This is a genomic window from Caulobacter sp. GW821-FHT11E10 (genome assembly GCF_058808375.1).
Window position 1 is genome coordinate 220,984 of record NZ_JBXARP010000003.1, and the last position, 53,286, is coordinate 274,269.

Consider the following 53,286-nt stretch of genomic DNA (forward strand, 5'->3'; position numbering starts at 1 on the left):
CCCGAGGCGTCCTGGAAGATATTGCCGCCGCCACCGCCCGGCGGGCCTTCGTGACGGCCGCCATAAGGCCCCAGCAGCTTGTCCGACGTCGCGAACCAGAACGAATAGCGGCCCTCGTCCTTGTTGCAGGCCCCGACGTAGTACTTGCCGTTGGCCTTGAAGAAGGTCGCGCCCTCGAAGCCGACCCGGCGTACCGGTTTGGCGCTCTTCGCAGCCCTCGGTTCGACTCCGGAGTCGTCGAACGTCAGGTCCTGCCAGTCGCCGGCGAAATCGCTGAAGTCCGGCTTGATCTCGCGGATCCGCAGCGCCGCGCCCCACGACAGATAGACCTTGCCGTCGTCGTCCCGGAACAGGGTCGAGTCGATGCCGCCCTTGATCGGCTTGTCGGAGATGACGTGGACATAGGGGCCTTCGGCCTTGCCGGTCTTGCTCCGCAGGACGCCCATGCCGACGCCGCTGATGCAGTGGCAGATGTAGTAGTTCCCGTTGACGAAATGAATCTCGGGCGCCCAGATGGAGCGGAACGGCACGCCGGCGCGAGCGGTCCAGTTTTTCTCCCAGGTCCCATCGCGTTCGATGCTCCAGACCAGGCCCATATACTTCCAGCTCTTGAGGTCCCGCGACCGCCACAGCTCGACGCCGTCGTTCGCGGCCCAGCAGTTATCGCCGGTGGTGCCGGTCATGTAGTAGAAGCCGTCGCCGCCGCGGCAGATGATCGTGTCGCGGATATGCGCGTCCCAGATCGGGCGAATGGCCGGCAGTTTTCCGGCCTTCACGGCCGAGGCCGAGTCGGCCGAATCCCAGGGGGCGATGGGGTAGGAGCGGGGGTTGGGGCCCTTGTAGCTGACTTCCGACAGGCCGGAGCGCCAGCCGCCGTCCTGGGTGGCCTTGGTGACCGCCCGGCCCGCGCCGCTGACGCCCGCATAGGGCCAGTAGTCCTTGGCGGGCGGCGGGATGACCCGGCGGCTATTGTCCGCGCCCTCCAGCTTTGGCGTGCCGGGCTTCGGGTAGGTTGGGTAGAAGACCTGGGCGAAAGCCGGCGCGCCGGCCAGGCCCAGGGCGGCGGCGCTCAGTCCGGCGAGCAGCGACCTGCGATCGGGCCGATCACGACCCATGCTCTTCCCATCGCGCGCCATGCGTCCTCACCTCGGATCCATTATTACTCCGACAAATAGCGAGATTGCCACCGGTGTCAAACCGTCGGCGGCCAAGATGGCTCGCGGGCGCGTGAGGGAGAAGGGCGCTAGTGCAGGCCGCGCAGCAGGTCGATGCGGCGCATGGCCTTGCCGGGGATCTCCGAGATCCGACCCAGCGGCAGAGCCTCGGCCACGCTGCGGACGCCGTACGCGGCATGGCGCACCAAGGTCGGCACCGAGGGCGAGCCCAGGAAGCCGAACACCACGGTCTGGCGGGCGTTGGAGAGCTCACGCTTGAAGCGGTAGTCGCCCGTGCCCAGGTCGAGCCGCGAATAGGGCGTGCCATCCATGCTTTTCAGTATGTCCTGGAACAGCATCAGGCCCGGCGAATAGCGGTCGAGCTCGGGATTGTGGGCGATCAGCCAGCCATGGATCGTGTGTTCGCCGCGAAGATGCAGGTGAACGGCCGCCAGCTGGTCGCCCAGGTGCAGGGTGTAGAGCCCGCCGCCGAAGGCCAGGTCGCGCAGGGCGAACAGCGACTCGACCAGCTCATTGACCCATGGCGTCTTGAAGAGGTCGGTCTGGCCGGTGGCCAGCAGCTGGGCCCGTTTCCAGGAGACCAGTTGGTCGAAGTCGACCCGGCTGTCCGACATCGCCGTGAACCGCGACGGTCCGACCTCGCGCTCGGCCTTGCGGCGCTTCTTGTCGATGTCCTTGAGGACGCCGACGCCCTCGGCCTTTCGCTCGGCGGCGTAGGCCTCATAGCCTTCCGAAGACTCGACGATCCAGGAGTCCGCTCGGCCTCGGCCGTGGCGGGCCAGCGTCTCGTCGTCGGCCAGCATATGGCAGAAGTCGATGCGCGAGACGCCCAGCGCCGACAGCAGGTCCATCGGATTGACCTCGACGCCCGGCGCCGAGATCAGGGCTTGATAGTCGCACATCGGCGCGCCGACCGGCATGGCCACGCCATGGCGCGTTCGGGCGGGCAGGAAGGCCAGGGCCTCGCCCTCGGCGCCGCGCACGATGGCGACCTTCACGTCCTGGCTTTTCCCGACCTGGGCCTTGGCGACCGTCTGGGCCCAGTGCGGCGACAGGAACGGGGAATCCAGACGCGCCTGGCCACGCTGAAGCTCCGTCCACCGCGCGATGTCGGCAGGTGAGAGATCCAGCGCTCTGACGACTTCGATAGACAAGAAAAACGCCCCGACGGCATGAGTCGGGGCGCATCCTGATCCTGATAACTTTCCTTAAGGTTGACGAGACGGCGTTATGCGAAACGCCGTCTCACCGAAACCTCAGTCCATCAGCTTGCGCGTCAGATAGGTGTATTCCAGCGCCTGACGACGGGCGGTCTCGGCCAGGTTGGCCGAAGCGGCGTGGCCGCCGTCGACGTTCTCGTAATACAGCACCGGATAGCCCAGCTCGGTCAGGCGCGCGGCCGCCTTGCGAGCATGGGCCGGGTGGACGCGGTCGTCCTTGGTCGAGGTCTCGATAAACACCTCGGGATACTTCTGGCCCGCCTTGAGGTTCGAATAGGGATCGTACTTGGCGATGACGGCCCGTTCCGACGGAATGGCCGGGTCGCCGTACTCGCCCACCCACGAGGCCCCGGCCCCGATCTGGCTGTAGCGGATCATGTCGAACAGCGGCACCTGGACGACGATCGCGTTGTAGAGCTCGGGCTTCTGGGTCAGCGCCACGCCCATCAGCAGGCCGCCGTTCGATCCGCCCATGATGCCCAGATGGCGCGGCGAGGTGATCTTGCGGGTGATCAGGTCCTGGGAGACGGCGAAGAAGTCGTCATAGACCTTCTGGCGGTTCTCCTTGAGCCCGGCGGTGTGCCAGGCCGGGCCGAACTCGCCGCCGCCGCGGATGTTGGCGACTACATAGGTGCCGCCGCGCTCCAGCCACAGCTTGCCCATCACGCCCGAATAGCCAGGCGTCATGGCCTGCTGGAAGCCGCCATAGGCATAGAGCAGGGTGGGGGCCGCGCCGTCGTACTTCACGCCCTTCGGACGCACGACGAAGTAGGGGATCTTCACGCCGTCGCTGGACGTGGCCTCGAACTGCTCGACCACGTGGGTCGAGGCGTCGAAGCGGGCCGGCGAGGCCTTGACCTGCTCCAGCTTCAGCGAGCCGGCGTCGGCCAGCCAGTAGGTGGTCGGGGTCAGATAGCCGGTGACGGTGAGGAACAGGCGCTCGTCCTTTTCGGCGGTCGAACCCAGGCCGATCGAACTGTTGGCCGGCAGGTCCAGGGCCTGGGCCGTCCAGCCCTTGGCGCCGTGGGTGTAGACCCGCGCCGCGCCCTTGACGTTGTCCAGCATGCCGACGACCAGCTTGGTGCGGGTGGTGGTCACCTGCTCCACCGACTGGCGCAAGGTCGGGCGCAGGACCAGTGTGGCGACGGTCTTGTCCGGCGCGGCCTTCAGCTTGGCCAGGTCGAAGCTGATCAGGTCACCGGTCTTGAAACCCTTTTCCGGCCAGTCCTGCTCCATCAGCACGACCATCTGGCCGGCCACGTAGCCCTGGATCGAGCTCTTCAACGGCAGATCCAGCTTCACGGGTTTGGCGCCCTCGATCAGGTAGGTCTCGCTCTCGAAGAAGGTGACGCCCCGGTGAGCCATGGTCGCCACGACCTTGCCGTCGGCGTCACGCAGCACGAACGGGCTGACCGAGACGTCGGTGTCGACGCCGCGGAAGAGCTCGACCGCCTGGTCCAGGCCCTGGCCGCGCTTCAGGCTCTTGAGCACATAGGCATAGCCCGACTTGGTCAGTTCGCCGGGCTTCCACTCGCGGCCGACCAGCAGGGTGTCCTTGTCCAGCCAGGTATAGTTCTGCTTGCCCTCGGGCAGGACGAAGCCACCCTCCACGAACGTCTTGGTCGTGGTGTCGAACTCGCGGACGGTCACGGCGTCCTTGCCGCCGTTGGACAGGGTGATCAGGCAGCGGGAGTCTTCCGGCGGCAGGCAGGACGCGCCCTTGAACACCCAGTTGGCGCCCTCGGCCTTCGAAAGGGCGTCGATATCGAGGATCGTCTCCCAGGCAGGCTCGGCCGTGCGGTAGCTTTCCAGCTTCGTCTTCCGCCAGACGCCGCGCACATGCTCCTTGTCCTGCCAGAAGTTGCGCAGGGAGCCGTCGCCGGCGAACGACACGCCCGGCACGCGGTCCTTGGCGTTCAGTATGGCCAGGGCCTTGGCTTCCAGGTCGGCGTAGCGGGTGTCGCCCTGCAAGACCGGCAGCGACTTGGCGTTCTGGGCCTTGGCCCAGTCCATGGCCCGGGTTCCCTCGATCTCCTCCATCCAGAGGTAGGGGTCGTTCTTGCCCAGCTCCGACAGAGGGGTGCGGGCTTCCGCTGCGGGCTTGTCGGGTTCGGCGGCGATGGCGGGGGTGATGGTCATCAGGCTCGTGGTGGCGAGGAGGGCGGTGAGGAACTTACGCATCTAGTGATCCATCAGCTGTCGCGACAGGTAGGTGTAGTGCAGGGCCCAGCGGCGGGCGTTGGCCTTGGGGTCGGCCCCATTGGCGTGGCCGCCGTCGGTGTTCTCGAAATAGAGGTGGTCCACCTTCAGGTCGTCCAGGCGCGCGGCGAACTTGCGGGCATGGCCAGGATGGACGCGGTCGTCCTTGGTCGAGGTGGTGATGTAGGCCAACGGGTATTTCACCCCGGCCTTCAGGTTCTGATAGGGCGAGTACTTCTCGATGAAGGCCCGCTCGGCCGGTATGGCCGGGTCGCCATATTCGCCGATCCACGAGGCCCCGGCCGGCAACTGGGGATAGCGGATCATGTCCAGCAGCGGGCTCTCGACCACCACCGCGTTCCAGAGGTCGGGCCGCTGGGTCAGGGCCACGCCCATCAAGAGGCCGCCGTTCGAGCGGCCGTAGGCGCCCAGATGACGGGGCGAGGTGATCTTCTTGGCGATCATGTCCTCGGCCACGGCGAAATAGTCGTCGAAGGTGCGCTGGCGATTGGCTTTCAGGGCCGCGTCGTGCCAGGCCGGGCCGAACTCGCCGCCGCCCCGGATGTTGGCCACGGCATAGCTGCCGCCGCGTTCCAGCCACAGCTTGCCGATCAACGGGTCGTAGACCGGCAGCTTCGACAGGTTGAAGCCGCCATAGGCGTGCAGCAGGGTCGGGTTCGAGCCGTCGTGCTTGTGGCCCTTTGGATGCACCAGGAAGTAGGGGACCTGGGTTCCGTCCTTGGAGGTGGCGACCTTCTGCTCGACCTCCAGCTTGGAGCCGTCGAACTGGGCGGGCAGGGATTTGACCGTCTCGGCGGTGGTTCCGGTCGCGTCGGCCAGCTTCAGCTGGGTCGGGGTGACGAAGCCCTCGTCCGTATAGAAGACGTGATCGCCTTCGTCCGAATGGCTGACCAGCGTCACGGCCGCATTGTCGATCACGGGCAGGTTCTGGTGCTCCACGCCCCATTCGCCCTTGTTGCGGATGCTGACCAGCGAGCCGCGCACATTGTCGTAGACGACGGCCACGACCCGATGATCGGTGACCGTCGCCTGTGCGATGGACTGGCGCGGGCCGGGCGAGAGGATCGCGCACGGATTGCAGCCGTTGGAGACGACGATCTCATTGCCCGGTCGAAGGCGTTCCGGCGAGACCAGCGCCAGGCTGCCGGCCGGGATGGCGCGGCCGGCGAGGGCCCAGGCCTCTTCGGTCTTCAACACCAGGGATCCGTCCAGCAGGCCCAGGACGTTGCCCTTCTTGGGCAGGGGCAGTTGGGCCAGGCCGGTCGGCGTCCATTCGAAATAGAGGCTGTTGAAGAAGTCGACCGCCTGTTCGATCAGGACCACGCGATTGCCGCGCGCGTCGCGCAGCACGTTGGGTCGCGCCGAGACGTCGGACTTCTGGCCCCGGAAGATCTCGACCGCCTCGCTCCGCGCCTGGCCGCGCTTCAGTGTCTTGATCACCATGCCGTAGCCGCTGTCGGTGGTCGTGCCGGGACCCCAGTCGCGGGTCATGATCAGGGTGTCGGGGTCCAGCCACTCGATCGACTGCTTGCCCTCGGGCAGGACGAAGCCGCCCTCCACGAAAGCCTTGGTGGTCAGGTCGAACTCGCGGACCGTGACGGCGTCCTTGCCGCCGTTCGACAGGTTCACCAGGCAGCGGTCGTGGGTCTTGGGCCGGCAGTCGGCGCCCTTCCAGATCCAGTTCTTGCCCTCGGCCTTGGCCAGGGCGTCCAGGTCGATGACCGTTTCCCACTGGGGAGTGGCGGTCCTGTAGGACTCCAGGCTCGTGCGCCGCCAGACGCCGCGCACGTGGGTCTCGTCCTGCCAGAAGTTGAAGACGGCCTTGCCGATGAAGCTCGGCATGGCGATCCGGTCCTTGGTCGCCAGGATCTTCAGGGCGTCGGCCTGCAGGCCGGCATAGCGCCGATCGCCCGACAGCACCGGCAGCGCCTTGTCGTTCTGGGTCTTCACCCAGGCCAGGGCGTCGGGGCTTTCGACAGCCTCCAGCGCCAGGTGAGGATCGGCCTCCTGAGCGAAGGCGGGACCGGCGAGAACGGCGGCCAGGGCGAGGGCGGAGCAGGTGCGGAACAAACTCATGGCCGGGGACGGTAGCGGAAAATCCTCCCCACGCCAGAGCTTCGAGGGAAAGATCAGACCCCGTCGTCGGGAATGTTCAGCAGCCTGCCGCACGCCTTGCAATGGACCGCGTCCGGATCGTGCCGGCGCAGGCCGCAGTCGTGGCACTGGTAGATGACCTTGTGCGGCCGCAGGATCGACTGGATCAGGCCGATGAACAGCGACACCCCGCCCAGCATCACCGCCATCGACAACAGCTTGCCCCACACCCCCGGCAGGGTGACGTCGCCATAGCCGGTGGTCGTCAGGCTGGTGACGGTGAAATAGAGGGCGTCGACATAGCCGGTCACCCCGTCGTGGCGGCCCACGAAGCTTGTATAGACGAACCCCGTCACCACGAAGATGAAGGTCAGCAGCGACGCGCCCGCCCGGGTGATGTCCTCGATGCGCGTGTCGTCATAGCGGCGGCCGATCGTGCGCCAGAAGAACTCGCTGTGGATCAGGGTCCACAGCCGCACCACCCGCAGGAAGCCGAAGTTGAACAGCCAGGCCGGGAACAGCAGGGTGGCCAGCACGAACAGGTCCAGCCAGACGATGGGTTTCTTCACCCAGGACTTTATGTCGCCGTGCGCGATGGCCCGCGCCGCCAGATCGAGGGCCAGGAACGCCGCCACGCCATAGTCGATCACATAGAAGGTCAGGCCGTGGCGCTGCATCAGCGGCGCGGCGATGAAGAAGGCGATGATCGCAAGGTCGATCAGGATGATCGCATAGCGGAACCTTACCGCCGCCGGCGAGGCGCCATGATAGAGGGCCCGCAGTCGGGCGCGCAGGCGGAGGTCTTCCCGGATGGGCTCAACCATTATCGGAGACCAGGCGCAGCGGCGCCGGCTTGGCCGTCGGTTCGGGCGCCGGGCCGCCGACCAGGGCCAGCGCTGTCTCGTAGGCGCCGCCGAAGTTGATGCGGGTGACGTCGTCCAGCCGCCGGGCGGTGAGTTCGCTTTCCCAAAGCGCGTCCGGTCCGATGTCGCGCATCCAGGCGACGCCACCCTCCAGGCTGGCCACCGCGCCGATGTAGCAGACCCGGGGCCTGTCGGTTTCGGCATAGACGGTGATCATCGGAAAGACGCGACCGGCGGTCTCCAGGATCTCGCCGACGCTGTCCAGGGTCACGGCCGGGGTTTCGGGCTGCGTCTCGCCCAGCTTCTCGAGCGCCGTCTCAACGAACTCGACGAACGGGGCCGGCTTCAGGTTCTTGATGTCAGCCAGGCGATAGCAGCCGAAACCATTGAACCGGATGTGATCGCCGACCTCGGCCAGCATCACGAAGGCCGGGCCCAGACCAACGACATAGCCGCTGACCCAGCCGTCCTCGAACCGCCGGTGAAAGCGCATCAGGGTGCGCTCCTGTTGGGCGCGGGTCAGTTGCTCTCGAATGTCCTTGGCCGCCATCTTTACTGCGTCGTCCCGCTGCGGTGCATTTCACACGGCTTTCCACTATATAGCCCCGTCATGAGCCGCACCTTCCTGAAGATGAACGGGCTGGGCAACGACTTCGTCGTCATTCAGACCCTGAACCAGTCCTTCGATCCGACCCCCGAGGAGATCCGCGCGATCGCCAAGCGGGACGGCGGGATCGGCTGCGACCAGGTCATCGCCATCGACCCGCCGCGGGCCGCGGGCGCGTCGGCCTATGTGCGGTTCTGGAATTCGGACGGCGAGGAGACCGGCGCCTGCGGCAACGGCACCCGCTGCATCGCCTGGCTGCTGATGCAGTCGGCCGGCAAGGACGCCGTGGCCTTCGACACCATCGCCGGACGCCTGTCGGGCGTGATGGCCGGCGACAAGCTGGTCACGGTCGACATGGGGACCCCGGGCCTGGACTGGACCCAAATCCCGCTAGCCGAGGAGATGAACACCGAACGGGTCGAGCTGCAGGTCGGTCCGATCGATGCGCCGCTGGTCCACACGCCGGGCTGCGTCTCGATGGGCAATCCGCACGTCGTGTTCTTTGTCGACGCCCCTGTCACCGACGCCTTCGCCACCGGAACGGGCAGTCTGGTCGAGCATCACCCGCTGTTCCCGGAAGGGGTCAATGTCGGCTTTGCCCACATCGCCGCCCGCGACCACATCCGGCTGAAGGTCTGGGAACGCGGCGCCGGCCTCACCCAGGCTTGCGGCACGGGCGCCTGCGCCGCCCAGGTCGCCGCCGTGCGTCGCGGCCTGACCGACCGCAAGGCGCGTGTCGAATTCGAGAGCGGCTCGCTGACCATCGAATGGCGCGAGAGCGACGGCCACGTGATCATGACCGGCCCGGTGAGCATGGACTTCGCCGGCAAGCTGCCCGAGGCGGTCGCCGCTTAGAGCCATGGGAAGCTACACCGTCATCAAGGCGACGCCCCAGCCCAAACCAGCCATTGGCGAGGAGGGCGGTCCCGCCGTCGTTTCCTCCGGCCCCGACGGTGTCGACGTCGTCACCTTCGGCTGCCGGCTGAACGCCTATGAGAGCGAGGCCATCCGCGCCCGCGCCGCCGCCGACGGCCTGTCGGACGCGGTGGTGTTCAACACCTGCGCCGTGACCAACGAGGCCGTGCGCCAGGCCCGCCAGGCGATCCGCAAGGCGCGCCGCGAGCGCCCGGACGCCCGGATCGTCGTCACCGGCTGCGCCGCCCAGGTCGACCCCGCCGCCTTCGCCGCCATGCCCGAGGTCGACCTCGTCCTGGGCAATGCCGAGAAGGCCGCGCCCGGCGCCCTGCTCGACACCTCCACCCGCGTGCGGGTCAACGACATCATGTCGATCAAGGAGACCGCCGGTCACCTGATCGACGGTCTGAAGGATCGCGCCCGGGCCTATGTCGAGGTCCAGAACGGTTGCGATCACCGCTGCACTTTCTGCATCATCCCCTATGGTCGGGGTAACTCACGCTCTGCTCCGGCCGGCGAGGTCGTCGAGCAGGTCCGCAAGCTGGCCGCCGAGGGTTATCGCGAGGTCGTTCTGACCGGCGTCGACGTTACCTCGTGGGGTACGGACCTGCCGGGCCAACCAACGCTGGGCCAGCTGGTCGGTCGGATCCTGCGCATGGTCCCCGACCTGCCGCGCTTGCGCCTGTCGTCGATCGACGCGGCCGAGATCGATCCGGACCTGTTCAAGCTGCTCGAGACCGAGCCGCGCCTGATGCCGTACCTGCACCTGTCGCTGCAGGCGGGCGACAACATGATCCTCAAGCGCATGAAGCGCCGCCATAGCCGCGAGGACGCGCTTAAACTCGTGGCGGACGTGCGCCGCGTGCGTCCCGACACCGCCTTCGGCGCCGACCTGATCGCCGGCTTCCCGACCGAGACCGAAGAGGCGTTCGAGAACACCTTGAAGCTGGTCGAGGAGGCGGGCCTGGCCTTCCTGCACGTCTTCCCCTACAGCGCCCGTCCCGGCACGCCCGCAGCACGGATGCCGCCGGTGAAGGGCCCGCTGATCAAGGATCGCGCCCGCCGCCTGCGCGAGGCGGGTCAGGCGGGGCTGGAGCGTCACCTGCAACGCCAGCTTGGCCGCACCCTCTCGGGCCTGGTCGAGCGCGAGGGCGTGGCCCGCGCCGACGACTTCACCGAGATCCGCTTCGAGGGCGCGGCCCCGCTGGGCCAGATCGTCGCTTTCACGGTGACGGGGCATGACGGATCGCACGTCATAGCGGAGCGGGCGGCCTGATCCGGCTGGCCTCGGCCGCCTTGGCGCTGGCCCTGTTGGCCGGCGTCCCCGCGCGCGCCGAAGAGGGCGCGGCGTTCCCGTCCAAGCCCGTGACCTTCAGCGTCATGACCTACAATGTCGAAGGCCTGCCCTGGCCGGTGCGTTCGGGGCGCGGCTCTTCGCTCAAGAAGATCGGCCTGGAGCTGGCCGCCATGCGCGCCAAGGGCAGGGCGCCCGACGTCGTCCTGATCCAGGAAGGCTTCCGGGACGAGATCTGGGAGCTGATCGACGAGAGCGGCTACCCGTACGTCGCCCGAGGTCCGCGCAAGGGCCAGCGTGATCCGAACTATTTCCCCAAGGACCAGCGGCCCGACTTTCGGCGCGTGAAGTACCGCCGCAAGGGCGAAGGCCTGGGCAAGTGGGGGTCCAGCGGCCTGTGGGTGCTGTCCAATCATCCGATCGAATGGGTGAAGTCGCACGCCTATCGCTACTGCGCGGGTCTCGACTGCCTGGCCAACAAGGGCGTGATGCTGGCGGCGATCCAGGTTCCCGGCCTGCCGGTCCCGGTCGAGATCGCCGACACCCATCTGAACTCCAAGGGCGCCTCGGGCGTGCCGCGCCGCCGGGCGACGGCGGCCCATCACCTGCAGGCCGACGAGTTGAAGCGCTTCATGCAGGCCGATCGCACGACGGGCGCGCCGCTGATCGTCGGCGGCGACTTCAATGTCATGCACTCGGCCGACCGCTTCGACTATGTGATGAGCGACTATCCGTTCGAGGTGGTCAGCCGCTGGTGCCATCAGCGACCCAAGGCCTGCGACACCCAGATCTCGTATGACGGCGACGCCCCGTGGCTGGACACCCAGGACCTGATCGGCTTCCTCGATGGCGACGCCGTGGCGGTGACGCCCATCGCGGTCGAAGCCACGTTCGACGGCGCCAGCGAGCCGGTGCTTTCGGATCACGACGGCTACAAGGTGACTTTCAAACTCACGCCGAAAGGGTAGGGGCCATGGCTCAAGGGACAGGGCTGAGCGGCGGCTGCCAGTGCGGCGCGGTGCGGTTCCGGGTCGAGGGCGAGCCCCATGAAGCAAGAGTGGGGCGGGCCTCCATCTGTCACTGCCGCATGTGCCAGAAGGCGTTCGCCGGGCCATTCGGGGCTTTGGTGACGGTCAAGGTCGCCGACCTGACCTGGACGCGAGGCGCGCGCGCCACGTTCCAGAGCTCGGACGCGATCCAGCGCGGCTTCTGCGCCGCCTGCGGCACGCCTCTGACCTACGAATATAGCGACGACAAGATCGACCTGGCGGTCTTCGCGTTCGACGATCCGTCGGCGGTGGAGCCGGTGGTTCAGTTGGCGGTCGAGGGTCGGCCGAGCTGGATGGATCACCTGGCCGACCTGCCGGTCCGCCCGCCGATGGGCGGGTCGAGCGTGCCGGTGGTCAGCCGGCAGCATCCGGATCGGGACACCTGATCCTTCTCCCCTTGCGGAGAAGGTAGCCCGAAGCGGCGGATGAGCCGTCGATAGGTCTATCGGCTAGCGCGACCCCTCACCCGACTCGCTGCGCGGGCCACCCTCTCCCGCAAGGGGAGAGGGAGAGTCATCCTCTCCGGCAAACCCTGGCAGCGACCACCCGAACTTCAGGGCGCACGCCCGCAGCCCGAACGCCGCGACAAAGCCCGCTATGCCCGCCGGCCAGAACGGCGCGCCCAGCAACTGCAGCACCGCGAACACCGCCGCGCCCAGCAAGGCCGCGGTGATGTAGATCTCTCGCCGCAGCAGCAGGTTGGGCTCCTCGGCCAGCACGTCGCGGATCACGCCGCCGAAGGCGGTGGTCAGGACGCCCATGACCACGGCGCTGAACGGATGGACCCCCAGGCTGAGCGCCTTGGCCGTGCCGACCACGGCGTAGGCGGCCATGCCCAGGGCGTCGAGCCACAGCAGGGCCCGGAACCGCCAGCCGCGCTTGCCCAGAAGCCAGACCACGGTGGCGGCGGCGAGGCAGGCCAGGATGTAGCCGGGCCGCTGGACCCAGAAGACCGGGGCCCCGATCAGCAGGTCACGGAGGGTGCCGCCCCCCACCCCGGTGATGGCGGCGAAGAATCCGAAGGTGATGATGTCGTGCTTGCGACGAGCAGCCGCGAGGGCGCCCGTTGCCCCGAAAACGGCCGCAGCGGCGTAGTCGAGCCAGAAAAGCGCCGTTCCGAGCGGGTCAAGCTGCACGTCCATGCCCCTTATTGGCATGGGTCGCCGACCGGCGCTAACCATCGACCGTTAAATCCCGATTTACACTTTCGCCCTTTCGACTAAAGGGGCGCTGATGAGCGATAAGCCCGAGCAGAAAAAAGGCTGGTTCCAGCGCCTGACGTCGGGCCTGACCCGGTCCTCCCAGCAGATGACCGAGCAGGTCACCGGGGTCTTCACCAAGAAGCCCCTGGACCAGGAGCAGCTGGACGCGCTGGAGGAGATGCTGATCGAGGCCGACCTCGGTCCGCAGATCGCCGCCCGTATCACCGAGGCCTTCGGCAAGTCGCGCTTCGGTAAGTCGTCGACCGACGACGAGGTCAAGGAGGCCCTGGCCGACCTGATCGCCGCCGAGCTGGCTGATCGCCAGGGCAGCTTCGACCCGCTGGCCGGCCCGCGCCCCTATGTCGTGCTGTTCATCGGCGTCAATGGCTCGGGCAAGACCACCACCCTGGGCAAGATCGCCGCCGACCTGACCGAAAAGGGCGCCCGCGTCCTGATCGCCGCCGGCGACACCTTCCGCGCCGCCGCCGTCGAGCAGCTGAAGGTCTGGGCCGATCGCGCCGGGGCCGACTTCATGGCCAAGCCGACCGGCTCGGACGCCGCCGCCCTGGCCTATGAGGCCGTCGAGCGCGCCAAGGCCGAGCACTACGACGTCGTGCTGATCGACACCGCCGGCCGCCTGCAGAACAAGCAGGGGCTGATGGACGAGCTGCTCAAGGTCATCCGGGTCGTGAAAAAGGTCGATCCCGACTATCCGCACGAGACCCTGCTGGTCCTCGACGCCACGGTCGGCCGCAACGCCCTGGCCCAGGAGAAGATCTTCGGCAACCAGGTCGGCGTCTCCGGGATTGTCATGACCAAGCTGGACGGCACCGCGCGCGGCGGGGTGCTGGTGCCGGTGGCGCGCGCCTCCGACAGCCCGATCAAGCTGATCGGCGTCGGCGAAGGCGTGGAAGACCTGCAACCGTTCGACGCTCGCGCCTTCTCGCGCTCCCTCGTCGGCCTGAAGGACTGATCCGTGAGCGAAGCGCCGGCCGAGACCAAGAAGAAGAACAACGGCTGGGTGCGGACAGTCGTCGACTACGGCGCGGCCCTGGCGTTCGGCGCGGCCTATTTCATCACTCGGGACTTCCAGAAGGCGACCTGGGTGCTGGTCGCGGCCTCGGCCGCCGCCCTGGCCATCGGCTACGCCGTCGAGCGCCGCGTGGCCCTGCTGCCGCTGTTCTTCGGCGGCATGGCCCTGCTGTTCGGGACCCTGGGCCTGATCTTCCACAACGACGTGTTCGTGAAGATCAAGGTCTCGGTGATCAACCTGGCCCTGGCCGCCTTCCTGTTTGGCGGGGTCTTCACCAATCGCCAGCCGCTGAAGCTGATCATGGGCGAGGCCCTGCACATGTCCGACGCGGCGTGGCGGACCCTGACCCTGCGCTATGGCGGCTATTTCACGGTGGTCGCGGTGCTGAACGAGATCGTCCGCAACACCCAGGGCACCGACACCTGGGTCAAGTTCCGCCTGGGCCTGCTACCCCTGGCCCTGCTGTTCGTGGCGACCCAGGTGCCCTTCATGATGAAGCACATGGCCAAGGGCGACGAGCCGACGGCCGTCGAACCGCCGGACGCCGGCTTCTAGCCACACGCTCGACTTTCAGCCGTCCACGGACCGTTGTCGTCAAACCGACGCGTTCGGGTGCTAGCCTTCGTCCGTCGGCCGAGAAAGGCCGCGCGGACAGGGGGCTGCAGGCATGGCCAAGAGCAAGGGCGACAAGGCGGTTGAGGGTTTGCTGGAGCGTTCGCCCAGCCATCTGTTGCACCGGGTCCTGCAACTGGCGCTCGACATCTACGCGGAAGAGTGCGGCGAGGCCGGGGTGACCCAGCGCCAGTTCGCCGTGCTGGCCGCCGTGGCCGAGAACGAGGGCGTCACCCAGACGGCCCTGGTCCGCGCCACCGGCATCGACCGCTCGACCCTGGCCGACATGGTCGCCCGAATGATCACCAAGGGCCATCTCGAACGTCAAAGGTCGAGCGAGGACGCCCGCGCCAACAGCGTCCGCCTGACCACCGCCGGCCGCGAGGCGCTGGACGCCATCCGCCCGATGGTCGGCATGGCCGACGCCCGCATCCTGGCCCTGCTGAAGCCCAGCAAGCGCGAAGGGTTCTTGGATCTGCTCGCCGACATGGCCGGCGCCGAGCTGCATCCGGCCGAAGGCGAGCCCAAGACCAAGAAGGTCAAGGTCCCGAAGGCCGAGAAGGCGAAGAAAGAGAAGAAGCCCAAGAAGGACAAGGCCGCGAAGAAGGCGGCTTGATCTTTTACCGCTTCACATACCATCGCCTTCCTCGCCCTTGTGGCGAGGACCCATGGTTCAGCTAGGTTCTGATCTTCGGGATTAGCGCCGCCAGCGTGGGCACGCACCCAACATCTCAATGCGAGCGTCACGCTGGGTCCTAGGCACAAGGCCTAGGAAGGCGGGATTTGTTGGGCTCAGTCCGAGCTCAGACCACGATGTTCAGCAACGAACCCGGGCGCAGGATCTTCTGCGGCTGGGCGTCGGGCTGCACGAAAGGCTTCTGCGGGGCCGGGCGCTGTTGCGGCTGGGCCATGGTCTGCATCTGCACCGTCGAGGGCGCGGCGGCCGGTCGGGTAGGCGCGGCGTCCGTCAGGGCCGCCTGGAAGAAGGCCGCGCGCGTTTGAGCGCCCTGACCCGTCGCGGGGGTCGAGGTGGTCTTGGCGGGGACGGACGGCCAACCGGCCGGACGGACGTTGCTCATGACTCGAAGTCTAACATGGTTAACGGAAGTTCGGCGAGTATGGTCAACGCGGGGTTAACGCGATTGCTCCGCGACGAGTGAGCGCACCCTGTGGCGAGAGGGCTATTTCGCCTGCTTCAGCAACTCTTCGGCCGCGTCGGGCGTCAGCGGGCCGGTGTGCTTGGCCAGGATCACGCCATCCGAGCCCACCAGATAGGTCTCCGGCACGCCGGTGACGCCGAACTCCAGCCCCGCGCGGCCGTCGCGATCGACCAGGCGCTCGGCGAACGGGTCGCCCAGGCGGGTCAGGAAGGCCTGGGTGTTGGCCGGGGCGTCCTTGTAGGCGACGCCGACCACCTTCACACCCTGGGCCTTCAGCGCCATCAGCTGCGGGTGCTCGACCTCGCAGGGCGCGCACCAGGAGGCGAAGAAGTTGACCAGGATCGGACCGTCGCCGGCATGTTGTCCACTTGGGCGGATCGAGGCCGGGCGGCCGCTGTCCAGCTCGGGCAGCGACAGCGCCGGCGCGGGCTTGCCGACCAGGGCGTGGGGCTGGACGTGCGGGTCGCGCTTCAGGGCGTAGCCGGCGAACAGCACAGCCAGGGCGATCAGGGCGATCAGCGGCGAAAAGGCCAGCCAGCGCTTCACTTTGTGGTCTCGTCGAGTTCGGCCTGCAGGCGCTTGGCCTCGCGCCGCCAGCGGCGGGCGGTGAGCAGGCTGTCGCCGATCATCCAGGCGAAGGCGAGCGCCGAGATGGCGAAGGCCGGCCACAGATAGACGGCGTACTTGCCGGCGTCGAAGTCGAAGCTCATCGTGCGCCCTCCGCCAGTTTCATGGCCAGGCTCCGGGCCTTGCGCCGCCAGACCAGGGCGCGGATGCGGACCAGCCACAGGGCGCCGAACGCGCCCAGATAGGCCAGGCCCATCAGCACCGCCGGCCAGGCGTAGATCGCGGGCAGGCCGTCGCCCTTGTCGGCCATGAAGGTCGAGGAGCCCTGGTGCAGGGTGTTCCACCAGTCGACCGAGAACTTGACGATCGGCAGGTTAATCAGGCCGACCAGGGCCAGGATCGCCGCGGCGCGGGCCGCCTTCTGCTCGTCCTCCAGCGCGCCGCGCAGGGCGATGTAGCCGAGATAGAACAGCAGCAGGACCAGCACGGAGGTCAGGCGCGCGTCCCAGACCCACCAGGTCCCCCACATGGGCTTGCCCCACAGCGAGCCGGTGATCAGGGCCAGGACGGTATAGACCGCGCCCAGCGGCGCGCAGGCCTGGGCGGCGAGATCGGCCAGGGCCTGGCGGAACACCAGGGCCAGCAGGCTGGCGACGCCCAGGCAGAGGTAGATGAAGATCGAGATCGAGGCGGCCGGGATGTGGATGAACATCATCCGCACCGTGTCGCCCTGCTGATAGTCCTCGGGGACCAGGAAGGTCAGGACCAGGCCGATCAGGCCGGCGACGGCGGACAGGGCGCCCAGCAACGGCGCGGCCCACCGCGAGAAGGCCATGAACCGCTCGGGATTGGTCAGGAAGTCGAACGTGTGACGCGCGTCCATCTCGGCTGCTTAGAGCGCGGACGAGGCGCGGGCAATGGCCGTATATCTACGGAAGCGGGAAGGAGCGGCGCGTGCAGGCGCGCCGCTCCCCCGAACGCGGGCCGGGGTCAGCCGACCTTGCGCTGGATGATGACCTTGCGCTCGCCGTCCTTGAAGACTTGCGGGCCCTTGGTGTCGAAGCGGCGGATGAAGACGTGGTCGCCGCCGCCGCCATGGCCTTCGCCCATGCCGAGGATGTCGAAGGTCTTCTGCTGGCTGGGGCTCAGCGCGGTATAGAAGGCCCGCGTGGCCTCGGCCCGCGCCTTCATGGCGTCGGCGGCCTTGGTCATGTGGTCCAGGCGCTCGAGGGTGGTCAGCGGCTTGGGCTCGGCCCACTCCCTCTTGTCGCCGTCCTTCTTGTCGCCCTTTTCCTTGGCGTCCTTGACGACCTCTTCCTTCTTGATCGTGACGATCTTGGGCGCGGTCGCGTCGATATAGGCCTTCAGGGCGCCGTCCTGGTCGGGGCGCAGCTGCAGCACGTCGCGCAGGCGCTGGGCGCGCTTCTCCGGATCGGCCGCGCGGCCGTGATGCATGAACGCCATGTCCATGCCGGGGCCCATGGCCATCAGCGCTTCCATGGGAGGCATCGGCGGCATCGGTGGCATGGGGGCCATCGGCGGGGCGGGCGGCGCCGGAGGGGGCGGCGGGATCTGGGCGACGGCGACGCCGGCCAGGGCGGTGACGGCGACGCCCGCGAGCGCCAGGCGGGTAAGCGTTTTACGCATGGTTGTGAGCTCCCTGTCGTAATTTGAAGCTGGAGCTTGGCCACGCGGATATGGCGCGAAAATGTCCGAGTTCATGAACAATGTTACATGTTTGGCGGACCCCGAAGACGCGCCGCCTGACGCCTTCGTCTTGCGCTCCCGCTTGCGGGCGCTATGTCAGCTGCCAGTTCCGGGACACACCTCCTTTAGACGACGCGCGGTCCGCCGTGCGACACGCCCGGCCGTCCCTGCTTTCGGCCCCTTTCGCCTGGGGATGGAGTCCGCATGAAGTCGCTCGCTTTCGTCGCCCTGGCTCTCGCGGGGATCTGCTGGGGCCTGGGCTTTCCCACCGGCAAGATGATCCTGGCCGAGACGGACGCGGCCCACATGGTGTTGCTGCGCTTCGTCGTGGCCGCCATCGCCGCCGCGCCGTTCGCCCTGCGCCGGCCGGAGGTGCGGGCGCTGTTCCGTTCGCCGATCGTGCTGCTGGCCGGGGTCCTGTACGGCGTGGCCTTCATGGTCCAGTTCGAGGGCCTGGCCCATGTCAGCGTGACCGTCGCGGCCCTGCTGGTCGGCGCCATGCCGGCCCTGATCGCGATCAGCGCCAAGCTGCTCGGCGAGAAGGTTTCACGGCTGTCGTGGGTTGGCGTGGCGGCGGCGACCCTGGGCGCGGCCCTGATCGCCGGCAAGCCGGACGGCGCGAGCTCGCCGCTGGGCGTGGCCCTGTCGATCGGCGCGCTGTTCCTGTTCCTGGCCTGGCTGCTGACCCTGCGAAAGGCGCCGCCCGCCCCGAATCCCATGGCCATTCCGGCCGTGACGATCATCGTGGCGGCCTTCACCATCCTGCCGATCGCCTTCGTCATGCACGGCGCGCCAAAGCTGGATCTCAGCGCGCCCGTCTGGATCGCGGTCGTCGCCCAAGGCGTGCTGGCGACCTTGCTGGCCACCGCCGCCTGGCAGTACGGCGCCTCGAAGGTTGGAGCCGCCAGCGCCGGGGTGTTCATCAATATCGAGCCGCTGATCGGCGCGGCCTGCGGGGTGCTGCTGTTCGGCGATCACCTGACCACGGCGCTTTTCGCCGGCGGCCTGATGATCATCGGCGGCAGCTTCGCGGTGGTGCTGGGCGAGCGGGGGGCAAAGTCGGGGGAGATTCAGGCGACGGTCGCGCCGACGCCTTAGGGATCTCTACGTCACAAAATTTCTCGTCATCCCGGCCGCAGCGAAGCGGAGAGCCGGGACCCAGGGGCCACGGCAGTGGGACTGCCCCTGGGTCCCGGCTCGGCCTTCGGCCGTCCGGGATGACGAGGTTTTTTGAACTTTCAATCCAGCGCGTTCCGACACGCCGCGCCCATGGCCAGGGGCGAGAGGGCCACCGCCCCGACGCAATAGGCCAGCAGCAACAGCAGTCCGCTCGTCCACGGAAGGCCGGCCGAGAAACCGTCCAGCGCCCCAGCTCCGAAGATCACCGGCGGGGCGAACAGCGGCAGGACGATCACGGCCACCAACAGGCCACCACGCTTGCTGCCCAGCGCCAGGGCCGCGCCGAGGCCGCCCAGGAAGGCGAAGGCCAGGCCGCCCGCCAGGCAACACAGCACCAGCAGCGGCATGACCTTGGGCTCGGCGCCCAGCATCAGGGCCGCGATCGGGGCGGCCAGGGCCAGGGGCGCGCCGGTCGCCAGCCACTGGGCCAGACACTTGGCGACCGCCACGGCCTCCAACGGCGCGGGGCCCAGGGCCAGCAGGTCCAGGGTCCCGTCCTCGTAGTCGCGCTCGAAAAGCCGCTCGAGGGACAGCAGCGCCGCCAGGGCCAGGGCCAGCCAGGCGATCCCCGGCGCGATGGCGGCCAGGCGTTCGGGCGCGCGGCCCGAGGCCATCGGCAGCAGCACGACGACGCAGGCGTAGAAGGTCAGGGCGAGCAGCGGGCCACCGCCCCGGCCCCAGGCCAGGGCCAGTTCTCGCCGCAGCAGGACGCCGAACGCCTTCATGCGCCGACCTCCGCCCCGATCGGCACGTCGCGCGCCGGGATTGGCAGCGGATCGTGCACCGAGGCCAGGATCATGCCGCCGGCCGCCAGGTGCTCGGCCATCACCATCCCGAAGGCCGCGCGCTGGGCCGCGTCCAGCGGCGCCATCGGCTCGTCCAGCAGCCACAGCGACCGGGGACTGGCGGCCAGGCGGGCCAGGGCCAGGCGTCGGCGCTGGCCCGCCGACAGGCGGCGCACCTCCAGGTCCATCAGGCGCTTAAGGTCGAACCGCTTGGCCGCCGCTCGGGCGCTGTCCTCGGTTCCACCAGTCCACAGGGTCTGGAAGCGCAGCTCCTCCCAGGCGGTGCGGCTGGATTTCAGCCCGTCCTGGTGGCCCAGCAGATGCAGCTGCTCGGCGCGCGCCGTCTCGGCCTCGATCGGGCCGGCCTCGCCTTCGAAAAGCACCGAGCCCTCGGCGGGGCGCAGCAGCCCGGCCACCGCGCGCAGCAGGCTGGTCTTGCCCGCGCCGTTGCGGCCGACAAGGGCGGCGGCCTCGCCGGCGCGAAGCGTCAGGTCCAGGCCCGAAAACAGCAGGCGTTCGCCGCGCGAAATCGCCAGATTCTTAATGAGAACAGCTCTCAACATGCCAAGACCCCGCGCGCGACATGGACGTTGGGCGGCGGCAGCGCTAAGAAGCGCGCGGTCGTCCCCCTCCAGTCGTTTTGGGTGGTACGCGGCGCGGAGGCGGAACCTGTGTGTCCCTTCCGATTAGCGCGTGATCCCGGGAGCGGTTTTCGGGCGGCCGTGGACAGAGAAGGATCCTTGAGAATGGCGTCTATGGACAGCCTTAAAGCCCGTCGCGAGCTCACTGTCGGCGGCAAGTCTTACGTCTATTACAGCCTTCGCGCCGCTGAGGAAGCCGGTCTTGCCGGAACTTCGTCTCTGCCGGTCTCGATGAAGGTGCTCCTCGAAAACCTGCTGCGCAACGAGGACGGCGTCTCGGTCAACGAGGACGACCTGAAGGCCGTCGCCGCCTGGCTGAACAACAAGGGCTCGGTCGAGCACGAGATCAGCTTCCGCCCGGCCCGCGTGCTGATGCAGGACTTCACCGGCGTTCCGGCCGTCGTCGATCTGGCCGCCATGCGCGACGCCATGGTCGCCCTGGGCGCCAACCCGGCCAAGATCAACCCGCTGAACCCCGTCGACCTGGTCATCGACCACTCGGTGATGGTCGACAACTTCGGCGACGCCAAGGCCTATGACTCCAACGTCAAGCGCGAGTACGAGCGCAACATCGAGCGCTACCGCTTCCTGCGCTGGGGTTCGTCGGCGTTCAACAACTTCCGCGTCGTGCCCCCCGGCACCGGCATCTGCCACCAGGTGAACCTGGAATACCTGGCCCAGACCGTCTGGACCAACGACGTCGACGGCGACACCGTCGCCTATCCCGACACCGTTGTCGGCACCGACAGCCACACGACCATGGTCAACGGCCTGGCCGTTCTGGGCTGGGGCGTGGGTGGTATCGAGGCCGAGGCCGCGATGCTGGGCCAGCCGATCCCGATGCTTATCCCGGAAGTCATCGGCTTCAAGCTGACCGGCGCCATGCCGGAAGGCGCGACAGCCACCGACCTGGTGCTCACCGTCACCCAGATGCTGCGCAAGAAGGGCGTGGTCGGCAAGTTCGTCGAATTCTACGGCGACGCCCTGGCCAACCTGACCCTGGAAGACCAGGCGACCATCGCCAACATGGCGCCGGAATACGGCGCCACCTGCGGCTTCTTCCCGATCTCGGCCGCCACCGTGGCCTATCTCAAGGGCACCGGCCGTCCGGCCGATCGCGTCGCCCTGGTCGAAGCCTACGCCAAGGAACAAGGCCTGTGGTGGGAGCCGGGCGTGCCCGAGCCGACCTTCACCGACAGCCTGGAACTGGACCTCTCGACCGTCCAGCCGTCGCTGGCCGGCCCGAAGCGTCCGCAGGACCGCGTCCTGCTGGCCGAGGCTTCGTACAAGTTCCAGGAGTCGCTGACGGGCGAGTTCGGCAAGGCCGAGCAGCCTGACCTGCGCGCCCCGGTGGAAGGCGAGAACTTCGACGTCGGCCACGGCGACGTGGTCATCGCCGCCATCACCTCGTGCACCAATACCAGCAACCCCAGCGTCCTGATCGCCGCCGGCCTCGTCGCCAAGAACGCGGTCGCCAAGGGCCTGAAGGTCAAGCCGTGGGTGAAGACCTCGCTGGCCCCCGGCTCGCAGGTGGTCACCGACTACCTGGCCAAGGCCGGCCTGACCAAGCACCTGGATGCCCTCGGCTTCAACCTCGTGGGTTACGGCTGCACCACCTGCATCGGCAATTCGGGCCCGCTGCCGGAAGCCATCAGCAAGACGATCAGCGACAACGACCTGGTCGCCTGCTCGGTGCTGTCGGGCAACCGCAACTTCGAAGGCCGCGTGAACCCGGACGTCCGCGCCAACTACCTGGCCTCGCCGCCGCTGGTGGTGGCCTACGCCCTGGCCGGCACGATGAAGATCGACCTGGCCACCCAGCCGATCGGCCAGGACAAGAAGGGCAAGGACGTGTTCCTGGCCGACATCTGGCCGTCGAACGAGGACATCGCCGCTCTGCAACGCAAGGCGATCAACGAGAAGATGTTCGCCACCCGCTACGGCGACGTCTTCAAGGGCGACAAGAACTGGCAGGGCATCAAGGTGACCGGCGGCCAGACCTACGCCTGGGAAGGGGACTCGACCTACGTCCAGAACCCGCCGTACTTCCCGAACATGTCGATGACGCCTTCGCCTGTCACCGACATCGTGGAAGCCCGCGTCCTGGCCGTGTTCGGCGACTCGATCACCACCGACCACATCAGCCCGGCCGGTTCGATCAAGACGACCAGCCCGGCTGGCCAGTACCTGATCGACAACGGCGTGCAGCCGGTGGACTTCAACGGCTACGGCGCCCGCCGCGGCAACCACCAGGTGATGATGCGCGGCACGTTCGCCAACATCCGCATCCGCAACAAGATCACGCCGGACATCGAAGGCGGCGTGACCAAGCACTTCCCGACCGGCGAAGTGATGTCGATCTACGACGCGGCCATGAAGTACCAGGCCGAAGGCCGCCCGGCGGTCGTGTTCGGCGGCAAGGAATACGGCACCGGCTCGTCGCGTGACTGGGCCGCCAAGGGCACCAAGCTCCTGGGCGTCCGCGCGGTGATCTGCGAAAGCTTCGAGCGCATTCACCGTTCGAACCTGGTCGGCATGGGCGTGCTGCCGCTGCAGTTCGTTCAGGACGGCTGGCAGAAGCTGGAGCTGACCGGCGAGGAGATCGTCTCGATCCGTGGCCTCACCGACCTGGCGCCGCGCAAGCAGCTGATCGTCGAGCTCTATCGCCCGACCGACGGCCGCATCGCCCGCTTCCCGGTGCGTTGCCGCATCGATACGCCGACCGAGCTCGAATACTTCAAGAACGGCGGCGTGCTGAACTACGTGCTGCGCAACCTGGCCAAGGCCGACTAGGCGCGGCGCTCAGCCTCGAAATCGACGGCCGGCTCCTTCGCGGGGCCGGCCGTTTTCGTTGAGCGGGGCTTTGACAACGATGTCTCCGCGTTTTTCTTTCCCCGGGACCCCGCTATTCACGGCCTCGTGAACGGCTATCCCGGGCGTTCTTGGATTAAGTGCGCTCGATGCGTAAGGCCGCCCTCTCCCTGCTCTGCCTGGCCCTGTCCGGCGTCGTCGCTTCCCTGTCGTGGGGGGCCGCCGCCCAGGCGCAGCCCGAGAGGGCCGTGGCCGCCAGGACGAAGACGCCCGTGGTGGTCGAGCTGTTCACCGCCCAGGGCTGCTCCTCGTGCGGCAAGGCCACCCAGCTGGCGGCCGACCTGGCCCAGCGCGACGGCGTCCTGGCCCTGACCTATTCGGTCGACTACTGGGACTATCTCGGCTGGAAGGACACCTTCGCCAAGCCGGTCTTCGCCGAGCGCCAGCGCGCCTACGCCAAGAAGTTCGCCCTGCGCGACGTGCCCACGCCCCAGATGGTGGTCGGCGGCAAGGTGCAGGTCTCCGGCGCCAAGGCCGAGGCGGTCGAGGACCTGGTGAAGTCGGCCGCGCGCACGCCGGTCAATGCGCCGGACATGCAGTTCGTCGGCAAGACCCGGGTGGCCGTCGGCTCGGCCTCCGCCCCGCGCGGCGGCGGCGAGGTCTGGCTGGTGCGCTACGACCCGCGCGAGCAGGACATCGCCGTCAAGCGCGGCGACAACAAGGGCCAGACCCTGGTCCATCGCAATGTGGTGCGCGAGCTGGTTCGGCTGGGTCCCTGGGCGGGTCGGCCCAAGCTGTTCCGCCTGCCGGCCGCGACCGATGGCGAGCTCGAGACCGTCGTGCTGGTGCAGGGCGCCAAGGGCGGTCGCATTCTGGGTGTGCTGCACGCCCCCGCCGCCGAGCGCTGATCCCGACTAAAGCACCGACCAAAGAAAACCCGCGCGGCGGGAGGGGCTGGGCCGCGCGGGTTCCTTTGGCGTGTCGGCGACGACCGTCTCATGACCGGTAGGGCTGGGGGGGCTGTTCAGGATCCCGGTCCGGTCTTCGTCGACGCTTTCCTTATCGAACCGCAACCCGGCGAGGGCTGGACCAAACAAAGGTCCTTTCGCGGCGCGACATGGCGGGGATAAGGCGGTCGATCCTCGCGCCCGAACGCAAAAACCCGCGCTGCTGGGAAGGCGGCGCGGGTTTCTGGGGGGAGGGGATATTGGGGGGTTTGTCGACTGACCGGCCCGCGATCTGGGGGGCTGGGGGGGCTGTTCAGGATCCTGGACCACAGGATGTCCGATCAGCCGACACTCACCTTATCGACCCGCAAGGGGGCGGGCGAACGACCGAAATAAGGTCATATCGGGGCGTAGCTTGACCGTGGAGCGCCATTCCCGACGCAACGTGTCCGGGCCGACACGCAAGGAACGGCCGACCCGAAATCCTCCGCGTCGCCCCTGTTCCAATCGTCCGATTTGGGATTAGATTCCGGCGATGGCCCTGGAATCCCAGCCCCCGTCCGCGCCTGTCGGCGGCGTCGTCTTTTTCGAGCGACGCGAGCTTGATCAGCTGATGCGTCTCTACGGCCGGATGGTGGCGGCCGGCGAGTGGCGCGACTACGGCATAGCTGGCCTGTCCGATTGCGCGGTCTTCTCGATCTTCCGGCACACGGCCGAGGCCCCGCTCTATCGCGTCGAGAAGCGCCCGGCCTTGGCCCGCAAGCAGGGCGCCTGGGCGGTGACCGGTCAGGGCGGCATGGTCCTCAAGCGCGGCCACGAACTGGGCCAGGTGCTGCGGGTGTTCGAGAAGGGCAAGTTCTCGGTCGTCGACTGAAATGTCCTGCGTCCTTCGAGGCCCGCTGCGCGGGCGCCTCAGGATGAGGTCGTCAGCAAACCATCCTCATCCTGAGGTGCGAGCCGCAGGCGAAGCCTCGAAGGACGCACAGCGCCTCAAAGAAAAGCCCCGGCGGTTTCCCGCCGGGGCTTCGTCGTTCGAACCTGTGCTTGGCCTTAGCGGCGGCCGCCCATCAGGCTGAGCAGGAATTGGAACAGGTTGATGAAGTTCAGATAGAGGTTCAGCGCCCCGTAGTTGGTGGCCACGGCCATCGACTGCTGCTCACCGCCCAACTGGTAGTAGGTCATCTTCAGGTTCTGGGTGTCGTAGGCGGTCAGGCCCGCGAAGATGAACACGCCCAGCAGGCTGATGATGAAGCTGAGGCCCGGCAGGTGCAGGAACACCTGGACCAGCGAAGCTAGCATCAGGCCGATCAGGCCCATGATCAGGAAGCTGCCGAAGCCGGTCAGGTCCTTCTTGGTCGTGTAGCCGAACAGGCTGAGGCCGCCGAAGGCGATGGCGGTGACCAGGAAGGTCGCGAACACCGACTGGACATTATAGACGAGCAGCCACAGGCCAAGGCCCGCGCCGATCGTGCTCACCAGCGCCCAGTAGAAGATGCCGGACGAGCGCGCCGTCGGGTTCTTCATGGCGAACATGGCGACCAACATCATCGCCAGCGGGGCGAAGCGGAGGACCGTGCCAAGCAGGGTGAAGCCGGCCAGGCGACCGTCCGGGGTCAGGACGTAGAGCGCGCTCGCCACCGGTTGATAGTAGCTGGTCACGAAGGCCAGGACGGCCGACAGCAGAAGGCCCAGCGCCATTTTGTTGTAGACGCCGAGCATGAAACTACGCAGGCCGGCGTCAACCGACATGTCGGCGCGATCCGCCGGGATCGAGCGCGCGTAGCCGCGGTTGAGGTCGTTCATCGAATAAGCCCTTGAGCTAGGCGTCCACGGTGGACGCCTCACGAATATCGGGTGTCCCGGGCCGTCGCGCAATCCCTGTCTGAATTGCGTTCATGGTATGCACCCGCGTTTGCTGGAGCGCCTTGCGAGGCCCCCGCGCAACCCCCTAGAAAGCTTGTCCAACAAGAACGAGGGGCTCGCCGATGGACTACGTCAAGCTCGGCCGTACGGACGTCATGGTCTCGCGCTGCTGCCTGGGCACCATGACCTGGGGCTCGCAGAACAGCGAGGCCGAGGCGCACGAACAGATGGACTACGCCCTGGGACGCGGCGTGACCTTCTGGGATACGGCCGAGATGTACGCCAGCCCGCCCAGCCCGGAGACCCAGGGGCGCACGGAGGCCTATATCGGCTCCTGGCTGGAAAAGACCGGCAAGCGCCAGGAGATCGTGCTGGCCTCCAAGGTGGCCGGCCAGGGCGCGGCGTTCGGCGGCCTGTCCTGGATGCGCAAGGACGGCGGCGTCACCCGCCAGACCCGCGCCCAGATCGACGAGGCCGTCGAGGGCTCGCTGCGCCGGCTGAAAACCGACTATCTCGACCTCTACCAGCTGCACTGGCCCGATCGCCGCGTGCGGGTGTTCGGCGGTCATGCCTACAAGGACTATGATCAGGATTTCGAGGCGTTCGGCGACATCCTCGAGGCCCTGGACGTTCACGTGAAGAAGGGCTCGATCCGCCACGTCGGCGTCTCCAACGAGTTCCCGTGGGGCGTGATGCGCTTCCTGGCCGAGAGCGAAGCCAGGGGCCTGCCGCGCATCGCCTCGATCCAGAACGCCTACCACCTGGCCAACCGCACCTTCGAATACGGCCTGGCCGAGATCGCCATGCGCGAGCAGGTCGGCCTGCTGGCCTATTCGCCCCTGGCCCAGGGCCAGCTGACCGGCAAGTACCTGGACGGCGCCCTGCCCGAGGGCTCGCGCAAGGCGCTCTACAACCGCATGCAGCGCTACGAGGGCCCCGGCGCCCAGGACGCCTTCCGCGCCTATGTGGACCTGGCCAAGGCCAACGGTCTCGACCCGGCCCAGCTGGCGTTGAAGTTCTGCGACACCCGGCCGTTCGTGACGGCGACGATCATCGGCGCAACCTCGATGGCGCAGCTGAAGACCGATATCGACGCCTTCGACCTGAACTGGACCGAGGACCTGGAAAAGGCCGTCGACGCCATCCACGGCCGCCAGCCCAACCCCTGCCCGTAGGCGTTAAACCCGCATGATCCGCCTCTTCACCGCCATCGCCGTGCCCCCGGAGATCGGCCAGGGCCTGCTCTCACGCCAGCACGGCGTCGACGGCGCGCGCTGGCGGCCGCTGGAGGCGTTCCACATCACCCTGAAGTTCATCGGCGACGTCCAGGAGCCGGTGGCGGCCGAGCTGGACGAGGCCTTGGCGCATATCGAAGCCCCGGCCTTCGACCTGGAACTGGCGGGTGTCGGCCATTTCGGAGAGGGCCCTGAGATCCACGCGGTCTGGGCCGGAGTCGAGGAAAGTCCGCCCCTGCGGCGGCTGGCCAAGGCCAATGAGAGCGCGGCGCGATCGGTCGGGCTCAAGCCCGAGAGCCGGCTCTACACGCCGCACGTCACCCTGGCCTATCTGAAGCGCCCGTCGGTCCCCGAGGTCGGGGCCTGGATCCAGGCCAACAACCTGCTCCATTCGCCAGTCTTTCCGGTCGACCGGTTCGGGCTCTATTCCAGCTGGCGGACCAGCGAGGGCTCGGCCTATCGGTTGGAACGCGAATACCCGCTGCGGGGATGATGCGGCGCGGTGGTTATCTCCGCGGGACCTGCGTCGTCACCGGCGGGAGATACTGCGTCATCCTGAGTTGGCTGTCGTAGGTCATGCCCTGGCCCGAGATGTATGTCGGCCCCCCGGGGTCTTTTGCGATGACATTGGCCCAGTACCAGGGATCGTGGCGCGTCTCGGCATAGGTCGCCGGCGTGAATTCGTTCACCCACCCCACGCGCCTGCAGGTGGCGTTGCTGCTTGAGGTGTCGGCCCGGCAGCGGAAGCCGCCTTCGACCTCTGCACATTCGCGGACCTGACGCGCGGGGCGGTAGCACAGGCTCGAGGCCCGAGCGGTGGCGCGCGCCTCGGCGGTGGCCAGGCGCTTGGCGTCCTTCTTGGTCGATGCGGTGGCGTAGTGCTGGCTGTCGGCGACCGCTCCAGTGGCGGTCAGGGATATAAGCAGGCCCATAGCGAGGAGACGCTTCTTCATGATCTCGAGCTCCTTTGGCGTGCCGATCAGTTCGCGATTGGGGGATTGGGGGTCGAGGGAAAGGGCGTCGGGGCCGGCGGCCCGGGGTCCGCGGGGACCCAGCGGCCATAGAGCAGGACGGGTGGCGGCGCGAACACGTTGGAAGACAGTCCAGGACTGAAGAACGTGCTCACCCGCGATGGATCGTAGAGGGGGGCGTATCGGGTCCTGGCGTATTCGTTGACCCAGCCTGCCCGCTTGCATGTGCGGTTGTTGCTTGAGGTGTCGGCCCGGCAGCGGAAGCCGCCTTCGACCTCTACACATTCGCGGACCTGGCGCGCGGGGCGATAGCACAGGTTCGAGGCCTGAGCGGTGGCGCGCGCTTCGGCGGTGGCCAAACGCTTGGCGTCCTTCTTGGTCGATGCGGTGGCGTAGTACTGGCTGTCGGCGACGGCGCCGCCGGCCGCCAGCGACATGAGAAGACTTATCGCGACGAGACGCTTCCTCATGACCTCGACCCTCCCTTCGCGCCGACGGATCTAGGCAACCATCCGGCGTTTTGGATTTATCCTACATTCCCTAGGTAGCATCAAGGCGTGACGAAGAACGACGTTCGCTGGCTGATAACGGTCGCGCGGGGCGTCTGGCTTCGTCGAAACGGTGCCTACAAACTCACACTCTGGACGTCGTCCGGCGCTCCGCGTCGCCTTCCATCACTTCAGCGGCGCGCCGCGTGAAGCGGACGTCTCACGCCACCGCGTGATCCTTCAGCACCCCCAGCGTCACCACGGCCAGCATCTCCTCGTGCGTCGCGTTCAGCACCACCTGTGGGGCCATGCCGGCGTCGAGCGCCTCCTTCCAGCGACCGGCGCACAGGCACCAGCGGTCGCCGGCCTTCAGGCCCGAAAAGGCCAGGTCGGGACGCGGCGTGGAGAGGTCGTTGCCCTGGGCCTTTGAGAAGGCCAGGAAGTCGTCGGTCATCACCGCGCAGACGGTGTGCAGGCCCAGATCATGCGGACCGGTCTCGCAGCAGCCGTTGCGATAAAAGCCGGTGACCGGATCCAGGGAACAGGGGACCAGCTCGCCGCCCAGAACATTCTTCGCGCTCTTGTCGTACCGGGTGGTGCTCATGCGACGAGCTTACGCTTGGCGGGACCGGCGCCAAGCCGCTTCGCGCCAAGGAATGTGTTTTAGGGCGGGAGGCTTTTGCTGCGCCGCAGCAATGCTAAGGTCGCGGCAACGCAAAAAAGCAAAGCAGGGGAGTTTCATGACCACCACCGCCGACCCGTCCGTTTCCGGGCGCCCGCGCCGCAGCGCCCTCTACATGCCCGCCTCCAACGCCAAGGCGGTCGAAAAGGCCCGCACCCTGGACGCCGACGTGATCATCCTGGACCTGGAGGACGCGGTCGCACCCGAGAGCAAGCCGGCGGCGCGCGAGGCGGCGATGGCGGCGGTCAAGGCCGGCGGCTTTGGTGGCCGCGAAGTGGTGATCCGGGTCAATGGCCTCGACACGCCCTGGGGCGCCGACGACTTGAAGGCCGCCGCCGAGGCGGGCCCGGACGCGGTGCTGGTCCCCAAGGTCAACGACGCCGCCGACGTCCACGCCTATCACCAGGCCCTGCATGCCGCCCCGGCGGAGACCAAGCTGTGGACCATGATCGAGACGGCCAAGGCCGCCTTCCACCTGTGGGAAATCGCCGCCGCCAGCCGGACGACCCGCCTGTCGGCCTGGGTCATGGGCGTCAACGACTTCGCCAAGGAGATGCGGGCCCGCCAGACGCCGGACCGCGCGCCGTTCCTGCCGCTCTTGACCCTGTCGGTCGCCGCCGCCCGGGCTCACGGCCTGACGATCCTGGACGGCGTGCACAATGACATCGAGGACTTGGCGGCGTTGGAGGCCGTGTGCGTCCAGGGCGTCGACTTCGGCTTCGACGGCAAGACCCTGATCCATCCCAAGCATCTGGAGATCTGCAATCGGGTCTTTTCACCCTCGCCCGAGGACATCGCCTGGAGCCAGGCGGTGATCGCGGCCTTCAACGCGCCTGAAAATTCTGGCAAAGGCGCCTTGCGGGTGGACGGCAAGATGGCCGAACGTCTGCATCTGGCGCAGGCCGAGCGTCTGGTCGCGGTGGCGGAGGCCATCGGCGCGCGTTCGGCTTGAGGCCTGGAGTGCTAGAAGGTTTCGAATGCGGGCTATCGTTTTCTCCGTCGCTCTGATCGCCAGCCCGGCGCTGGCGCAGCAGACTCCGGCGACGACGCCCGCTTCGCCGCCAGTTACGTCGGCGCCGCCTGCCGATGCGCCGGTCAGCACCCAGCCGCAGACTGCGACGCCCGCCCCCGACTCCGCGCAGGTCCCGCAGGCCCTCGACCCGCTGGGCGACCTGATCTCGCAGAGCAACCAGTCGACCGACGAGGACGAGGCCGAGGCTGCGCCGAGCAAGCCCGCGCCCCGGCACAAGGGAACGATCCTGCCGATCCCGCCGCCGGAGCCCTCGACCACGCCGGACGGCAGTCCGAGCAAGGCCCAGGTCTACGAGCTGCGGGTCAAGGGCTCGGTCGCGGCGGCCCAGAGCCTGCAAGGTCCGCTGGACGGCGGCTGGAGGGTCACCGGCGCTGACGGGGTCCAGCTCTACGCCCTGCAACTGGTCGACAAGGCCGGCGGTCTGGGCGAGCTGGAAGGCGCCTGGCGCGATGTGCGCCGGCCGGGGACGGTCGGCTCGACGGGCCTGATCGAGGAGCTGCGCCGCGAGGGCGACGACATCATCGTCCGCTTCAGTCCCAAGGGCGGGCAATCCTCGGTGCTGACCCTGCGGCAGGCCGGCTACGAGCGCTGGTCGGGCCAGTTGGTCGAGAACGGCGCGACCATGGCGGTGATCGCCGAGCACATCCTGCCCCAGGCGCCGCCCGGCTACGAAGGCCAGGGCCGAGGCCCGTACGTCTGGCCGCCGCGCGTGGTCGCCAGCCGCCCCGCGCCCGCCGCCGCCCCGGTCTGCTCGACCAAGGGCAAGAAAGGCAAGGCGCTGAAGGCCGCCAAGGCCAAGTGCGCCGCCGCCGCCCGCAAGGGCAAGGCCTCGGTCTCGAAGAAGGGCAAGGCCAAGGCTAAGGCGACGGCCAGCCGCAGGGGCAAGGCTGTCGCCAAGAAGAGTTCATCGAAGAAGACGCGGCGCTAGGCCTTGAGGGCCTCTCGGGCCGCCGCGATCGGCGCGGCCAGGGCTTCGGACGAATAGGCGCTGGCGGGGCTATGGCCCCAGACGGGTCCGGGCCAGGCCGGATCATTCTTGCGCCGCCCGACGACATGGACGTGCAGCTGGGCAGTGACATTGCCGAGCGCCCCGACATTGAGCTTGTCGACCGTGAGGCCCAGGACTGCCCCGACCGCCCGCACGGCCGAACCGGCCAGGACGATCTCTTCCATCAGCTGGATGCGATGGGCCGTGTCCAGCTCCTCGATCTCCCGCAGCCCGGGCTGGCGCGGGATCAGGACGAGCCACGGATAGCGGGCGTCGTCCTGCAGCCGCACCTCGCACAGCGGCAGGTCGGCGACCTTGTGCGAGGTGGCGACGAACGCCGGGTCGAGCTCGAAGGGTTGCATTGCTTCAGCCACGCTTGGGAACCGCCGCCCAGTAATCGAAGTCGAGAATGACGGCCGGATTGTAGACGCCCTCGCCATCCTTGTCCGGGAAGTCGTCGCAAGGCCGGTCCTTCGTGGCCACCAGCCGCAGGCGCAGGGCCCCGACGGCGCCGAGATCGGCCTTGTCCAGCACCTCGCTCCAGGCGAACACCGTGCCGCCGGCGAAGAACGGCGCGACGTGGCGGCCACCGTTGATCGCCAGGATCAGGCCGGCGTTCTGCAGGCCGTTGAACGACAGCGCCTTGGCGGTCGAGATCACCACCCCGCCATAGACCAGCCGCTTGCCGGACGGATCCTTGGTCCGCTCGAACTGGTTGAAATGGACCTTGGCGGTGTTCTGCCAGAGGCGCGTGGCCATCTGGTGCTCGGCCTCCTCGACCGCCATGCCGTCGACATGGTCGATCTTCTCGCCGACCGCATAGTCCTCGAAGGCGTGCGGCCCGCCGGCCAGGGCCCAGTCATAGCCCGAGAAATCCAGGCCGGCGGGCGCGACGAGGTCGGCCGGGGCCACGGCCACCGACAGGGTCGGGACCGTTTGCTCGGCGATCTCGGCTTGGGGATCGCGCTTCTTGACCATCACCCAGCGCACATAGCTCAGCACCGCCTCGCCGCGCTGGTTCACGCCGGTGGTGCGGACATAGACGACGCCGGTCTTGCGGTTGGAATTCTCCTTCAGCCCAATGACGTCCGACACCGCGCTCAGCGTGTCGCCCGGAAACACCGGGGCCAGGAACCGACCCTCGGCGTAGCCCAGATTGGCCACGGCGTTCAGGCTGATGTCCGGCACCGTCTTGCCGAACACGACATGGAAGGCGACCAGCGGGTCCACCGGCGCCGCAGCAAGACCGCAGGACCGGGCGAATTCGTCCGAGGAAAACAGGGAAAAGCGCGGGCCATAGAGCGCGGTGTAAAGCGCCACATCCCCTGCCGTGACCGTCCGGGGCGTGGCGTGGACCAGCCTTTGGCCCAGCCGGAAATCCTCGAAATAGTTCCCAGGATCGGTCTTGTTCATCCCCTGCGCTCCTTATCGTTCTTGAGCCATCTTTGCCGCAGTGCAGCGAAACGGGAAAGAGGGCTTGAGACTAAGGCGCGACGGGTCTAGACCGCGCCCCGACATTGCACTGTCCACAGCCTTGATGGAGACCCCATGGCTCGCGCGAAGATCGCCCTTATCGGCGCCGGCATGATCGGCGGCACCCTGGCCCACATCGCCGCTCGTGAAGAGCTGGGCGACGTGATCCTGTTCGACATCGCCGAAGGCACCCCGCAAGGTAAGGCGCTGGATATCGCCGAAGCCTCGGCCGTGTTCGGCAAGGACGTGGCCCTGAAGGGCGCCAACGACTATGCCGACATCGCCGGCGCCGACGTCTGCATCGTGACGGCCGGCGTGCCGCGCAAGCCGGGCATGAGCCGCGACGACCTGCTGGGCATCAACCTGAAGGTCATGAAGGCCGTCGGCGAAGGCATCAAGGCCCACGCCCCGAACGCCTTCGTCATCTGCATCACCAACCCGCTCGACGCGATGGTCTGGGCCCTGCAGCAGTTCTCGGGCCTGCCGAAGGAAAAGGTCATCGGCATGGCCGGCGTCCTCGACTCGGCCCGTTTCGCCTACTTCCTGGCTGAAGCCACCGGCGTGTCGGTCGAGGACATCCACGCCTGGACCCTGGGCGGCCACGGCGACGACATGGTCCCGATGGTCCGTCACTCGACGGTCGGCGGCCTGCCGCTGCCGGAACTGGTCAAGCAAGGCTGGATGACCCAGGAAAAGCTGGACGCCATCGTCGAGCGCACCCGCAAGGGCGGCGGCGAGATCGTCGCTCTGCTGAAGACCGGCTCGGCCTTCTACGCCCCGGCCGAGAGCGCCATCGCCATGGCGACCTCGTACCTGAAGGACAAGAAGCGCGTCCTGCCGTGCGCCACCTACCTGACCGGCCAATACGGCCTGAACGGCCTGTATGTCGGCGTGCCGGTCGTCATCGGCGCCGGCGGCGCCGAGAAGATCGTTGAGTTCGAAACCAACGACGCCGAGAAGGCCATGTTCGCCGCTTCGGTCGCCTCGGTTCAGAGCCTGATGGAAGCCTGCAAGGCCATCGACAGCTCGCTGGTCTAAGCCTCCAGGCTCAAGCTGAATACGAGAAGGGCGGCTCCTCGCGGGGCCGCCCTTTTTCTTTCCGCGCTAGTGCGCCGTGTCGCCGTCGGACTCCTGGGAGATCTCCTCCAGGGTCTTGCCGACCTGTTTGGCGCCATAGTCCTTGGCGACATCGCCCAGGGACAGGATGCCGGTCAGATTGCCGGCGTCGTTCAGCACCACCAGGCGACGGACCTGATTATTGGCCATCTTGGCGGTGGCGTCGGCCAGGATGTCGTCTTCCTTCACGCTCAACACCTCGCCGTCGGACATGGCTTCCGAGATGGGGCCGTCGAAGCTGCGGCCTTCGGCGACCACGCGCAGGACGATGTCACGGTCGGTGACCACGCCCACCACCTTGCCGTCTTCGACCACGGGAACGACCCCGCTCTCGACCCGGGCCATCACCTGGGCGACGTCGCGGATGGTATCGGTGGGGCGGGCGATCGAGACCTGGCTGGTCATGGCGTCGCTGACTTTCATCGGGGTTCTCCTTTCGGGAGGAAATAGGACCCCCACAGAACCCCGCTAAGCTTCGGCCGTTCCCCAATCTCTTCGGGCGCCGCCGTCAGGGGGCCGCCAGCGCCTCGCGCGCCGCCTTCGCCGCGTTCGGCAGGTCGAGGCGGACGCTGAGCGCCACGGCCTCCTCGCGCAGCTTGCGCGCCGCGTCCTTGGCGCCGAGACGGGATTCCACCTCGGCCAGGGACAACATCGAATAGGGCATGAAGACCTGGAAGCCGACGGCGCGGCGCAGATCGAGAGACTGGGCGTAGAGGTCGCGGGCCGTCTTCAGGTCGCCGGCCTCCTCGGCCACCGCCGCCTCGTGGCGCAGCACATAGGAGAGCTCCAGGTCGCAACGGCCGGCTTCGGCGACCTTGCGCGCCTCGGCCAGGGGCGCGGCCGAGGCGGCGGCGTCGCCGGCCACCTGCGGCATCAGGGCGGCGAAGAACAGGGCGTCGGCCTTGTCGCACCGCTCGGAAATGCTGTTGGCCGCCGCCTTGAAGGCCGGAACGAATGCCTTGGAGTCCTTGAGCTCGCCGGTCGTCAGGCGGACGAAATAGGCCGAGGTGGTCTCGCGCAGGGTGGTCAGCGCCTTCAGGCTGGGATCGGCGGCCGGCTTGAGCTTGGCGACCTCGTCGGCGACGGCGGCTTCGTCCGGACTGATCCGGCCGACCAGGCGCTGGCTCTGGTGCACCCGCATCTGCTGCAGCAGGAGCAGCAGGCGTGTCTTCTCGGTTGGATGCTGGGCCAGCGCCGCCTTGAGCGGCGACACGGCGCCGTCGAAGTCGGCTGCGTACCGCGCCTTCTCCGAAGCTCTGATCGTGGCGTCGAGGTCGGCGGCGAGGGCCGCCGGTGCGGTCACGATCGCCGCCGCGCCGAGCGCCAGGCCAAGCGACAGGAGGGACGGGCGCATGAGGATCTCCGCTTCGCGTACCGTCGATATCTAGGGCCTCGCCCGCGATCGCCAAGTCCGGGCCGATAGCGCTTCCGCCAGCGGGCACGCGGCCCTATCTAGGCGCATCTCTTTTCGTCGGAGCGTCCATGTCGATCTCGATCCATCAGGCCAGCGTGCCCGTGTTCATCCAGGGCCTGAAGGGTCTGAAAGGCGTGCTGACCAAGGCCGCCGCCTTGGTCGAGGCCAAGAAGTGGGATCCCGAGGCCCTGCTGAAGGCGCGGCTCTATCCCGACATGTTCCCGCTGATCCGCCAGGTTCAGATCGCCACCGACTTCGCCAAGGGCGGCGCCGCGCGGCTGGCCGCGGTCGAGGTTCCGGCCTGGGACGACACCGAGACGAGCTTCGAAGAGCTGATCGCCCGCGTCGACCGCGCCATCGCCTATGTGGAAGGCCTCGACCCCGCCGCCTTCGAAGGCGGCCACGAGCGGGACGTCCAGCTGGTCCGCCGCGGCGAGACCTATACCTTCAAGGGCCTGGACTATCTGCAGGGCCAGGCGATGCCGAACTTCTTCTTCCACATCACCACCGCCTACGCGATCCTGCGCCACAACGGCGTCGAGGTCGGCAAGCGCGACTTCCTGGGCACGGCGTAAGCTTCCCACACATGCCGAAACACCGCCTTCCTCGCCCCTGTGGCGAGGACCCATGGCGGGCAGGCTCGGTGTGGGTCGGTAGGTCCCGCCAGCGTGGACAGGCGCTGGTCGGATGCTACGGCGGCCGACCGATGGACCCCAGGCACAAGGTCTGGGGAGGCGGAGGATTGTAGGTCGAGTTCACATTCACCCGTGACTGTGGACTCTTTGACCTTTTCCATGCATAAGCCCCGGCTTCCGGCGCTTTATCAGCAGCGCCTCCACCGTCACGACCCCGGCCTGTTAGCGCAGGATCCATCCGGACGAGGACGGCGAGGACCCCCGTCGACGTGATCGTCCACGGGGGCTGATCGCGTTTGGAGCGTGTTTTTACTTAGGGTTCGACATGTTCGACGGCCTTACAGAGCGACTTTCCGGCGTATTCGAACGTCTCGGCGGTCGCGGCGTGCTGTCCGAAAAGGACATCGACGAGGCGCTGCGCGAGGTTCGCGTCGCCCTGCTCGAGGCCGACGTCGCCCTGCCGGTCGTCAAGGACTTCATCAGCAAGGCCAAGGAACTGGCCTCCGGTGAAGCCGTCATCCGCTCGGTCAAGCCGGCCGACCAGGTGGTCAAGATCGTCTATGACGGTCTGGTCGACATGCTGGGCGGTGAAGTCCCGACCGGCCTGAACCTGGCCCTGAACCCGCCGTCGGTGATCCTGATGGCCGGCCTGCAGGGCTCGGGCAAGACCACCACCACCGGCAAGCTGGCCCTGCGTCTGTCGAAGACCGAGCGCAAGAAGGTGCTGGTCGCCTCGCTCGACACCCGCCGCCCGGCCGCCATGGAGCAGCTGGCGACCCTGGCCAAGCAGGTCGAGGTCGAGAGCCTGCCGATCGTCCCGGGCCAGAGCGCCACGGACATCGCCAAGCGCGCCCTGACGGCGGCCAAGCTGGGCGGCTACGACGTCCTGATCCTCGACACCGCCGGCCGCACCACGCTGGACGAGGCGATGATGAGCGAGGCGGCGGAAATCGCCCGCATCGCCAGCCCGTCCGAGACCATTCTGGTCGCCGACAGCCTGACCGGTCAGGACGCCGTGCGCACCGCCAAGGCGTTCCACGAACGCCTGCCGCTGACCGGCCTGATCCTGACCCGCGCCGACGGCGACGGCCGGGGCGGCGCGGCGCTGTCGATGCGCCACGTCACCGGCCTGCCGATCAAGTTCCTCGGCGCCGGCGAAAAGATCGATGCGCTGGACGTGTTCGACGCCCGCCGCGTCGCCGGCCGCATCCTGGGCCAGGGCGACGTCGTGGCCCTGGTCGAGCGCGCCGCGGCCGACCTCGACCATGCCGAAGCCGAGCGCATGGCCAAGAAGCTGGCCAAGGGCCAGTTCGACCTGAACGACCTGTCGGCCCAGCTCTCGCAGATGCAGAAGATGGGCGGCATGGAAGGCATCATGGGCCTGCTGCCCGGTGTCCAGAAGGTCAAGAAACAGATCGCCGAGAGCGGCATCGACGACAGCATCTTCCGCCGCCAGCAGGCGATCATCAGCTCGATGACCAAGCTGGAGCGCAAGAAGCCCGACGTTCTGGCCGCCTCGCGCAAGCGCCGCATCGCGGCCGGCGCCGGCGTCGAGGTCGCCGAGATCAACCGCCTGCTCAAGCAGCACCGTCAGATGGCCGACATGTTCAAGGCCATGAGCAAGGACGGCGGCAAGGGCATGGCCCGCATGGCCCAGATGATGGGCGGCGGCGACATGGCCCGTCTCAAGAATTTGGGCGGGGGCCGCATGCCCCAGCCCGATCCCAATGCAGCGGGGGGCCAAGGCCTCTCGGGGCTGCCCGGTCTGCCGGGCCTCGGGAGTGGCGGCGACGCCAAACCCAACCCTCTCTCCGGCCTGGGCCTGCCCGGCTTCAACCCGTTCAAGAAATAGAACTTTAGACCAAGGACTACCGAAATGCTGAAGATCCGTCTCGCCCGTGGCGGCGCCAAGAAGCGTCCGTACTACTCGATCGTCATCGCTGACAGCCACTCGCCGCGCGATGGCCGTTTCATCGAGAAGGTCGGCACCTACAACCCGCTCCTCAAGAAGGACGACCCGGCTCGCGTGACCCTGAAGGTCGAGTCGATCCAAGAGTGGCTCAAGAAGGGCGCCCAGCCGAGCGACCGCGTCGCCCGCTTCCTGGCCGCCCAAGGCCTGGTCGCCTGGACCCACGGCAACAACCCGCAAAAGGGCGAGCCGGGCAAGAAGGCCAAGGAACGCAACGCCGAACGCGCTCAGCGTGACGAAGACCGCAAGCAAGCCGAAATCGACGCCAAGGCCGCCGCCGAAGCCGAGAAGGCCGCTGCCGCCGAAGCCGCCGCCGCCGCTGCTGCTGAAGCCGCCGCCGCCCCGGCCGTGGAAGAAGCTCCGGCCGAAGAAGCCCCGGCTGCTGAAGCCGCCGCTGAAGAGGCTCCGGCCGCTGAAGCCGCTGCTGAAGAAGCTCCGGCCGAAGAAACTTCGGAAGGCTAAGGGTTCCAGCGCCGCCGATCGTTTCTGGTCGGCGGCGCGACTCTGTCTAGACGATGACTGTACCTCCCGACGATCCGATGATCCTGGTCGGCCGCGTGGCCGGCGGCTTTGGCGTGCGCGGCGAGGTGCGGATCTCGACCTATACCGAAGTCCCGATGAGCATCGCGGCCTTCAAGGCGCTGAAGCGCCAGGACGGCTCGCTGGCCCTGACCATCGTCTCGGCCCGTTCGACCAAGGACGGCGTTGTCTGCCGCTGCGCGGGCATCGACACCAAGGAAGCCGCCGACGGCTTGCGCGGCCTTCGCCTCTACGTTCCTCGCTCGGCCCTGCCCGAGCCGGATGAAGACGAATTCTATCTGAGCGATCTGGTCGGCCTGACGGTCCGCCATATCCAGACCGACGTCCTGCTGGGCCGCGTGAAGAGCGTCCAGAATTTCGGCGCCGGCGACATTCTGGAGATCCTCCCCGACCTGGGCGGTCCGACCTGGTACCTGCCGTTCACGCGAGCGGCCGTGCCGGAGGTCAAGATCGACCAAGGCCTGATCCTGGCCGATCCGCCGGCCCTGGTGGGCGAGCATGAGGGCCCGGCCTCGGAAGGTCTGGCCGAAGACGACGAACTGGGCGACCGGGACTAAGGCCTCGCCAAGGAGCGATCGGTGATGTCGGACGGAAAATGGCGGGTCACCGCCTCGCGCCACATTCACAAGGACCGCTGGATCAGCCTGCGCGCCGACGACTGCGTTACCGATGAAGGCGCGGTGGTCGCGCCTTACTACGTCCTGGAATATCCCGACTGGGTCGAGATCGTCGCGCTCGACGCCGACAACAACGTCCTGCTGGTTCGCCAATACCGTCACGGCCTGGGCGACATCTCCACGGAACTGCCGGCCGGCGGCATGGACCCCGGCGAGGCCGATCCCGTCGCGGCCGCCGCGCGGGAACTGCTGGAAGAGACTGGCTATGCGGGGACCTTGAGCCTCGTCGGCGAGAGCTGGCCCAACGCCGGCACCCACACCAACCGAACCCACATCGTCCTGGCCCGCGACCTGGTCCGTGTCGCCGAGCCGAAAGACGATCCCAGCGAGCGCATCGAGACGCTTTGGGTCTCGGCGGCCGAGGCGATCCGCATGGCCCTGGCGGGCGAACTCACCGTCGGCATGCAGACCAGCGCCCTGCTGCGGGGTCTCGCCGCCGCCGGCGTGGCGCGGATCGAACTCGCCTAGAGCGCGTCAGGCGAAGTGTGAGCGGTTCGCCGCCCGAACGCGCGTCAAAGAAAGCCTATTTACGAACCCGCATCAGGCATTCCTGCGCCACCGAGGCCAGGAGCTTGCCGTCCTTGCTGAACATCTGGCCGCGCACCAGGCCCCGGCCCTGCGAGGCGCTGGGGCTGTCCTGGGCGAACAGGGTCCAGTCGTTGAAGTCGAACGGATGGTGGAACCACATGGCGTGGTCCAGGCTGGCGGCCTGCAGGCCAGGCGTCGTCCAGATCAGGCCGTGCGGACGCAGGGCGCTTTCCATGAACGCCATGTCCGAGGCGTAGGCCAGAGCCGCCTGCTGCATCTTCACGTCGCCGCCGAGCGTGGCCTTGGCCCGCATCCAGACGTTCTTGGTGCCCGACTTCTTCACGGGCGACATCGGGTTCTGCATGTCGACCCAGCGGATATCGACCGGGCGCGGCTTGCCGGCCATGGCCAGCATCTTCGGATGGATCTGGTCGCCCAGGCCGCGCAGGAACTCGGCCTCGGTCGGCAGGCTGTCGGGATCGGGCGCGTCGGGCATGTCCGACTGGTGTTCGAAGCCCTCTTCCGGCGTCTGGAACGAGGCCGCCAGGTTGAAGATCTGCTCGCCGTGCTGGATGGCCGCCACGCGACGGGTGGTGAAGGTGCCGCCGTCCCGGGCGCGCTCTACCTCGTAGAGCACCGGGGCGTTCACATCGCCGGGCCGAATGAAATAGGCGTGCAGCGAGTGGCACAGCCGGTCCGGCACCGTCTTATAGGCGGCCAGCAGGGCTTGGGCGATGACCAGGCCGCCGAAGATCCGCGGAAAGCCGTCATTGGGGCTGACGCCCCGGAACAGGTTCACCTCGATGGGTTCGAGGTCGAGGATGTCGGCGAGGTTCTCGGTTGTCTGCATGGTGCGTGCGATAAGCCCGCCGGAGCGCCGCCGCAAGACGTCACCTTGCGTCAGGCGGTCGCGGTCCCCATCGTGGAGCGATGTCGCGCGTCGCCCCGGTCATCCATCACCCCGCCTTCCGCGCCGAGATGCCGGCCGGCCACCGCTTCCCGATGGACAAGTTCTCGCGCCTGGCCAGCGTGCTGGAGGCCGAGGGCGTTCCGGGTCCGGCCGGGTTCGCGCGGCCCGAATTCATCGATGTCGAAACGCTGCGGCTGGCCCATACCGAGGACTATGTCCGCGGCGTGATCGAGCTGTCCTTGCCGGCCGACATCGTCCGCCGGATCGGCATGCCCAATACCGACAGCGTCGCGACACGGGCCCGGGCGGCGACCGGCGGCACCCTGCTGGCGGCCCGATTGGCCTTGGAACACGGCGTCGCCTGCAACACGGCCGGAGGCAGCCATCACGCTTCGGCGGAAAGCGGGGCGGGGTTCTGCGTGTTCAACGACGTGGCGGTGGCCGCCAGGCGTCTGCTGGCCGAGGGCGCGATCGGCAAGGCCCTGGTCGTCGACCTGGACGTCCACCAGGGCGATGGAACGGCGCGGATCTTCGAGGACGATCCGAGCGTCTTCACCTTCTCCATGCACGCCGAGAAGAACTTCCCGCATCGCAAGGCGGTCAGTGATCTGGACGTGGAATTGCCCGACGCCACCGGCGACGAGGACTATCTGGCGAAGCTGGGGGAGATCCTGCCGGCGCTGCTGGGCAGCGTCCGGCCGGACATCGTGTTTTTCAATGCGGGGGTCGATCCGCACGCGGACGACAAGCTGGGCCGGCTGTCGCTGACCGATCAGGGTCTGGAACGACGGGAGGCCTTTGTCCTGGGCGCTTGTCTCGACAGAGAGATCCCGGTGGTCGGAGTCATCGGCGGCGGCTACGACGCGGATATCGATCGTCTGGCGGCCCGCCACGCCATCCTGCATCGGACGGCCAAATCTCTGTTTTCTTGAAGTCTTTTTCTTGAGGGCCGCTTGGCCCCGGTCTTTGGTCTCGGGCGATCGCTCGATCGCCATCTCCGTCGGGGCGGTCCCGGATCGATCCGGAACGGGCGCCCGACGAAGGCTACACGGCGATCACTTAGAAGCTCGAGACGAGCGAACCAGCGATAACGACGAGCGGCAGAACCGCGAGAACGAGCGAGGCGAGGCCGGCGACGGCGTTGGTCTTGATGGTCATGGTCTTGATCCCTGTTTCTTGTTGCCCGGCGCCCGTTGGCGTCCGGTGATCAGGGATATAGGGCGCGGGCTCGGTTAATGCACGTTACCCTTGCTTCATTACGTCGATTTAAGAAACGTTGACGCCCGTAATCGACATTACGGAGGAGCAATGTTGTCGTTTGATTTAGTTTCTGGGGAAACTTTATCCTTTGAGACCATCGTTTCTACCCGCGCGGGTCACTCCTCGCTGGGCGCCACCAAAAAGAGTCCACGCATGGTCGCGATCGGGGCCGAACGTGTCTCCTGCCAGGCCTCGACGTGGACATTGGCGATCCGGCGGCCCAGCTTCTTGATGGAGGCGCGGGCATAGGTGGTCAGCGGGCGGCCCGAGCGCAGGTACTCGATCGAGACGTCGATCGTGCGCGGCTGGCGCTTCATGGGCGCGGCGACGGAGAGCTGGGCCAGGGCCGTCATCTCCATGAACGCGCCCAGCACGCCGCCGTGGATGGCGGGCAGCATCGGATTGCCGACGATGTGCTGGGCGAACGGCAGGACGGCGGTCATCTCGTCGCCGGCCAACTCGGCCCGGATCCCCAGGAAGCGGGCATAGGGGATGGAGTCCAGCATCGAGACCAGGCGGGTGTCGGGTTCGCTCATTGATCCACGCCCCCCGTCTTGGCGCGCGGTTCGCGCGAGGGCCTGAGATTGGCGCCGGGCGTCTTGCCGGCGCTGGAGTCGAGCATGAAGGTCGCCTGGGCGGTGGCGACGGGGTCCTCGGGATCGCGATCGTAGGCGACGGCGCGGACGAAGGCGATCGAGCGGGTCATCTTGTAGCAATGGGCCCGGGCCAGGACGTCCAGGCCCGGCTCGGCGGCGCGCATATAGTCGATGCGCAGGTCCAGGGTGGCGATCGAGGTCCAGGTCTCCATGGCCGCGTGGACGGCCTGGCCGCTGGCGTGGTCCAGAAGCGTCGTCACCACCCCGCCGGCGATGACGCCGGTCTCGGGATCGCCGACGATCTCGGTACGGTAGGGCACCTTCAGCACGGCGACCGCGTCGCCGATCTCCAGGGTCGAAAAGCCTAGCGCCTTGGCTTGGGGACTGCCCTCGTTCATCGCCATGGCGATGAGCTTGGTCTGCTCGTTGCGGTTTTCCGGATCGCTCATGGGGATAGGCTTACCGCCTTCGGCGTTGTCATATCCAGACGTGATCAAGCCCGAAGACCTTCTCTGTCCCCGTCCGGGCGGCCTCTACTGCCCGCCGGGAGACTTCTATATCGACCCCGTCCGCCCCGTGGACCGGGCCGTGATCACCCATGGCCACGCCGACCATGCCCGCGCGGGACACGGGACGGTGGCCGCGACGCCAGAGACCCTGGCGATCATGGCGACCCGTTACGGCGAGGACTTCACCGAGCGTCGCCAGGTCGTGCCGTATGGCGAGACGTTCACCCACAATGGCGTCGAGGTCAGCCTGGTCCCGGCCGGCCATGTCCTAGGCTCAGCCCAGGCGGTGGTTCGTTGGAAGGGCCTGACCATTGTGGTCTCCGGCGACTACAAGCGCCGCCGCGACCCGACCTGCGCGCGGTTCGAGCCCGTCCCGTGCGACGTCTTCATCACCGAGGCGACCTTTGGCCTTCCCGTGTTCCGCCATCCCGACGACGCCGGCGAGATCAGGAGCCTGCTGGCCTCGGTCGAGCAGTTCCCGGAGCGCTGCCACATCGTCGGGGCCTATGCGCTCGGTAAGGCCCAGCGGGTGATCAGGCTGCTGCGCGAGGGCGGCTGGGACAGGCCGATCTTCGTCCACGGGGCGCTGGAGCGGCTGAACGAACTCTATGAAGCGCATGGAGTCGGGCTCGGCCCCCTGGCGCCCGCCACCGCTTCGGGCCCGAAGGAAGCCTTCGCGGGCCAGATCATCATCGCCCCGCCCAGCGCTGTAGCCGATCGCTGGTCGCGGCGGTTCCCCGACCCGGTCGACTGCTTCGCCTCTGGCTGGATGCGGGTCCGGGCCCGGGCGCGCCAGCGGGGCGTCGAGCTGCCCCTGATCCTGTCGGATCATGCCGACTGGGACGAGCTGACCGCGACCTTGAGCGAGCTGCGTCCTGGCGAGGTCTGGATCACCCATGGGCGCGAAGAAGCCCTGGAGCGGTGGTGCGAGTTGGAGGGCCTGCCGGCGCGGGCCTTGCGGCTGGTCGGCTATGACGAGGAGGAGGGCGAGTAGCCTAGAGCGGCGGAGCTTCGCCCACGTATCGGGCTCTTGGCCGGATCAGCCGCCCCGTCTGAAGTTGCTCGATCGCATGCGCCGCCCAGCCGGCGCTGCGCGCTGTCGCGAACAGGATGAAGGGCGCATCCGGCGGCAGCTTCAAGGTCCGCGCCAGGCTCACCAGGGCGAAATCGATGTTCGGCAAGAGGCCCGTGGCGTTCTCGGTCGCCGCGCGCAGGTCGGCCAGCAAGGGCGGAGCCTCGAGGGCCGCCAACAGCGCCTCCGCTCGCGGGTCGCCGTCTGGATAGAGCGGATGGTCGAAGCCCGGCATCGACGCCCCGCGCGCCAGGCGCGCCGAGACCGCATGGCCAGGATCGCGCCGCTCGGCCTCCTCCACGAAAGCCTCGACCCGGGCGGCCATGCCGCCGTGCAGGGGTCCGGACAGGGCCGAAAGTCCCGCCAGGCACGCCGCCGACAGCGAGGCCCCGGTCGAAGCCGCCACGCGCGCGGCGAAGGTCGAGGCGTTCAGCTCGTGATCGGCCAGCAGCACCAGGGTCCGACGGACGAGGTCAGCGCCGGCCGCATCCAGCCCCCAGGCGGCGGCGAAGCGGATATGGGCGGCGCCTTCGCCGGTCTGACCCGTGGCGGCGTCGACGACAGCCTCGAGCAGATCGGCGGCTTCCATCGCCAGGGCCAAGGGGGCGCGGCCTCGGGCCGGCGGCTCGCGACCGGCGCGGGCGGCGAGGGTCAGGAACAGCCGCCCTCGCGCACCATCAGCGGCCGGCGGATCGGGCCGGCGGGACGACTTCAAGGCCGCGCCATGGCCGCCACGCAACAGGCGGCCGACATTCTCCAGGGTCAGGCCCTGCTCGGCCAGGACGGCGGCGTCGCGGCCGCGATACCAGAGCCGTCCTCCCGCGATCGTCGTGATCGCCGAAGGCAGGACCGGCTCGCCCCAGGCGATGGCCTCGGCGGCGACGTCGGCGGCGCGGCGGCCACGCGCCTTCTTCTGGGCCAGGGCGGCGACGTCCGAGGCGCGATAGAGGCTGCGGCGAGGGTCCTGCGGATGGACGGCGGCCTCGATCCGGCCCCGGCTGACATAGGCGTAGAGGGTCTGCGGCCGGATCCCCAGCCGTTCCAGAACCTGATCCGCGTCCAGCCAATCCGCCATATAGATTGATTATATTGATCAAGATTGACGATCAAGCGATGGGGGCGCTTTTTCGCGGCGAAAGAGAAAGGAGACCGCATATGTCCGATGGTCTTGAGGGCGTCATCGCCGCCCGTACCGTTCTGTCCGATGTCGACGGCGCCAAGGGCCGCCTGGTGATCCGAGGCTACGCCGTCGAGGATCTCTCGGGCCGCACCCGCTACGAAGAGGCAGCGCACCTGCTGTTCGACGGCTTCTTCGAGGACGCGCCCAGCGATCTGGCGCCGGCTCTGGGCGAGGCCCGGGTTCGCGCCTTCGCCGAGGTCGCCGCGTTGGACGAGGGCCTGGCCCGTCGCGATCCGGTCGAGGCCATGCGCGCGCTGCTGGCCCGCCTGCCCGACGGCGACGACCTGCCGACCGCCCTGCTGTTGATCGCCGCCCCGGCCGTCTTCACGCCCGCCGTGCTGCGCGTCGCTGCCGGCCAGACCCCTGTCGCGCCGGATCCAGCCCTGTCGCACGCCGCCGACATTCTACGCATGACGCGTGGAGCGCCCGCCACCGACGCCGAGGCCGCCGCCCTGGACGCCTATCTGGTCACGGTCTGCGACCACGGCCTCAACGCCTCGACCTTCGCCGCCCGAGTGGTGGCCTCGACCCGCGCGGGCCTGACCTCGGCGGTGCTGGCGGGCCTCTCTGCCCTGAAGGGTCCGCTGCACGGCGGCGCGCCGGGGCCGGTGATCGACATGCTCGACGAGATCGGGACACCCGAGAACGCTCGCCCTTGGCTGGAGAAGGCCCTGGCGAGGGGTGACCGGCTGATGGGCTTTGGCCACCGCATCTATCGCGTTCGCGACCCGCGCGCCGACGCTCTGAAGGCGGCCGTGCGCAAGCTGTCGGCGGCCTCGGGCGGTCTGCCCGGCCGGGTGGCTTTCGCCGAGGCGGTCGAGCAGGCGGCCCTGGCGATCCTGCGCGAGCACAAGCCTGACCGGCCGCTGGACACCAATGTCGAGTTCTACACCGCGCTTCTGCTGGAGGCCCTGGGCCTGCCGCCGTCCAGCTTCACCTGCGTCTTCGCCATGGGCCGCGTCGCGGGCTGGCTGGCCCATGCGCGTGAACAGTTGGCCGGGGGCAGGTTGATCCGGCCGCTGTCGGTCTATGTCGGGCCGGAGGTCAGGGCGGCGGCGTAGAGGCGGCGGCTTAGCCTTCGGCGCGGGGTGCGGTAGATAGGGCTATGTCCCTGTCCGCCGCCTCCCCCGAGATCCACGCCGCCACCCAGCGTGTCGCAATGCTGTCGGTGGCGACGGCGACGATCCTGATCGTCGTCAAGGCCATCGCCTGGCACGCCAGCGGCTCGGTGGCGATCCTGGCCTCGCTGTCGGATTCGGCCCTGGATCTCGTCGCCTCGCTGATCACCCTGTTCGCGGTCCGCTACGCCCAGGCGCCGCCGGACGCCGAGCACCGGTTCGGCCACGGCAAGGCCGAGGCGTTCTCGAGCCTGATGCAGGGCGGCCTGGTCTTCGCGTCCGGGGCCCTGATCGGCCGCGAGGCCTTCCACGCCTTCCTGAACCCGCGACCCGTCGAGCATGGCCTGACCGGGGTTATCGTGATGGTCGTCTCGATCATCCTGACCCTCGGGCTGATCACCGCCCAGACCCGGGTGATGAAGGCCAGCGGTTCGATCGCCATCGCCGGGGACCGCGCCCACTACGCCGCCGACCTGGGCGCCAACGCTGTCGCCCTGGTCGGGATCGGCGCGGCCGCCTGGCTAGGCCTGCCCTGGGTCGACGCGGCGGCGGGCCTGTTCGTGGCGCTGTGGCTGGTGTGGGGCGCGATCGGCGTGTTTCGCGAGGCCTCGAACCAGCTGATGGACCACGAACTGCCCGAGGCGGACCGCGCCCGGATCCTGGCCCTGGCCACGGCCGATCCCCGCATCCTGGGCGTCCACCAACTGCGCACGCGGGCGTCGGGCCCCTACATCCACATGCAGATGCATGCCGACCTGGCCGCCGACATCTCCCTGGCGGAGGCCCACACCATCATGGTCGAGGCCGAGAACCGGCTGCTCGAGGCTTTCCCGGCCGCCGACATCCTGATCCACCCCGATCCGCGCGGTCTGGCCGAGAAGCACGGCGGCCTGTTCTCGCAATCTGTCGAGGGTTGAGTTTTCAGGGGGGGCAGGTACGGAACTTCGTATGAACGACACCCTCGCCCACCTGCCCCGCGCCTTCGCCGGCAAGACCGTGCTGGTCCTCGGCGACGTGATGCTGGACCGCTTCATCTACGGCGCGGTCGATCGCATCTCGCCCGAGGCGCCGGTGCCGGTGATCGCGGTCGAGAAGGAAACCGCAATGCTGGGTGGGGCCGGCAATGTGGCCCGCAATGTCGCGGCGCTGGGCGCCAAGGCGGTGCTGATCGGCCTGGTGGGCCATGACGAGGCCGGCGCGGCCCTGCGCGGCATGATCGACGCCGAGCCGGGCCTGGAGGCCGAGCTGGTCGCCGATCCCAAGCGCCGCACCACCGAGAAGGTCCGCTACATTTCCGGCTCGCACCAGATGCTGCGGGTCGACCGCGAGGATCGCGGGCCCGGCGACGGCGCGGCCCTGCTGGCCGCCTTCAAGGCCCGCCTGGTTTCGGCCGACGTCGTGGTGCTGTCCGACTACGCCAAGGGGGTGCTGACCGCCGAGGTCGTGCGGGGCGCGATCGACGCCGCCCGCGCCGCCGGCAAGCCGGTCATCGTCGATCCCAAGAGCCGCGACTTCGCCCGCTACGACGGCGCGACCCTGATCAAGCCCAACCGCAAGGAAGCCGCCGAGGCCACCGGCATAATCGACAACAGCGACGAGGCGTCCGAGGACGCCGGCGCGGCGATCCTGGCCATGGCGCCGAGCCTGGAAGCCGCCTTGATCACTCGCGGCGGCGCCGGCATGACCCTGGCCGTGCGTGGTCAGGCCCCGGTCCATCTGCCGGCGACGGCGGTCGAGGTGTTCGACGTCTCGGGGGCCGGCGACACGGTGGCCGCGACCCTGGCGCTGGCCGTGGCGGCGGGCGCCAGTCTCGCTGACGCCGCGCATCTGGCCAACCTCGCCGGCGGCCTGGTCGTCGCCAAGCTGGGCACCGACGTCGTCACCGCCGCCGAACTGACCGCCCGCGCCGCTTCGGCCCAGGGCGAGCCGGGCGAGATCAAGATCGCCGACCGCGACCAGGCGCTGCGGATCGTCGAGGGTTGGCGCGCGCGCGGCCTGAAGGTCGGCTTCACCAACGGCTGCTTCGACCTGCTGCACCCTGGCCACGTCTCGCTGCTCTCACAGTCGAAAGCCGCCTGCGACCGCCTGATCGTTGGCCTCAACACCGACGCCTCGGTCTCCAAGTTGAAGGGCCCGGCCCGCCCGGTGCAGAAGGAGCAGGGCCGCGCCACGGTTCTGGCCTCGCTGTCGTCGGTCGACCTGGTGGTGTTGTTCGACGAGGACACGCCGCTGGCGCTGATCAAGGCCTTCCGCCCGGACGTGCTGGTCAAGGGCGCCGACTATACGGTCGAGACGGTGGTCGGCTCGGACGTCGTCCTGGGCTATGGCGGCAAGGTCGTGCTGGCCGACCTGAAGCAGGGTCAAAGCACAACGGCCCTGATCGGCCGCATGAACGACAAATCCTGAGTCGAAACGCCGCGCAAAAGCCTGGATTCCCAGACTAAACGCCGTTCGGCAATCTGTTGTTAAGCAAAGCGGCGCATCGCTCTTTCGATGCAGCCTGAGCACACCTGGGCATGAGCGTCGAACGCACCCTTCACCATTTCCCCCTGGACCCCTCCTCGCGGCAGGTGCGTCTTGCGCTGGGCGAGAAGCGGCTGCCGTTCCTCGAGATCCAGGTCCGCTACTGGGAAATGCCGCCCGAATTCTCCAGTCTGAACCCGTCGGGCCTGCCGCCGGTGCTGGTCGAGACCCGCAATCAGCGCAACCTGGTGGTCTGCGAGACGCGGGCCATTCTCGAGCACATCGAGGAGACGGAGACCGAACCGCCGCTGCTGGGCCGCGATCCCGCCGAGCGCGCCGAGGCCCGCCGCCTGCTGCAGTGGTTCGACCGCAAGTTCGACAACGAGGTCAACGGCTTCGTCCTGCACGAGAAGATGGAAAAGCGCCTGCTGCGCATGGGCGCACCTGATCTGGCCGCCCTGCGCCAGGGCCGCGAGGCGCTGCGCATGCATCTGGGCTATATCGAAGGGCTCCTGCAGACCCGCGACTGGCTGGCCGGCCGGCGCATGAGCCTGGCCGACTTCGCCGCCGCCGCGCACCTGTCGGTCATCGACTATTTCGGCGATGTCCCCTGGAAGGACTTCCCGACCGCCAAGACCTGGTACATGAAGCTGAAGTCGAGGCCGTGCTTCCGGCCGATCCTGGCCGACCGCTGGCCCGGCCTCGCGCCGGCCGCGCACTATGACGACCTCGATTTCTGAACTTTCACCCGACGCCATCAAGGACGAGATCCGCGCCGAGGCCCTGAGCCTGGGCTTCTCGACCTGCGGCTTCGCCGACGCCGCGGCGGCCTGGCCGAACGGCGAGTGGCTGCGTGAGTTCGTCGAGGCCGAGCGACACGGCGCCATGGGCTGGATGGAGGAGACGCTGGACCGGCGCGCTCACCCGACCGCCATGTGGACCGAGGCCAGGTCGGCGGTGGTTCTGGGCGTAAATTACGGGCCCGACGTCGATCCGCTGGAGGCGCTGGCCCGCGCGGACCACGCCGCCATCTCGGTCTACGCCCAGGGCGACGACTATCACGACGTGATCAAGAAGCGCCTGAAGGTGCTGGCCGGTTGGATGCACCGCCGGTTTGGCCAGGACGTGAAGGTCTTCGTCGACACCGCGCCGCTGATGGAAAAGCCGCTGGCCGAGCGCGCCGGACTCGGCTGGCAGGGCAAGCATACCAACCTCGTCTCGCGTCGGTTCGGCTCGTGGCTGTTCCTGGGCAGCGTGCTGACCACCCTGGACCTGCCGCCGGACGCGCCGGAGGTCGATCACTGCGGCTCGTGCAGCGCCTGCCTCGACATCTGCCCGACCAACGCCTTCCCCGCCCCGCATCAGCTGGATGCGCGCCGGTGCATCTCGTACCTGACCATCGAGCTGGCCGGACCGATCCCGACGGAGTTCCGGCCCGCCCTGGGCAACAGGATCTATGGCTGCGACGACTGCCTGGCGGTGTGTCCGTGGAACAAGTTCGCGTCGCTGTCGAACGAGGCGAAGCTTCAGGCTCGCGAGGAACTGCGACAGCCGACGCTGGCCGAGCTGGCGGTGCTGGATGACGCGGAATTCCGGGCGCTGTTCTCGAAGAACCCGATCAAGCGGATCGGCCGAGACCGCTTCGTGCGCAACGTGCTCTACGCGATCGGCAACAGCGGGGACGCGAGCCTGATGGCGGTGGTCGAGCCGCTGCTGCGGGATCCGGCGCTTGTGGTGCGTGGCGCGGCCGTGTGGGCCGCGCGGCGCTTGGTCGGTGACGCCGCGCTGGCGCTCAAAGCGACGGAGGACGATGCGGTCGTCCTCGCCGAGTGGGCCTAGGCCTTCAGCGCCGCTTCCACCGCCGCGCGCGCCGCCGCACCCAGGTCCGGGCGTTTCAACGCCAGGGCCACATTGGCCTTCAGCAGGCCGATCTTGTCGCCGCAGTCGTGGGTGATCCCCTCGTAGACATAGGCGTGGAAGGCCTGGGTCTTCATCAGCTTGGCCATCGAGTCGGTCAGTTGAATCTCGTTGCCCGCGCCCTTTTCCTGCTCGGCCAGCAGGTCGAAGATCTCGGGCTGCAGGACATAGCGGCCGGCGATCGACCAGTTGGAGGGCGCCGTGCCCTGAGGCGGCTTCTCGACCATGCCGGTCATGGTGGCCAGGCGGCCGTCGATCTGGCCCGGGGCGACGATGCCGTACTTGTGCGTCTCGCTGGCGGGCACTTCCTCGACGCCGATGACGTTGCCGCCGCCGACCTTGTCATAGACCTCGATCAGCTGGCCGAGGGCGGAAGGATCGGCGTCGACGATGACGTCGGGCAGCATGACCGCGAACGGCTCGTCGCCGATGATGTCGCGGGCGCACCAGACCGCGTGGCCCAGGCCCAGCGGCTGCATCTGGCGCACGAAGCTCATCTCGCCGGGCTTGGGCAGTTCGTCGCGCAGCTGCTTCAGGATATCGAGCTTGCCCTTGGCCTCCAGCTGGGCCTCGAGTTCGACCTGATGGTCGAAATAGTCCTCGATCGCGCCCTTGGAGCGGCCGGTGACGAAGACGAAGTGCTCGATGCCGGCCTTGCGGCCTTCTTCGACGATGTACGAGAGGATCGGCCGGTCGACGACGTTCAGCAGTTCCTTCGGCGTCGTCTTGGTGCCGGGCAGCACGCGGGTGCCCAGGCCGGCGACGGGAAGAACGGCTTTGCGGACGGGTTTCATGAGCGGCTCGTCTCGATGTTCGGGAGGCTGTTTCTAGAAGGCGTCGCGACCGAACGCCACCATTGTTCGGCGGTTCCCGGAAACCTACCGAGGTGGATTTCGAGGCGGTCCGTGCTAGCTGGACGGCCTGTTTCGTCCGAGGTCCGCCCAATGCAACGCCGCGCTCTGCTTCTCACCCTCGCCGCCGCAGGCCTGACCCTGGCCGCCTGCGGGCCCAGCAAGGAGGCGCAGGAGAACCTCTCCATCGCCGACGCCTTCATGGCCAAGAACGCCAAGGAACCGGGCGTCGTCACCCTGCCCCAGGGCTTGCAATACAAGGTCGTGCGCGAGGGACCGCAGGGCGGCCAGCACCCGACCCAGGCCGACGAGGTCAAGGTCCACTACGAGGGCAAGCTGCTGGACGGCACGGTGTTCGACAGCAGCTACGAGCGCGGCGTGCCGGCGGTGTTCCCGCTGGATGGCCTGGTGCCGGCCTGGATCATCGCCCTGCAGCGGATGAAGGCCGGGGACGAATGGATCCTCTACGTGCCGCCGGCCCTGGGCTATGGCGCGGAAGACAAGGGTCCGATCCCCGCCAACAGCGTGATGATCTTCCGCATCGAGCTCCTGGGCGTGAACCGCCTGGGCCCGGGCAAGCCGAAGGAATAGTCGGAGATAGATGCTCCCCTCTTGGGGGAGCTGTCGCGGAGCGACTGAGGGGGCTAATGCGGCTTAGGCCGCGCTGCCCCCTCCGGCCCTCTGGGCCACCTCCCCCGAGGGGGAGGATCTTCAGGTCAAACCACCCGCGGCGGGTAACCGCTCTCGCGCAGCGCATCCATGACTTCCTGGGTGTGCTGGGCGTCGCGGGTCTCGATGGTGATATCGAACTCCGCGCCCTTGGCCGGGACGTCGAGGGCCAGCCGGTTGTGGTTCACCTCGATGATGTTGGCGCCCATCGACCCGATCACGTGGGCCACGGTCGACAGCAGCCCCGGACGATCGTCGCCGATGATCCGCAGGCTGATCAGGCGCTGGGCGCGGACCAGTTCGCGGGTCAGCACCGAGGCCAGCAGGCGGGTGTCGATATTGCCGCCGCACAGGATCAGGCCGCACTTCTTGCCCCGGAAGCGTTCCGGATAGGCCAGCAGCGCCGCCAGCGACGCCGCGCCCGCGCCTTCGGCGATGGTCTTCTCGACGTTGCAATAGAGCGCCACGGCCTGCTCGATGTGCGGCTCTTCCAGCAGCAGCACGTCGTCGATCAGCGGGCGGGCGACGCCATAGGTCAGGTCGCCGACCTTCTTGACCGCCACGCCCTCGGCGATCGTCTGGCCGCCGCAATGGGCCGCGACACCGCGCATCTTGGCGGTGAAGGACGGATACATCGCCGGCTCGCAGCCGATGATGTGGATGTCGGGCTTGAGCGCCTTGGCCGCCGTGGCCACGCCGCTGATCAGGCCGCCGCCGCCGATCGGCACGGGCAGGACTTCCAGGTCCGGCTCGTCCTCGAGCATCTCCAGGGCGATCGTGCCCTGGCCGGCCATGATGTCGTAGTCGTCGAACGGGTGGACGAAGGTCAGGCCCTGCTCGTCGCGCAGCTTGCGGGCGTGGGCGTTGGCGTCGTCATAGGTCTCGCCCTCGATGATCACCGTCGCGCCGAAGTCGCGGGTGTGCTGCACCTTCACGAACGGCGTGGTGCGGGGCATGACGATGGTGACCGGCACGCCGAGACGGGCGCCGTGATAGGCCAGGCCCTGGGCGTGGTTGCCGGCGCTGGCGGCGATGACGCCCTGCTTCT

57 protein-coding genes and 2 pseudogenes (2 of these 59 cut by a window edge) are annotated in these 53,286 nt (G+C 68.1%); 30 read left to right on the forward strand and 29 right to left on the reverse strand.

From position 1 onward, the window contains the following. The 6 genes from AC1RRV_RS07040 to AC1RRV_RS07065 all read right to left on the reverse strand — a co-directional run. A protein-coding gene (locus AC1RRV_RS07040; RefSeq protein ID WP_492858877.1) for a family 43 glycosylhydrolase crosses the window boundary here: on the reverse strand, positions 1–1,136 show its 5' portion. Its footprint begins 136 nt before the window's first position; the window shows 1,136 of its 1,272 coding nt (coding positions 1–1,136); it begins with the start codon at positions 1,134–1,136; the stop codon falls past the left edge of the window. A 107-nt stretch (positions 1,137–1,243) separates the two neighbouring features. Next, positions 1,244–2,329, reverse strand: a complete 1,086-nt coding sequence (locus AC1RRV_RS07045; RefSeq protein ID WP_492858878.1) for a GNAT family N-acetyltransferase — start codon at positions 2,327–2,329, stop codon at positions 1,244–1,246. A 102-nt stretch (positions 2,330–2,431) separates the two neighbouring features. Beyond that, a complete protein-coding gene (locus AC1RRV_RS07050; protein ID WP_492858879.1) occupies positions 2,432–4,576 on the reverse strand; it encodes a prolyl oligopeptidase family serine peptidase in 2,145 nt (714 codons plus the stop codon). After that, entirely contained in the window at positions 4,577–6,691 is a 2,115-nt protein-coding gene (locus AC1RRV_RS07055) for a prolyl oligopeptidase family serine peptidase (RefSeq protein ID WP_492858880.1), read from the reverse strand. Positions 6,692–6,744: 53 nt separating this feature from the next. Next, a complete protein-coding gene (locus tag AC1RRV_RS07060; protein WP_492858881.1) occupies positions 6,745–7,533 on the reverse strand; it encodes a potassium channel family protein in 789 nt (262 codons plus the stop codon). Beyond that, positions 7,526–8,122 (reverse strand): hypothetical protein, encoded by a 597-nt coding sequence (locus AC1RRV_RS07065; protein WP_492858882.1) that lies wholly within the window; start codon positions 8,120–8,122, stop codon positions 7,526–7,528. Before AC1RRV_RS07065 ends, AC1RRV_RS07060 begins: the two co-directional genes overlap by 8 nt. A gap of 60 nt (positions 8,123–8,182) precedes the next feature. Between AC1RRV_RS07065 and dapF the strand changes: the two genes are divergently transcribed. The 4 genes from dapF to AC1RRV_RS07085 are packed head-to-tail and all read left to right on the forward strand — an operon-like array spanning position 8,183 to position 11,823. Then, on the forward strand, positions 8,183–9,034 hold the full coding sequence (gene dapF, locus AC1RRV_RS07070) for a diaminopimelate epimerase (RefSeq protein ID WP_492858884.1): 852 nt from the start codon (positions 8,183–8,185) through the stop codon (positions 9,032–9,034). Between the two features lie 4 nt (positions 9,035–9,038). Then, complete coding sequence (gene mtaB, locus AC1RRV_RS07075) at positions 9,039–10,370, forward strand: tRNA (N(6)-L-threonylcarbamoyladenosine(37)-C(2))-methylthiotransferase MtaB (protein WP_492858885.1); 1,332 nt, start codon at positions 9,039–9,041, stop codon at positions 10,368–10,370. A 35-nt stretch (positions 10,371–10,405) separates the two neighbouring features. After that, the gene (locus AC1RRV_RS07080) at positions 10,406–11,356 is read left to right on the forward strand and encodes an endonuclease/exonuclease/phosphatase family protein (protein WP_492858886.1); all 951 of its coding nucleotides are present in this window, start codon (positions 10,406–10,408) and stop codon (positions 11,354–11,356) included. Positions 11,357–11,361: 5 nt separating this feature from the next. Beyond that, a complete protein-coding gene (locus AC1RRV_RS07085; RefSeq protein WP_492858887.1) occupies positions 11,362–11,823 on the forward strand; it encodes a GFA family protein in 462 nt (153 codons plus the stop codon). A 63-nt stretch (positions 11,824–11,886) separates the two neighbouring features. Here AC1RRV_RS07085 and AC1RRV_RS07090 read toward each other — a convergent pair whose 3' ends face one another. Then, positions 11,887–12,579, reverse strand: a complete 693-nt coding sequence (locus tag AC1RRV_RS07090) for a trimeric intracellular cation channel family protein (protein WP_492858888.1) — start codon at positions 12,577–12,579, stop codon at positions 11,887–11,889. Between the two features lie 91 nt (positions 12,580–12,670). Between AC1RRV_RS07090 and ftsY the strand changes: the two genes are divergently transcribed. The 3 genes from ftsY (at position 12,671) to AC1RRV_RS07105 (ending at position 14,900) form a co-directional block, all read left to right on the forward strand. Then, entirely contained in the window at positions 12,671–13,612 is a 942-nt protein-coding gene (gene ftsY, locus AC1RRV_RS07095; RefSeq protein WP_492858889.1) for a signal recognition particle-docking protein FtsY, read from the forward strand. A 3-nt stretch (positions 13,613–13,615) separates the two neighbouring features. Then, a complete protein-coding gene (locus AC1RRV_RS07100) occupies positions 13,616–14,227 on the forward strand; it encodes a septation protein IspZ (RefSeq protein WP_492858890.1) in 612 nt (203 codons plus the stop codon). A 112-nt stretch (positions 14,228–14,339) separates the two neighbouring features. Then, a complete protein-coding gene (locus tag AC1RRV_RS07105; RefSeq protein WP_492858891.1) occupies positions 14,340–14,900 on the forward strand; it encodes a MarR family winged helix-turn-helix transcriptional regulator in 561 nt (186 codons plus the stop codon). Between the two features lie 187 nt (positions 14,901–15,087). On the opposite strand, the gene AC1RRV_RS07110 is transcribed toward AC1RRV_RS07105, so the two are convergent. The 5 genes from AC1RRV_RS07110 to AC1RRV_RS07130 all read right to left on the reverse strand — a co-directional run bounded on the left by AC1RRV_RS07110 (position 15,088) and on the right by AC1RRV_RS07130 (position 17,658). Further along, positions 15,088–15,363, reverse strand: coding sequence for a hypothetical protein (locus tag AC1RRV_RS07110; protein WP_492858892.1), 276 nt, complete (start codon positions 15,361–15,363; stop codon positions 15,088–15,090). Positions 15,364–15,465: 102 nt separating this feature from the next. Beyond that, complete coding sequence (locus AC1RRV_RS07115) at positions 15,466–15,990, reverse strand: DsbE family thiol:disulfide interchange protein (protein WP_492858893.1); 525 nt, start codon at positions 15,988–15,990, stop codon at positions 15,466–15,468. Continuing rightward, a complete protein-coding gene (gene ccmD / locus AC1RRV_RS07120; RefSeq protein ID WP_492858894.1) occupies positions 15,987–16,154 on the reverse strand; it encodes a heme exporter protein CcmD in 168 nt (55 codons plus the stop codon). The genes AC1RRV_RS07115 and ccmD overlap by 4 nt, the downstream gene beginning before the upstream one ends. After that, positions 16,151–16,894 (reverse strand): heme ABC transporter permease CcmC, encoded by a 744-nt coding sequence (gene ccmC, locus AC1RRV_RS07125; RefSeq protein WP_492858895.1) that lies wholly within the window; start codon positions 16,892–16,894, stop codon positions 16,151–16,153. Before ccmC ends, ccmD begins: the two co-directional genes overlap by 4 nt. Before the next feature lie 107 nt (positions 16,895–17,001). After that, complete coding sequence (locus AC1RRV_RS07130) at positions 17,002–17,658, reverse strand: Spy/CpxP family protein refolding chaperone (protein WP_492858896.1); 657 nt, start codon at positions 17,656–17,658, stop codon at positions 17,002–17,004. A 264-nt stretch (positions 17,659–17,922) separates the two neighbouring features. Between AC1RRV_RS07130 and AC1RRV_RS07135 the strand changes: the two genes are divergently transcribed. Further along, entirely contained in the window at positions 17,923–18,816 is an 894-nt protein-coding gene (locus tag AC1RRV_RS07135) for a DMT family transporter (protein WP_492858897.1), read from the forward strand. Positions 18,817–18,834: 18 nt separating this feature from the next. Then, positions 18,835–18,952: pseudogene (locus tag AC1RRV_RS07140) on the forward strand (hypothetical protein). A 4-nt stretch (positions 18,953–18,956) separates the two neighbouring features. Here AC1RRV_RS07140 and ccmB read toward each other — a convergent pair. Together ccmB and ccmA are read right to left on the reverse strand one after the other, a co-directional pair. Further along, positions 18,957–19,622, reverse strand: coding sequence for a heme exporter protein CcmB (gene ccmB / locus AC1RRV_RS07145; protein WP_492858898.1), 666 nt, complete (start codon positions 19,620–19,622; stop codon positions 18,957–18,959). Beyond that, a complete protein-coding gene (ccmA, locus tag AC1RRV_RS07150; protein ID WP_492858899.1) occupies positions 19,619–20,245 on the reverse strand; it encodes a heme ABC exporter ATP-binding protein CcmA in 627 nt (208 codons plus the stop codon). The genes ccmB and ccmA overlap by 4 nt, the downstream gene beginning before the upstream one ends. Before the next feature lie 183 nt (positions 20,246–20,428). Between ccmA and acnA the strand changes: the two genes are divergently transcribed. The 3 genes from acnA to AC1RRV_RS07165 all read left to right on the forward strand — a co-directional run bounded on the left by acnA (position 20,429) and on the right by AC1RRV_RS07165 (position 24,955). Then, the gene (gene acnA, locus AC1RRV_RS07155) at positions 20,429–23,116 is read left to right on the forward strand and encodes an aconitate hydratase AcnA (protein WP_492858900.1); all 2,688 of its coding nucleotides are present in this window, start codon (positions 20,429–20,431) and stop codon (positions 23,114–23,116) included. A gap of 167 nt (positions 23,117–23,283) precedes the next feature. After that, positions 23,284–24,042, forward strand: coding sequence for a DUF1223 domain-containing protein (locus AC1RRV_RS07160; protein WP_492858901.1), 759 nt, complete (start codon positions 23,284–23,286; stop codon positions 24,040–24,042). 574 nt (positions 24,043–24,616) lie between these two features. Continuing rightward, positions 24,617–24,955, forward strand: a complete 339-nt coding sequence (locus AC1RRV_RS07165) for a DUF2794 domain-containing protein (RefSeq protein ID WP_492858902.1) — start codon at positions 24,617–24,619, stop codon at positions 24,953–24,955. A gap of 176 nt (positions 24,956–25,131) precedes the next feature. Here AC1RRV_RS07165 and AC1RRV_RS07170 read toward each other — a convergent pair whose 3' ends face one another. After that, positions 25,132–25,884 (reverse strand): Bax inhibitor-1/YccA family protein, encoded by a 753-nt coding sequence (locus AC1RRV_RS07170; protein ID WP_492858903.1) that lies wholly within the window; start codon positions 25,882–25,884, stop codon positions 25,132–25,134. Between the two features lie 182 nt (positions 25,885–26,066). On the opposite strand from AC1RRV_RS07170, the gene AC1RRV_RS07175 reads away from it, so the two are divergent. Both AC1RRV_RS07175 and thpR read left to right on the forward strand, forming a co-directional pair. Beyond that, complete coding sequence (locus tag AC1RRV_RS07175; RefSeq protein ID WP_492858904.1) at positions 26,067–27,119, forward strand: aldo/keto reductase; 1,053 nt, start codon at positions 26,067–26,069, stop codon at positions 27,117–27,119. 13 nt (positions 27,120–27,132) lie between these two features. Then, positions 27,133–27,672, forward strand: coding sequence for an RNA 2',3'-cyclic phosphodiesterase (thpR, locus tag AC1RRV_RS07180; protein WP_492858905.1), 540 nt, complete (start codon positions 27,133–27,135; stop codon positions 27,670–27,672). Positions 27,673–27,685: 13 nt separating this feature from the next. Here the strand turns inward: thpR and AC1RRV_RS07185 are convergent, their stop codons facing one another. From AC1RRV_RS07185 to AC1RRV_RS07195, 3 genes are all read right to left on the reverse strand, one after another. Continuing rightward, positions 27,686–28,132, reverse strand: coding sequence for a hypothetical protein (locus tag AC1RRV_RS07185; protein WP_492858906.1), 447 nt, complete (start codon positions 28,130–28,132; stop codon positions 27,686–27,688). A gap of 26 nt (positions 28,133–28,158) precedes the next feature. Next, positions 28,159–28,620 (reverse strand): hypothetical protein, encoded by a 462-nt coding sequence (locus AC1RRV_RS07190; RefSeq protein WP_492858907.1) that lies wholly within the window; start codon positions 28,618–28,620, stop codon positions 28,159–28,161. Between the two features lie 238 nt (positions 28,621–28,858). Continuing rightward, entirely contained in the window at positions 28,859–29,242 is a 384-nt protein-coding gene (locus tag AC1RRV_RS07195) for a DUF2237 family protein (protein ID WP_492858908.1), read from the reverse strand. A 136-nt stretch (positions 29,243–29,378) separates the two neighbouring features. Between AC1RRV_RS07195 and AC1RRV_RS07200 the strand changes: the two genes are divergently transcribed. Then, positions 29,379–30,272 carry an HpcH/HpaI aldolase/citrate lyase family protein gene (locus AC1RRV_RS07200; RefSeq protein WP_492858909.1) on the forward strand — a complete coding sequence of 298 codons (894 nt, stop codon included), beginning with the start codon at positions 29,379–29,381 and terminating at the stop codon, positions 30,270–30,272. Between the two features lie 25 nt (positions 30,273–30,297). Beyond that, a complete protein-coding gene (locus AC1RRV_RS07205) occupies positions 30,298–31,281 on the forward strand; it encodes a hypothetical protein (RefSeq protein WP_492858910.1) in 984 nt (327 codons plus the stop codon). Here the strand turns inward: AC1RRV_RS07205 and AC1RRV_RS07210 are convergent. Next, a complete protein-coding gene (locus tag AC1RRV_RS07210) occupies positions 31,278–31,703 on the reverse strand; it encodes an HIT domain-containing protein (RefSeq protein ID WP_492858911.1) in 426 nt (141 codons plus the stop codon). The two genes, AC1RRV_RS07205 and AC1RRV_RS07210, sit on opposite strands and share 4 nt — an antisense overlap. A 4-nt stretch (positions 31,704–31,707) precedes the next feature. Continuing rightward, positions 31,708–32,754 (reverse strand): MaoC family dehydratase, encoded by a 1,047-nt coding sequence (locus AC1RRV_RS07215; RefSeq protein ID WP_492858912.1) that lies wholly within the window; start codon positions 32,752–32,754, stop codon positions 31,708–31,710. 135 nt (positions 32,755–32,889) lie between these two features. Between AC1RRV_RS07215 and mdh the strand changes: the two genes are divergently transcribed. Then, positions 32,890–33,852: a malate dehydrogenase gene (gene mdh / locus AC1RRV_RS07220; protein WP_492858913.1), complete on the forward strand. Its 963-nt coding sequence runs from the start codon at positions 32,890–32,892 to the stop codon at positions 33,850–33,852. 66 nt (positions 33,853–33,918) lie between these two features. Here the strand turns inward: mdh and AC1RRV_RS07225 are convergent, their stop codons facing one another. Together AC1RRV_RS07225 and AC1RRV_RS07230 are read right to left on the reverse strand one after the other, a co-directional pair. Further along, positions 33,919–34,353, reverse strand: coding sequence for a CBS domain-containing protein (locus AC1RRV_RS07225; RefSeq protein ID WP_492858914.1), 435 nt, complete (start codon positions 34,351–34,353; stop codon positions 33,919–33,921). A gap of 85 nt (positions 34,354–34,438) precedes the next feature. After that, a complete protein-coding gene (locus tag AC1RRV_RS07230; RefSeq protein WP_492858915.1) occupies positions 34,439–35,284 on the reverse strand; it encodes a hypothetical protein in 846 nt (281 codons plus the stop codon). 128 nt (positions 35,285–35,412) lie between these two features. Between AC1RRV_RS07230 and AC1RRV_RS07235 the strand changes: the two genes are divergently transcribed. From AC1RRV_RS07235 to AC1RRV_RS07255, 5 genes are all read left to right on the forward strand, one after another. After that, the gene (locus AC1RRV_RS07235; RefSeq protein ID WP_492858916.1) at positions 35,413–35,919 is read left to right on the forward strand and encodes a DUF1993 domain-containing protein; all 507 of its coding nucleotides are present in this window, start codon (positions 35,413–35,415) and stop codon (positions 35,917–35,919) included. A gap of 385 nt (positions 35,920–36,304) precedes the next feature. After that, on the forward strand, positions 36,305–37,831 hold the full coding sequence (gene ffh, locus AC1RRV_RS07240) for a signal recognition particle protein (RefSeq protein WP_492858917.1): 1,527 nt from the start codon (positions 36,305–36,307) through the stop codon (positions 37,829–37,831). A gap of 24 nt (positions 37,832–37,855) precedes the next feature. After that, positions 37,856–38,410: a 30S ribosomal protein S16 gene (gene rpsP / locus AC1RRV_RS07245; RefSeq protein ID WP_492858918.1), complete on the forward strand. Its 555-nt coding sequence runs from the start codon at positions 37,856–37,858 to the stop codon at positions 38,408–38,410. 53 nt (positions 38,411–38,463) lie between these two features. Then, complete coding sequence (gene rimM / locus AC1RRV_RS07250; protein ID WP_492858920.1) at positions 38,464–39,045, forward strand: ribosome maturation factor RimM; 582 nt, start codon at positions 38,464–38,466, stop codon at positions 39,043–39,045. Between the two features lie 24 nt (positions 39,046–39,069). Then, positions 39,070–39,633, forward strand: coding sequence for an NUDIX hydrolase (locus AC1RRV_RS07255; protein WP_492858921.1), 564 nt, complete (start codon positions 39,070–39,072; stop codon positions 39,631–39,633). Between the two features lie 55 nt (positions 39,634–39,688). Here AC1RRV_RS07255 and AC1RRV_RS07260 read toward each other — a convergent pair whose 3' ends face one another. Further along, complete coding sequence (locus AC1RRV_RS07260; protein ID WP_492858922.1) at positions 39,689–40,543, reverse strand: acyl-CoA thioesterase; 855 nt, start codon at positions 40,541–40,543, stop codon at positions 39,689–39,691. 80 nt (positions 40,544–40,623) lie between these two features. Between AC1RRV_RS07260 and AC1RRV_RS07265 the strand changes: the two genes are divergently transcribed. Further along, positions 40,624–41,535, forward strand: coding sequence for a histone deacetylase family protein (locus AC1RRV_RS07265; protein WP_492858923.1), 912 nt, complete (start codon positions 40,624–40,626; stop codon positions 41,533–41,535). Between the two features lie 127 nt (positions 41,536–41,662). Here AC1RRV_RS07265 and AC1RRV_RS07270 read toward each other — a convergent pair whose 3' ends face one another. The 3 genes from AC1RRV_RS07270 to AC1RRV_RS07280 all read right to left on the reverse strand — a co-directional run bounded on the left by AC1RRV_RS07270 (position 41,663) and on the right by AC1RRV_RS07280 (position 42,908). Then, a complete protein-coding gene (locus AC1RRV_RS07270) occupies positions 41,663–41,761 on the reverse strand; it encodes a hypothetical protein (protein ID WP_492858924.1) in 99 nt (32 codons plus the stop codon). 218 nt (positions 41,762–41,979) lie between these two features. Further along, positions 41,980–42,399: a PaaI family thioesterase gene (locus AC1RRV_RS07275; RefSeq protein WP_492858925.1), complete on the reverse strand. Its 420-nt coding sequence runs from the start codon at positions 42,397–42,399 to the stop codon at positions 41,980–41,982. Continuing rightward, complete coding sequence (locus AC1RRV_RS07280; RefSeq protein WP_492858926.1) at positions 42,396–42,908, reverse strand: PaaI family thioesterase; 513 nt, start codon at positions 42,906–42,908, stop codon at positions 42,396–42,398. Before AC1RRV_RS07280 ends, AC1RRV_RS07275 begins: the two co-directional genes overlap by 4 nt. A gap of 25 nt (positions 42,909–42,933) precedes the next feature. Between AC1RRV_RS07280 and AC1RRV_RS07285 the strand changes: the two genes are divergently transcribed. After that, positions 42,934–43,962 (forward strand): ligase-associated DNA damage response exonuclease, encoded by a 1,029-nt coding sequence (locus AC1RRV_RS07285; protein WP_492858927.1) that lies wholly within the window; start codon positions 42,934–42,936, stop codon positions 43,960–43,962. Here the strand turns inward: AC1RRV_RS07285 and AC1RRV_RS07290 are convergent. After that, positions 43,938–45,115, reverse strand: a pseudogene (locus AC1RRV_RS07290) (citrate/2-methylcitrate synthase). The gene AC1RRV_RS07285 and the pseudogene AC1RRV_RS07290 sit on opposite strands and share 25 nt — an antisense overlap. Positions 45,116–45,195: 80 nt before the next feature. On the opposite strand from AC1RRV_RS07290, the gene AC1RRV_RS07295 reads away from it, so the two are divergent. The 5 genes from AC1RRV_RS07295 to queG all read left to right on the forward strand — a co-directional run bounded on the left by AC1RRV_RS07295 (position 45,196) and on the right by queG (position 50,640). Beyond that, entirely contained in the window at positions 45,196–46,281 is a 1,086-nt protein-coding gene (locus AC1RRV_RS07295) for a citrate synthase/methylcitrate synthase (protein ID WP_492858928.1), read from the forward strand. Positions 46,282–46,325: 44 nt separating this feature from the next. Continuing rightward, positions 46,326–47,255: a cation diffusion facilitator family transporter gene (locus tag AC1RRV_RS07300; RefSeq protein WP_492858929.1), complete on the forward strand. Its 930-nt coding sequence runs from the start codon at positions 46,326–46,328 to the stop codon at positions 47,253–47,255. 31 nt (positions 47,256–47,286) lie between these two features. Then, a complete protein-coding gene (gene rfaE1, locus AC1RRV_RS07305) occupies positions 47,287–48,744 on the forward strand; it encodes a D-glycero-beta-D-manno-heptose-7-phosphate kinase (RefSeq protein WP_492858930.1) in 1,458 nt (485 codons plus the stop codon). 110 nt (positions 48,745–48,854) lie between these two features. Further along, the gene (gene fzlA, locus AC1RRV_RS07310; RefSeq protein ID WP_492858931.1) at positions 48,855–49,541 is read left to right on the forward strand and encodes an FtsZ-binding protein FzlA; all 687 of its coding nucleotides are present in this window, start codon (positions 48,855–48,857) and stop codon (positions 49,539–49,541) included. Beyond that, on the forward strand, positions 49,522–50,640 hold the full coding sequence (queG, locus tag AC1RRV_RS07315) for a tRNA epoxyqueuosine(34) reductase QueG (protein WP_492858932.1): 1,119 nt from the start codon (positions 49,522–49,524) through the stop codon (positions 50,638–50,640). Before fzlA ends, queG begins: the two co-directional genes overlap by 20 nt. On the opposite strand, the gene AC1RRV_RS07320 is transcribed toward queG, so the two are convergent. Continuing rightward, the gene (locus AC1RRV_RS07320; protein ID WP_492858933.1) at positions 50,637–51,512 is read right to left on the reverse strand and encodes a UTP--glucose-1-phosphate uridylyltransferase; all 876 of its coding nucleotides are present in this window, start codon (positions 51,510–51,512) and stop codon (positions 50,637–50,639) included. The genes queG and AC1RRV_RS07320 overlap by 4 nt on opposite strands. A gap of 150 nt (positions 51,513–51,662) precedes the next feature. On the opposite strand from AC1RRV_RS07320, the gene bamJ reads away from it, so the two are divergent. Next, the gene (bamJ, locus tag AC1RRV_RS07325; RefSeq protein WP_492858934.1) at positions 51,663–52,160 is read left to right on the forward strand and encodes a BamJ family beta-barrel-assembly machinery protein; all 498 of its coding nucleotides are present in this window, start codon (positions 51,663–51,665) and stop codon (positions 52,158–52,160) included. A gap of 125 nt (positions 52,161–52,285) precedes the next feature. Here the strand turns inward: bamJ and AC1RRV_RS07330 are convergent, their stop codons facing one another. Further along, a protein-coding gene (locus AC1RRV_RS07330; RefSeq protein ID WP_492858935.1) for a threonine ammonia-lyase crosses the window boundary here: on the reverse strand, positions 52,286–53,286 show its 3' portion. The gene runs 202 nt beyond the window's last position; the window shows 1,001 of its 1,203 coding nt (coding positions 203–1,203); its start codon lies off the right edge, out of view — the gene reads right to left on this strand; its stop codon occupies positions 52,286–52,288.

Bases quoted from the DNA above. Each gene is read 5' to 3' on its own strand.
- AC1RRV_RS07260 (WP_492858922.1), bottom strand. From the start codon at position 40,543: ATGCAGACAACCGAGAACCTCGCCGACATCCTCGACCTCGAACCCATC.
- AC1RRV_RS07320 (WP_492858933.1), bottom strand. From the start codon at position 51,512: ATGAAACCCGTCCGCAAAGCCGTTCTTCCCGTCGCCGGCCTGGGCACC.
- AC1RRV_RS07160 (WP_492858901.1), top strand. From the start codon at position 23,284: ATGCGTAAGGCCGCCCTCTCCCTGCTCTGCCTGGCCCTGTCCGGCGTC.
- rimM (WP_492858920.1), top strand. From the start codon at position 38,464: ATGACTGTACCTCCCGACGATCCGATGATCCTGGTCGGCCGCGTGGCC.
- AC1RRV_RS07280 (WP_492858926.1), bottom strand. From the start codon at position 42,908: ATGAGCGATCCGGAAAACCGCAACGAGCAGACCAAGCTCATCGCCATG.
- AC1RRV_RS07060 (WP_492858881.1), bottom strand. From the start codon at position 7,533: ATGGTTGAGCCCATCCGGGAAGACCTCCGCCTGCGCGCCCGACTGCGG.
- ccmD (WP_492858894.1), bottom strand. From the start codon at position 16,154: ATGAGCTTCGACTTCGACGCCGGCAAGTACGCCGTCTATCTGTGGCCG.
- fzlA (WP_492858931.1), top strand. From the start codon at position 48,855: ATGAGCGTCGAACGCACCCTTCACCATTTCCCCCTGGACCCCTCCTCG.
- bamJ (WP_492858934.1), top strand. From the start codon at position 51,663: ATGCAACGCCGCGCTCTGCTTCTCACCCTCGCCGCCGCAGGCCTGACC.
- AC1RRV_RS07275 (WP_492858925.1), bottom strand. From the start codon at position 42,399: ATGAGCGAACCCGACACCCGCCTGGTCTCGATGCTGGACTCCATCCCC.
- AC1RRV_RS07295 (WP_492858928.1), top strand. From the start codon at position 45,196: ATGTCCGATGGTCTTGAGGGCGTCATCGCCGCCCGTACCGTTCTGTCC.
- AC1RRV_RS07225 (WP_492858914.1), bottom strand. From the start codon at position 34,353: ATGAAAGTCAGCGACGCCATGACCAGCCAGGTCTCGATCGCCCGCCCC.
- AC1RRV_RS07215 (WP_492858912.1), bottom strand. From the start codon at position 32,754: ATGAACAAGACCGATCCTGGGAACTATTTCGAGGATTTCCGGCTGGGC.
- acnA (WP_492858900.1), top strand. From the start codon at position 20,429: ATGGCGTCTATGGACAGCCTTAAAGCCCGTCGCGAGCTCACTGTCGGC.
- AC1RRV_RS07210 (WP_492858911.1), bottom strand. From the start codon at position 31,703: ATGCAACCCTTCGAGCTCGACCCGGCGTTCGTCGCCACCTCGCACAAG.
- ccmB (WP_492858898.1), bottom strand. From the start codon at position 19,622: ATGAAGGCGTTCGGCGTCCTGCTGCGGCGAGAACTGGCCCTGGCCTGG.
- AC1RRV_RS07200 (WP_492858909.1), top strand. From the start codon at position 29,379: ATGACCACCACCGCCGACCCGTCCGTTTCCGGGCGCCCGCGCCGCAGC.
- ftsY (WP_492858889.1), top strand. From the start codon at position 12,671: ATGAGCGATAAGCCCGAGCAGAAAAAAGGCTGGTTCCAGCGCCTGACG.
- AC1RRV_RS07205 (WP_492858910.1), top strand. From the start codon at position 30,298: ATGCGGGCTATCGTTTTCTCCGTCGCTCTGATCGCCAGCCCGGCGCTG.
- AC1RRV_RS07300 (WP_492858929.1), top strand. From the start codon at position 46,326: ATGTCCCTGTCCGCCGCCTCCCCCGAGATCCACGCCGCCACCCAGCGT.
- AC1RRV_RS07175 (WP_492858904.1), top strand. From the start codon at position 26,067: ATGGACTACGTCAAGCTCGGCCGTACGGACGTCATGGTCTCGCGCTGC.
- AC1RRV_RS07190 (WP_492858907.1), bottom strand. From the start codon at position 28,620: ATGAGGAAGCGTCTCGTCGCGATAAGTCTTCTCATGTCGCTGGCGGCC.
- AC1RRV_RS07265 (WP_492858923.1), top strand. From the start codon at position 40,624: ATGTCGCGCGTCGCCCCGGTCATCCATCACCCCGCCTTCCGCGCCGAG.
- AC1RRV_RS07065 (WP_492858882.1), bottom strand. From the start codon at position 8,122: ATGGCGGCCAAGGACATTCGAGAGCAACTGACCCGCGCCCAACAGGAG.
- AC1RRV_RS07135 (WP_492858897.1), top strand. From the start codon at position 17,923: ATGAAGTCGCTCGCTTTCGTCGCCCTGGCTCTCGCGGGGATCTGCTGG.
- ccmA (WP_492858899.1), bottom strand. From the start codon at position 20,245: ATGTTGAGAGCTGTTCTCATTAAGAATCTGGCGATTTCGCGCGGCGAA.
- AC1RRV_RS07130 (WP_492858896.1), bottom strand. From the start codon at position 17,658: ATGCGTAAAACGCTTACCCGCCTGGCGCTCGCGGGCGTCGCCGTCACC.
- mdh (WP_492858913.1), top strand. From the start codon at position 32,890: ATGGCTCGCGCGAAGATCGCCCTTATCGGCGCCGGCATGATCGGCGGC.
- thpR (WP_492858905.1), top strand. From the start codon at position 27,133: ATGATCCGCCTCTTCACCGCCATCGCCGTGCCCCCGGAGATCGGCCAG.
- ffh (WP_492858917.1), top strand. From the start codon at position 36,305: ATGTTCGACGGCCTTACAGAGCGACTTTCCGGCGTATTCGAACGTCTC.
- AC1RRV_RS07110 (WP_492858892.1), bottom strand. From the start codon at position 15,363: ATGAGCAACGTCCGTCCGGCCGGTTGGCCGTCCGTCCCCGCCAAGACC.
- AC1RRV_RS07085 (WP_492858887.1), top strand. From the start codon at position 11,362: ATGGCTCAAGGGACAGGGCTGAGCGGCGGCTGCCAGTGCGGCGCGGTG.
- AC1RRV_RS07055 (WP_492858880.1), bottom strand. From the start codon at position 6,691: ATGAGTTTGTTCCGCACCTGCTCCGCCCTCGCCCTGGCCGCCGTTCTC.
- AC1RRV_RS07185 (WP_492858906.1), bottom strand. From the start codon at position 28,132: ATGAAGAAGCGTCTCCTCGCTATGGGCCTGCTTATATCCCTGACCGCC.
- AC1RRV_RS07105 (WP_492858891.1), top strand. From the start codon at position 14,340: ATGGCCAAGAGCAAGGGCGACAAGGCGGTTGAGGGTTTGCTGGAGCGT.
- AC1RRV_RS07255 (WP_492858921.1), top strand. From the start codon at position 39,070: ATGTCGGACGGAAAATGGCGGGTCACCGCCTCGCGCCACATTCACAAG.
- AC1RRV_RS07165 (WP_492858902.1), top strand. From the start codon at position 24,617: ATGGCCCTGGAATCCCAGCCCCCGTCCGCGCCTGTCGGCGGCGTCGTC.
- rpsP (WP_492858918.1), top strand. From the start codon at position 37,856: ATGCTGAAGATCCGTCTCGCCCGTGGCGGCGCCAAGAAGCGTCCGTAC.
- AC1RRV_RS07050 (WP_492858879.1), bottom strand. From the start codon at position 4,576: ATGCGTAAGTTCCTCACCGCCCTCCTCGCCACCACGAGCCTGATGACC.
- AC1RRV_RS07090 (WP_492858888.1), bottom strand. From the start codon at position 12,579: ATGGACGTGCAGCTTGACCCGCTCGGAACGGCGCTTTTCTGGCTCGAC.
- rfaE1 (WP_492858930.1), top strand. From the start codon at position 47,287: ATGAACGACACCCTCGCCCACCTGCCCCGCGCCTTCGCCGGCAAGACC.
- queG (WP_492858932.1), top strand. From the start codon at position 49,522: ATGACGACCTCGATTTCTGAACTTTCACCCGACGCCATCAAGGACGAG.
- AC1RRV_RS07195 (WP_492858908.1), bottom strand. From the start codon at position 29,242: ATGAGCACCACCCGGTACGACAAGAGCGCGAAGAATGTTCTGGGCGGC.
- mtaB (WP_492858885.1), top strand. From the start codon at position 9,039: ATGGGAAGCTACACCGTCATCAAGGCGACGCCCCAGCCCAAACCAGCC.
- AC1RRV_RS07230 (WP_492858915.1), bottom strand. From the start codon at position 35,284: ATGCGCCCGTCCCTCCTGTCGCTTGGCCTGGCGCTCGGCGCGGCGGCG.
- ccmC (WP_492858895.1), bottom strand. From the start codon at position 16,894: ATGGACGCGCGTCACACGTTCGACTTCCTGACCAATCCCGAGCGGTTC.
- dapF (WP_492858884.1), top strand. From the start codon at position 8,183: ATGAGCCGCACCTTCCTGAAGATGAACGGGCTGGGCAACGACTTCGTC.
- AC1RRV_RS07170 (WP_492858903.1), bottom strand. From the start codon at position 25,884: ATGAACGACCTCAACCGCGGCTACGCGCGCTCGATCCCGGCGGATCGC.
- AC1RRV_RS07235 (WP_492858916.1), top strand. From the start codon at position 35,413: ATGTCGATCTCGATCCATCAGGCCAGCGTGCCCGTGTTCATCCAGGGC.
- AC1RRV_RS07270 (WP_492858924.1), bottom strand. From the start codon at position 41,761: ATGACCATCAAGACCAACGCCGTCGCCGGCCTCGCCTCGCTCGTTCTC.